The following is a 57671-nucleotide window of genomic DNA, read 5'->3' on the forward strand; positions in this document are numbered from 1 at the left end:
ATTACAAGACTCTGGCGCACAGCAGAATGATGTAATACCGTGGATCACGACCTCCACCAGGAAGCGGGTTCCGCCATGTCCACCCACGTCGTCACCAATCAGGTCCCCGAACTCGTCGACTTCGACGCCGCGGACAATCCGGCCATCTCCGAGGCGGTTCACCGCGCGGGCGCCGACCACATGCTCGAGGACCTGCACCGGATCGGCCGTCTCGCCGGTGGTGCCGAAGCGCTCGGATGGGGAGACCTCGCCGAGTCCCACCCGCCGGAACTGCGGACGCACGACCGCTACGGCAACCGGGTGGACGAGGTCACCTACGACCCCGCCTATCACCACCTCATGCGGACGGGTATCGGTTTCGGTCTCGGTGGTACCGCATGGTCGGACCCGAGTCCGACGGCGCACTTCGAGCGTGCGGTGAAGTCGAGCGTGTGGGGTTCGGTGGACGCCGGGCACAGCTGCCCGTTGTCGATGACCTACGGGGTGGTGCCGGCACTGCGGGCCAACCCCGAACTCGCCGGGCTGTACGAGCCGCTGCTCGTCTCGACGACCTACGATCCCGGTCTCCGGGCGCCGCTGTCGAAAGCGGGGCTGACCGCCGGAATGTCGATGACCGAGAAGCAGGGCGGCTCCGACGTTCGCGCGAACACCACGACAGCCGTCGTCCAACCGGACGGGACGTACCGCATCACCGGCCACAAATGGTTCACCTCCGCACCCATGTGCGATGTGTTCCTGGTGCTGGCGCAGGCGCCGGGAGGTCTGTCGTGCTTCTTCGTGCCGCGGGTGCTGCCCGACGGCTCCCGCAACACCTTTATGCTGCAGCGGCTGAAGGCCAAGCTGGGCAACCACTCCAACGCGAGCAGCGAAGTCGAGTACGACGACACGGTCGGGTGGCTCGTCGGTGACGAGGGCCGCGGGGTGGCGACGATCATCGAGATGGTGAACATGACCCGCCTGGACTGCACCCTCGGCTCGGCGACCGGCATGCGGGTCGGCGTCGCCCAGGCCGCCCATCACGCCACCCACCGCCGGGCCTTCGGCGCCGCGCTCGTCGACCAACCGCTGATGCGCAACGTGCTGGCCGATCTCGCGGTCGAGTCGGAAGGAGCCACGATGACGGCACTGTGGCTCGCGGAATTGACCGACAAGGCGACCGCAGGCGACACCCGGGCGGATGCGCTGCGGCGGATCTCGCTGGCGGTCAGCAAGTACTACGTGTGCAAACGCGCCCCGATCCATGCCGCCGAAGCGCTGGAGTGCCTGGGCGGCAACGGATATGTGGAGGAGTCGCGGATGCCGCGGCTCTTCCGGGAGTCGCCGCTCATGTCGATCTGGGAGGGGTCGGGGAATGTGGCTGCGCTCGATGTGTTGCGGGCGATGGCCAAACAGCCCGACACGGTGACCGTGTTCCTCGACGAGATCGACAGTGCGGCAGGGGCGGACCGGCACCTCGACGCCGCGGCCGACGAACTCCGACGGGAGCTGGGCGACCTGGACGCGATGCAGTACCGGGCCCGGCGGGTCGTCGGCCGCATGGCCCAGCTCCTCCAGGCCTCCCTGCTGGTGCGGTACGGCCATCCGGCGGTCGCCGATGCGTTCGCCGCGAGTCGGCTCGGCAACGACCGGGGGGACGTGTTCGGCACGCTGCCGTCGGGGATCGACACGGCGTCGATCATCGAACGGGTGACGCCGAAGACCGTGCAGGACAACGTCCGTGGATGAGTCGTCCGGCTCGCCGCCGGCCGCGTGGCGCAACGACCTGCGCGGCGGTCCGGACTCGTTGTTCACCGGCCGCGCCGGACGTGAGCCGGATGTCGACTACCGCACGCTCACCTACGAGGTCACCGGCCGGATCGCCCGTATCACCTTCAACCGGCCGGATCAGGGCAACGCGATCACCGTCGACACCCCCGTCGAACTGTCGCACGCGGTGGAGCGCGCCGACCTCGACCCCGGTGTCCACGTGATCGTCGTATCCGGGCGGGGCAAGGGTTTCTGCGGCGGATACGACCTGTCGATCTTCGCCGAGAACGGCGGCGACCCGTCCGAGGCCGTCGATCCCCATGCCGTCAACCCACGGACCGGCACTGTCCTCGATCCCGTTGTGCAGGCACGCAATCACGACCCGGGCCGCACCTGGGATCCCATGATCGACTACGCGATGATGAGCAGGTTCAACCGCGGTTTCGCCAGCCTGCTCCACGCGAACAAGCCGACGGTCGCCAAGCTGCACGGGTTCGCCGTCGCCGGCGGCACGGACATCGCCCTCTACGCCGACCAGATCATCTGCGCCGACGACACCAAGATCGGGTACCCGCCCACCCGGGTGTGGGGTATCCCCGCCGCGGGGATGTGGGCCCATCGGCTCGGCGATCAGCGCGCCAAACGGCTGCTGTTCACCGGCGATTGCCTGTCGGGAAAACAGGCGCACGAGTGGGGGCTGGCCGTCGAGGCGCCCCCGGCCGACGAACTCGACGACCGGACGGAGGCATTGCTCGAGCGGATCGCCCGCATGCCGATCAATCAGCTCGTGATGGCCAAATTGGCGCTCAACAGTGCGCTCCTGGCTCAGGGCGTCGCGAATTCGGGGATGATCAGCACGGTCTTCGACGGCATCTCCCGCCACACCCGCGAGGGCTACGCCTTCCAGCAGCGGGCTGCGACCGTCGGGTTCCGGGACGCCGTCCGCGAACGCGATGAGATCAACGGCGACTGGAAGCGTGCTCAATTCCGCGCGCCGACAGAGTGATCGACGCCGCACTGGCGTGAGCGAAGTGCGCCCCTTTGTACCCTGACTGGCGTGAGTGAAGGGCGCCCCACCGACCCCTGAGCTGAGGAGCGTCTGGAGCTTGCGGAGGGCGCGGCCCGCACCGCCCCCTGAGCTGAGGGGCGTCCGGAGCTTGCGGAGGGCGCGTCACGAAGGGTCCGGCGTCCGAGGCGGTGCCCCCCGTGTGTACCCGTCCGACGTCTGTGACTGGTGGGGTTTCTGTTCACCACAGTCCACCACGGTTCACCGCCGGGGCCCGAGTGACAGCGACTGCTGTGAAACAGGATTCGATGACTATGAGGGCTGTGGAGAAACTTCGTCGTCGAACGTGATTGCGAGTAGCTTGGTGTCATGCCCTCGATCATCGAACTCCGCGACACCCTCATCTCACTGCCGTCACCACACGACGACGGCAGTGGCCGTGCTCTGCACGAGCGGCTCGACGAGCTACGGATGCTGCGCAACGTACTCGACCACCAGATCACGGTTCACACAGCACTTTTCGAAGCCACGGGTGCCGCAGTGCGTGCGGGGTCGACCACACGGAACGCGCTGATCGAGATGGGCATGCCACCCGCGGCCGCGCACCGTCATGTGCGCATCGCCGGCGGGTTGGGGTTAGTGCCGAAGGTTGACGACTGTGCCTCGGAGGGTTATTTGTCTGCCGAGTGTGTCGACGCGGTGATCCGCGGGCTAGCGCTTATTGACAAACGTTGCGCCACAGCGCTGTCCGACGACGAGCGCAGCGGATACGAGAGTGAGTTGCTTGCGCAGGCGTTCTCCGGAGCCACCCCCGCCCAGATCGACGACCACGCCCGTGGGATCGCCATCCGGGTCGCCCCCGCCGACCCCAGCATTGTGGCGGCGGCCGATGACGCGTCGCTGAACACCGTGCACACCCACATCACCGAGGGGGGTCGGGTCGCGATCGCCGGAGATGTGACCGCGGTGATCGGGGAGAAGTTCGTGTCCATGATCGACGAACGGTCCTGTCCGCGTCCCGAACCCGACGGCGCTGCCGATCGTCGAGGTGCGGCCGAGCGACGCGCCGATGCGCTGGAGTTGCTGTTGGATCAAGCCGCGATCGGCGCGGCTATGACCACCGCCGGAGCACCACGCACCCAACTGCTGGTGACCATTCCTGCCGATGGGGTTGGTCCGGCTCGGCTTCCGTGGATGGGTGCGGTGTCAGAATCGACGACACGGCGCTTGTCGTGTGACGGCGGGGTCGCCGAGATCGTCCTTGACAACGAAGGGGTGCCGTTGCGGATGGGCACCACGAAACGACTGTTCCCGCACCATCTGCGGCAGGCGATCATCGTGCGCGATCAGTGCTGCGTGAAATGTGGTGCCCCCGCGGCGCATACCCAGGTCCACCATCTGGTGCACTGGGCCGATGGTGGCCCCACAGATCTGGACAACGGATGCCTACTGTGCCAGCGCTGTCACACCCAGGTGCACCATCACGGCTGGCAGGTGGTGATGGGTCCTGACCGGCACCCCTGGCTGATCCCACCCGCCGACATCGACCCGAAACGCCTACCTCGACCCGCCTACAACCGGCGCACCATGCGACTCGACGACGCCCTCGCCTAGACACCCCACGCGAACACTCCACAGACCCTCCGGCGTCGACCCCGGCGCCACACGACCTTTGACAACTCCACAGTGTGAAAAGGATCCCGGCGAGATCAGGGTGCGTCGGGCACGAGGTCCGTGTCGCCGGGGGCGGAGAGGGTGAGTACCGCCTCCGTGATCCGCGGGTCGCGCTCCAGCTCGTTCTCGAGTCGCCGGAGAGCGACGGCCACCGAGGACTCGGCGTCGTCACCCGTGAAATCGACGGCGGCGACGAGGAACAGCTGAACGGGCCCGGTGTACTCGATGTGCAGGTAGGTGACGCGCTCGATGTTGCTGTACGCGAGCAGGTCCCGGAGGACGCGCTGCTGGACGGCGTCGTCGACCGCCTGCCCGAGCAGGAACCGCCTGTTCTGGTTGATCAGGACGATGGCGACGACTCCGAGGAGCACGCCCACCAGGATCGACCCGATCGCGTCGTAGGTGGCCGACCCGGTGATCTGGTGCAGGAGCACTCCGACGAAGGCGATGGCCAGACCGATGAGCGCGGCCGCGTCCTCGGCGAAGACGGCACGGAGAGTCGGGTCGGAGGTGCGGAAGACCTGTCGTAGCAGACCGATCCGACGCTTGACCGCGCCGCGCTTCGCCTGTTGATACGACCGCACGAACGAGATGCCCTCGAGTACCGCGGCGATCGCCAGGACCGCATAGGCGATGCCGTAATCCGTCGCCGGCTCCGGTGACAGCAGTTCGGTGATGCCGTGCTGCACCGACACCGCGGCTCCGACCGCGAACAACCCGAACGCCGCGAACATCGACCAGATGTACGCCTCACGTCCGTAGCCCTGCGGATGACGGGCATCCCGGGGCCGATGGGCACGTCGTTCCGCGATCAGCAGCAGGATCTCGTTCCCGGTGTCGGCCCACGAGTGGGCCGCTTCGGCGACGAGCGACGCGGAGCCGGTGACCATCGCGGCGCCGGTCTTGGCGACGGCGATCAAGAGGTTCGACACGAACGCGATGACGACCGTCAGGAAACTCTCGCCGGGTCCGCCGGATTCGTGCTGCGCGTCGGGAGGAGTCACTGCGCCGAGTCTCCCACACGATGCGGTGCCCGCGGCCTCACCCAGATCGAGGGAGTGTCGGCCGCGCCTACACTCGCGGGAGTGGCAACCCATTCCGACGATGCATCCGAGGCCGGGCCCGGCATCGACGCCCCGGGCCCCGAGGTCGTCGAACTGGCCACCCGACTCTTCGACATGGCGCGGTCCGGTGCCACCGACACGCTCGCCGGTTACCTCGACGCCGGCGTCCCGGCCGATCTGCGTAACCAGTCCGGTGACTCGCTCCTCATGCTCGCGGCGTACCACGGCCACGCGTCGACGGTGTCGGCCCTCCTCGACCGCGGCGCCGACGCCGACCTCGCCAACGACAAAGGGCAGACGCCGTTGGCGGGCGCGGTGTTCAAGGGTTTCGACGACGTGGTGCAGGCGCTCGTCGACGCCGGGGCGGACCCGCACGTGGGGACTCCGGCTGCCGATGCCGCGGCAGCGATGTTCGGCCGTGAGGACCTGCGTCGGCTGGAGCTGAGACCTCCCCGGGGACCGCGGCGGCGTGATCGGGTTCGCATCGCGCTCTCAAGTAGGGTTTGAAGTCGTGATCGACCTGAAGACTGTTCGCGACAACCCCGACCTCGTCCGCACCTCACAGCGCTCTCGCGGTGAGGACCCGGGCCTGGTGGACGCGCTGCTCGCCGCCGACGCCGAGCGCCGGGCGGCAATCGTCGAGGCGGACGCGTTGCGATCCGAGCAGAAAGCTCTCGGCAAGCAGGTCGGTAAGGCACAGGGCGACGACAAGCAGGCGCTGCTGGCCAAGGGCAAAGAACTCGCCGAGCAGGTCAAGGCCGCGGTGGCGCGCCAGTCCGAGGCCGATGCGGCCGCGGCGAAGGCCCATCGGGCCATCTCCAACATCGTCGCCGATGGGGCGCCCGCCGGCGGTGAGGACGACTACGTGGTCCTCGAGCACGTCGGCGAGCCCCGTGACATCGAGAACCCGAAGGACCACCTCGAGCTCGGTGAGTCGCTCGGACTGCTCGACATGGAGCGCGGCGCCAAGGTGTCGGGGTCGAGGTTCTACTTCCTCACCGGCCAGGGTGCGCAGCTCCAGCTCGCACTGCTGAACATGGCCGCGGCGAAGGCCACCGCGAACGGGTTCACCCTGATGATCCCGCCGGTGCTCGTCCGGCCGGAGGTCATGGAGGGAACCGGGTTCCTCGGCGCCCATGCCGACGAGGTCTACCACCTCGACAAGGACGACGACCTGTACCTGGTCGGCACGTCGGAGGTGCCGCTAGCGGGGTACCACATGGACGAGATCCTCGACCTGTCCGACGGTCCGAAGCGCTACGCCGGCTGGTCGACCTGTTTCCGTCGCGAGGCCGGCAGCTACGGCAAGGACACCCGCGGCATCATCCGCGTCCACCAGTTCGACAAGGTCGAGGGCTTCGTCTACTGCCGGCCCGAGGACGCCGAGGCCGAACACCAGCGCCTGCTGGGCTGGGAGAAGGACATGCTCGCCGCCATCGACGTGCCGTACCGCGTGATCGATGTCGCCGGCGGCGACCTCGGCTCGTCGGCTTCGCGGAAGTACGACTGCGAGGCCTGGGTGCCGACGCAGGGCACCTACCGCGAGCTGACCTCGACGTCGAACTGCACCACGTTTCAGGCACGACGCCTCTCGATCCGCTACCGCGACGAGAACGGCAAACCGCAGACCGCCGCGACGCTCAACGGAACGCTGGCGACCACCCGCTGGCTGGTCGCGATCCTGGAGAACCACCAGCAACCCGACGGTTCGGTTCGGCTGCCCGCCGAACTCGCGAAGTTCGTGGGCACCGACGTGCTCACCCCGCGTTGAGCTGAGCTCCTGTCATGACCGCCGGCATCGTGATCGCGGTGATCGGTTCGCTGGCGTTCGCCGCGGCAGCGGTGCTGCAGGCGCTGGGCGCCGAGCAGGTCGCGCAGCGAGCGGCGATCCGTGAGGAGCGCCGTCGGTCTGCCGCCGCGCATCCGTCGTTGCGCTCCACGGCGGCCACCATGCTCACGGTGCCGTTCCTCGTCGGATTCGTCTTCGACATCATCGGTTTCGTCGCGACCATCGCGTCGGCACGGCTGATCCCGCTCTTCTTGTCGCAGACGATCATCTCCGCACGGCTCGTGGCCACCGCGATACTGGCGATGGTGGTCCTGAAAGTTAGTCTGACGCTCCGGGATTGGATCTCTGGAGCGGTGATCGTGCTGTCGTTGGTGCTGCTCGCGCTCTCGGCGGGTCGCGAAGGCGTGGAACACGATGCCTGGATGCACTGGGCGGTACTCGTTGCCGGACCGGCTCTGATCGCGCTGGGCGTGATCGTGATGCGCCGTCTGCGTAAGCACATCGCGGCGGTGACCGGTCTCATCGCCGGGGCCGTCTTCGGCGTGATGGCGGTGGCCTCTCGCATCCTGGACGGTCTCGACCCATTCGATCTGTCGGTGTTGTTCACCGATCCCGCGCTGTATGCGTTGCTGCTCAGCGGGATCGGCGGTTTCTACCTGTTCACGGTGGCGCTGCAGACCGGCTCGGTCAACGGCGCGGCCGCCGCGCTGGTCGTCGGTCAGACGGTCCTGCCCGGTGCGGTCGGCATCGCGTTCCTCGGCGACGTCACGCGTGCCGGATGGGGCCCGGTCGCGATCGTGGCCTTCCTCGGCGCAGTTCTCGGCGGCGTCGTACTGGCGTCGTCGGGTGCGGTCACCGCGGTCGAGACGGCCGATGCGACGAATGCGCCTCGCGGGTACGGCCATCCGCCGCGCGAGGTCGAACGGCGATAGGCCGCGAGGCCCACAGTTCGCGTTGCGATTCGAGCCGCCTTCCGGGACGAATCGCATTGTGATCTCATCGGATTCCTCACACGATCGCGGCGAGCAGCCGATCCAGCGCGCGGTGGGCGCGTTCGCGTGCGGAGTCGTCATCGGGATGCCGGGCGAGCCAGAGGGCGGCCTCGTTCATCGCACCCGACAACAGCATCGTCATCACGTCGACCAACTCGCCGTCGACGCCGACCGCCACGAGGGCCTCACGCAGATGGGTCGCCGACCCGGCCTCGTCGAGTCGGCGCCACTCGTCCCAGCCGACCACCGCAGGTCCGTCGATCAGCAGGATGCGCACGGCGGCTCCACTGGTGATCGCGTCCACGAACGCGTGCGACCCGGCACTCAACTGACCCGCCGGGTCGGTGCCGGCGGCTTCGGCCGCCGCGACGACCGCATCGGCGACCTGCTGGTGGCAGGCCGCGGCGACCGCCGCGAACAGCGCGCCTTTGTTGCGGAAGTGGTGATAGACGGCGCCGCGGGTGACGCCCGCGGCCTCGGCGACGTCGTCGAGGGACACGTCGGAGAATCCACGATCGGCGAACTGACGGGTGGCGGCGGCGAGGACGGCACGGGCCGTCTCGGCTGCGGCCGCGGCGGAGGCTCTCGGCACGGAAGATTCCTTTACGTACGCTGCGTATGTATAGTCCGTTATACAAACACATCGTACGTAAAGGAGCTCCAACATGAACGTCACCAGTGTCTACCCGGTTCTCATGTCCACCGACGTGGCCGCGGCCGCCGACTTTTACCAGCGGGTTCTCGGCTTCGAGGTCACCTTCTCCGCGGACTGGTACGTCAGCATGCGCACCGGCGTGTTCGAGCTGGCGCTCGTGGATGCGACTCATCCGACGATCCCCGAGGGCCACCGCCGACCCGCCGCCGGACTGCTGGTCAACATCGAGGTCGACGACGTCGACGCGCTCTACCGACGTCTCACGGACGAACACGGACTCCGTCCGGTACTCCAGTTGCGCGACGAGGACTTCGGTCAGCGGCATTTCATCGTCGAAGGTCCCGACGGCGTACTCCTCGACTGCATCCAGCCGATCCCCGCGGTCGGTGAGTTCGCCGACGCCTACGTCGCCGAGGCATCGACGAACTGATCGCGATCGTCATCGTCCCGCACGACCGCCCGGCGGTGGCTACTGTTCGACCATGCTGATCGGGATCCTCGCGGCGGTGTTCGCGGCGCTGGCGTACGGCACCGCGTCGGTGTTGCAGGCGCGTGGCGCGCAGAGTGTCGAGGACACCGGCGCGCCGGGGGAGGCGCCGTCGCTGCGATCGACGATCACCGCGATGCTGACGGTGTCGTTCCTCGCGGGCACGGCGCTCGACGGCATCGGATTCCTCGGCAACATGGTCGCCGCCCGCATGATCCCGCTGTTCCTGGCGCAACCGATCGTCAGTGCGAACCTCGTCGTAACCGTCGTGCTCGCCACGCTGTTCCTGCACGCGCGGTTGTCGGTCCGCGACTGGACGGCGATCGCGGTCGTCGTCGTATCGCTGGTCGTGCTGGGTTTCTCGGCCGGCGACGAGGGTCACGAGCACGAGTGGTGGCTGCACTGGGCGGTGCTCGTCGTGGGAGCAGCGATCCTGGGACTCGGCGCCGCGATCCTGCCGCGGATGCAGAGTCGTGTCGCGGTACTGGCGGGCCTCTCCGCCGGCGTGCTGTTCGGGGTCCTCGCGGTCGCGGTGCGCATCCTCGACGGCCTCGACCCCTTCGATCTCGGTGAACTGGTCACCGACCCGGCGCTCTACGCGATCATCCTGTGTGGCCCGGGTGGTTTCTACATGTTCACCGTTGCCCTGCAGAAGGGGTCGGTCAGCGCGGCGTCGGCGGCTCTGGTCGTCGGCGAGACGGTCGTCCCCGGTGTCATCGGCATCCTGGTGCTCGGCGACACCACGCGTGCCGGTTGGGGCGCCGTCGCCGTGATCGCCTTCGTCGCTGCCGTGGCCGGCGCGGTGGTGGTGGCGATGTCGCCGGTGGTCGAGGCGGTCGAGCGGGCCGGTGAGAACCCGGTGCCGGACGACACCTCCGGGGGCGCCTCGGGCCAGTCAGACCCGAAGGCGGAACGAAAGACGCCGTAGACGCCGCATATCGGGCAGGATGACGATCCATGCGGCTTCTCTCCCGCGGCCTCGGAACGCTGACCGCGATCCTCGGGCTGACGACGACCCTGTCCCTCCTCGCGCCCACGGTGTCGGCGGCGCCCGTTCCGGTACCCGCGGCAGCGCCGGCGCAGTTGCCGTCGCAGGACCCGTTCTACGATCCGCCCGCGGGTTACGAATCGAGTTCACCGGGTGCCGCGCTACGCACGCGGCAGGTCGAGTTGGGTTGGCGCGGAACCAGTATTCCGATCTCGGCCACCCAGATCCTCTACCGGACGACGAACCAGTTCGGCAGGCCGACGGCGACGGTCACCACGGTCATCTCGCCGCCGGGCGCTGCCGCCGGGACGCCGCGCCGCGTCGTCTCCTACCACTCGTTCTACGACGCACTCGGCTCGCAGTGCGACCCGTCGTACACGCTGCGCGGCGGCAACGCGAGCGAGGCGCCGATCGACATCACGCTCATCTCCGGTCTGCTCGCCGCCGGTTACACCGTTGCCGCCCCCGACTACGAGGGCCGCGGGCTGCGCTGGACGATGGCGCGCGAATCGGGGTACGCCGCGCTCGACGGCGTGCGTGCCGCACTCGGTCACCTGCGGGCGCCGGCCCGGACACCGATCGGACTGTTCGGCTACTCCGGCGGATCGATCCCCACCGGCTTCGGTGCCGAGCTGGCGCCGCGCTACGCGCCGGAGCTGAACATCGTCGGGGCCGCCGCGGGTGGCGTGCTGGTGAACCCGGCCAACAATCTGGGCTATGTCAACGGCAGCGAGAACTGGGCCGGCGTGATCCCGGCTCTGATGGCGGTGTACGCCGAGACCTATGGCATCGACATGCGGTCCTACCTCTCCCCGAAGGGCAAGCGGGTCCTCGGACAGGTCGCTGGGGAATGCATCGAGGCGTTCGCCGACAAGTACCCGGGTCTGACCGATCACCAGCTCCTCGTGCCGACGGTCGGCGGCCTGCTGGACGTTCCCGGTGTACGACAGGCGATCTCGCAGAATGTGATGGGGACGCTCGGCACTCCGCGTAGCCCCATGATGCTCGGGGTCGGCAACGTCGACGGCACCGGTGACGGTGTGATGATCGCGGCCGATGTCGCGCGCCTCGCCGGCTCGTTCTGCAATCGTGGGGTGCCGACGACGTTCACCGAGTACCGCGGCTCGAACCACACCCGGGCGTTCATCCCGTGGAGCGCCGAGGCGCTCGGCTTCCTCAACAGTCGCTTCTCCGGGCAGCCGGCCGGCGGGTGCGGTCGGTGACAGCGACCGTCACAGCATCACGACGGCGTGCGGACAACCCGTGAGCAGGTGGGCGACCCGCGCCGAGCGTGACGGGGACGCCGACGCGATCCGCGACGTGGTGATGGCGGCGTTCCCGACCCCCGACGAGGCGCGGATCGTCGATGAGCTGCGGGCCGACAGCGACGCCTGGATCGACGGGCTCTCCATCGTCACGACCGACGCCGACGGCACGATCGTCGGGTACGCGTTGTATTCGCGGTGCCTCGTCGACGCGGCACCGGCGCTCACGCTCGGACCCTGCGCCGTGTTGCCGTCGTGTCAACGGTCCGGGGCGGGCTCCGCGGCGATCGTCGCGGGTCTCGACGTTGCCCGCGCACACGGCGAGAACTTGGTGGTCGTGCTCGGCCACGCCGAGTATTACCCGAAGTTCGGTTTCGTCCCCGCGTCCCGATTCGGAATCCGCGCACCGTTCGACGTCCCGGACGAGGCGATGATGGCGCTGCGTCTCGACGATGCGCGCCCGGTGCCGAGCGGGACGATCACCTACCCGGCTGCGTTCGGGGTCTGAGAACGGACTTCGCGCCCCGGGAGACCCGGGGCGCGAAGGGTGGCCGACCTCGTCCTGCCGAGGGGAGGCGGTTCAGTCGGCGTCGGCGGACGGGCTGGCGTTGGTGCCCCCGTCCGAGACCTCGAAGTTCTTCCACTCGCCGTCGTCGTGCACCTGCATGACGGTGCCGAGGCTGTCGTCCGGTGCGGCGACGGTCTTGAACCAGTCGTATGCGCCGGTGGCATCGTCGAACTCTTTCTCTTCGACGACGTTCTCGCTCGAATCGATGACGCGGTACTTGGCCATGATGTTCTCCTCACGGTCGTTGTGTGCGACTCGCGGTCTGACGTCGTGTCCGGCCGTGAGCCCTGTTCCTCATCGTAGAAATCTGTCCGCGCCCGGGACCCCCTTGCCGAGGTCGTCGAGCTCGGATCGTGTCGCGCGCAACGGGTCGGTAACGGGTCGCGAGCGAACGTGCCGGAGGGCTACCCACAATCGCGTCGGAGTAATCGGCCGGCGTCGAATCGCGGTCCACGGACGACGAATGACTCCGGACGCGGTTGGGTACACCCCGACGGTCCGAAGGCGTCGTGACGTCGTGGGGAGGGAATCGTGGCCGATCGCATCGACGACCTCTGGGGCGGGCGCACCCCGTACGCGCCGGGTGAACGATGGCCGGCCCGGGTCGATCAGCATCTGGGCCACGGGATCGGTCATGACGAGGTACAACGATGGGTTCGCTCGGCGTCGGTCCTGCACTCCAACGGCGACGCCCTCGACATCGCGGTGGTCGACGACCGGATCGTCGGCGTCCGCGGCCGGGCCGATGACCGTGTCAACCGTGGTCGCGTCGACGTCAAGGATCTCTACGGATGGCAGGCCAGTTCGTCTCAAGACCGACTGACCCGCCCGCTCGTCCGGCAGCACGGTCGGCTGGTCGAGGCGACGTGGGACGACGCCATGGGACGCATCGTCGAATGGTCCCGGTCCTTGCTCGACGAACACGGACCCGCGGCAATCGGCTTCTACACGTCCGGACAGCTCTTCTTGGAGGAGTACTACACGCTCGGTGTCATCGCGCACGGGGCCATCGGCACCGACCACGTGGACGGCAACACCCGGTTGTGCACTGCGACGGCCGCGGAAGCGCTGAAGGCCTCGTTCGCCAGCGACGGTCAGCCCGGCACCTACACCGATTTCGACCATGCCGACACCATCGCGCTGTTCGGTCACAACATCGCCGAGACCCAGAGCGTCACGTGGATGCGCATCCTCGACCGACTCGCGGGTCCACACCCGCCGGCCATCGTCTGCGTCGATCCGCGGACGACGCCGGTGGCCCGGCATGCCACCGTCCACCTGGCACCGCTGCCCGGCACGAACGTCGCGCTGATGAACGGTCTGCTGCACGAGATCATCGCAAACGGTTGGGTCGACCACGACTACATCGACGCGCACACAGTCGGTTTCGACGACCTGCGTCGGATGGTCGGCGACTTTCCACCGGAACGCGTCGCCGAGATCTGCGATGTCCCGGCCGACGATCTTGGTCACGCTGCACGTCTGCTGGGCAGCGCCGAACGACTGGTGTCGACGGTGTTGCAGGGCTTCTACCAATCGCACCAGGCGACCGCTGCGGCGGTTCAGGTCAACAACATCCACCTCATCCGGGGGATGCTCGGGCGGCCCGGTTGCGGTCTGCTGCAGATGAACGGCCAGCCCACCGCCGAGAACACCAGGGAGTGCGGGGCCGACGGCGATCTCGCGGGGTTCCGAAACTGGGAGAACGACGCGCACGTGCGCGAACTGGCCGACCTGTGGAACATCGAGAAAGACCGGCTCCCGCATGAAAACCCGCCCACCCACGCGATGGAGATCTTCCGCCTCGCCGAAGAGGGGACGATACGGATGCTGTGGATCAGTGCCACGAATCCCGCCGTGTCGCTGCCGGAGCTGGGGCGAATCCGGGCGATCCTCGAACGGGACGATGTGTTCGTCGTGGCGCAGGACATGTTCCCGAATGAGACGACCGCACTCGCCGATGTCGTACTCCCGGCCGCCGGATGGGGTGAGAAGACGGGCACGTTCACCAACGCCGACCGCACTGTGCACCTGTCGGAGAAGGCGGTCGATCCGCCCGGCGAGGCCAGAGCTGACCTCGACATCTTCCTCGACTACGCCCGTCGCATGGATTTCCGCGACCGGGATGGGAAGCCGTTGCCCCCGTGGACGGATGCCGAATCCGCTTTCGACGCCTGGCGGGCGTGCAGCGCAGGCCGGCCGTGCGACTACAGCGGGATGACGTACGAGCTACTGCGGACTCGCGGTGGCGTGCAGTGGCCGTGCACCGCGGACGCTCCCGGCGGTACCGAGCGTCTCTACGCCGACGGTCGGTTCTACAGCGCGGCGGACTACTGCGAGTCGTACGGCAAGGATCTGCTCACCGGCGAGCCGCTGCAACCCGACGAGTATCGCGACCTCAACCCGGGGGCGCGGGCGCTGATCAAGGCGGCGCCACACCTGCCACCTCCCGAGAGTCCCAGTGCCGACCACCCTTTCGCGCTGATCACGGGACGAACGGTCTACCACTTTCACACCCGAACCAAGACGGGCCGCGCACCCGAACTCGACGGGGCGGCGCCGGATGTGTGGGTGGAGGTCAACGCACTGGATGCCGCGCGCAGCGGTGTGCACGACGGTGACCTCGTCGAGATCGCCAGCCCGCGCGGCGCGATCACCGCAACGGTGCGGATCGCCGCCATCCGTCGCGGCGTGCTGTTCGTGCCCTTCCACTACGGGTACTGGGACGCCGACGACGACACCGGGCACCACCGTGCGGCCAACGAGCTGACCATCACCGACTGGGACCCGGCGTCGAAGCAGCCGATCTTCAAGATGGGTGCCGCGTCGATGGCGCTCGTGACTGCAAAGTGAGGGATTTGTGCCGGAATCCGGTACGAATCCCGCACTCCTCGAGTGGCTCTGTCACGGCACCCGTGGCGGATTTCCCAACTGCTGATCGATGGCCAGGGCGAGGTTGTTGCCCACCAGATTGACGAACGCGCGCCACGTCGCCGGGTCGAGCGCCATCGATCCCTGATCGCTTGTGGTGCAACCGGTCTGTGCCGGTTTGCCGTCCAGGCGATCCCGCATCCACACGATGGCCGGCGCAAACCCCTCAACGGCGAGGGTGATGTGTTCGCTGAAGTGGTCGCGCACGTATCGCACACTCGCGTCATCGGCGCAGTAGGTGCGGACCAACTCGTTGACCGGGCCCACGGGGGCGATCCAGTCGGGGTTCGACTGATAGATGAACATCGGGAATTCAGGTGTCGAGCCTCCCATTCGGAGGTTTGCCAGTACTTTCCGCGGGACAGGGTAGTCCAGCGGATCGCCCGGGAGGTTGATCAGGCCCCTGATGTTCACGAACGGTGCGAGCGCGGCCTGGTAGGTGAGGCACAGCGGATTCTTGCTCGCCAGCAGGGCTCTGCCGAGCGGGTTGATATGCCGCTGCAGGAACCGGTCGAGTTCGGGGTACTCCCGGCTGACCCCGATGATCCCGGCCATGATCAGGCCCGACGCCGCGTTCTTGTCGGCGAGATCGACCAGCGCGCGGATGTCCGCGGGCACACCACCTTCGGCGGCACCCACGATCGGCAGTTCCGGTGCGTACTCTGAGTGCAATTCGGCGGCCCATCCCGTGGCGATCGCCCCGCCGGAGTAGCCCATCAGGCCGACACGCAGGTCGTCTTTGAGGCCCAACGGAGCGAAGTCCCGTGCGCCGCGGATGCCGTCGAGGGTGATCCGGCCCGCGAGAGGGCCTGCCGCGAAGGCGGATTCGGGACCCTGATGGTCGGGAATGACAACCGACCAGCCCGCGCCGACCAGCGAGGTGATCTGCAAGACCTCGAAGCTCGAGTCCACCGAGCCGGTCAGTTGTCCCGGGATGGAGCCCTGTTGTAACGCCGTACGACGGCGCGCAGTACATCGCGGTGGAGTCCTCCGCGGACTGCCACGACACGAGTTTCGACGGTCCGGGCTTCGCCCGGCCCTTCGGTTTGAGCAGTGTCGCCACGGCCGGGATCGGCTCGCCCCGGGTGTTGGTCGATCGGTACGAGATCTGCCAGGCGTTGACGTTGATCGGGATCACCGACAGGGCCGCGACGTGCACTCGTCGCGCGGCGATGAGTTCACCGGGTTTCTTGGCTGCGACCACCGCCTGCGGTGGCAGGTAGAAGTCCGTGTCGAACTCCGGGATCGCGGGCGGAACCGGGAATGGGAGCACCGGCGCCACTGGGACCGAGGACGGCTCCGCGGCGGCAGTGACCGGCCCGAACGGCCCGTCGGCGACGAGCGCCACAAGTCCGAATCCCACCATCAAGCGCACGAATTGACGTGATCCGTGGCGTTTCCATCCCCGCATGGCAACCCTTCCGAAAAGTGAGACGTCTGTGTCTCACACTTCGGGAGAACATACACCCGGTGTGTCGGAGGACACAATGGCCGAGTGAAGGTGGCGTCAGAGGGTGGTGAAGGCGAGCAGGATGTCGGCCAGCACCGCGACGACGTCGTCGAGGGTGTCGGGGTCGGGCGCCTCGCTCCAGCGATGGACCAAGCCGGTGAGCGCTCCGACGAAGGCGATCGCGAGGTGACGCTGCCGCGGCGTTGCGGGCCGGTCGGCGAACTCCGACATGGCGGACACGAAGAACTCGACCCACTCCTCACGCCCGTCGAGGCGGTGCTGCTCGACGCGCGGGCTCACGCCGACGATCTGGACGAACGTCACCGCCGCGCGCCGGGGATCGGTGCCCACCGATGCCATATAGGCGCGCATCGCCGTGGTGCTCAGATCGCGCAGATCTCGAGAAGGGCAGTCGGCCAATGCTTCTGCCACCGCACTGCGGGCGGCGGCCTGCACGGTGTCGTACAGGGCCACCAAGAGTTCCTCGCGGTCGGTGAACTCCGCGTAGAACTGGCGTCGCGACAGCCCGGCCACACGGCAGATCGACGTGACCGATGACTTCGCGTAACCGGTGTCGGTGAACTCGGCCAGCGCGGCGTCGAGGAAACGCTGCCGCCGTTCGGCGGCGCGGTCGCTCACCGAACGGCCACCGTAGGTGCGTTCGGAGGTCATCGAGGTGGCGATCCGGCTACGAGTCGAGCTTCGACGCGCGGAGTTCATGCCCCTTCGACGTCAGGCAGCGTCCCGTGGGCAGATCCCACTGCCATCCGTGCAGATTGCAGGTCAGCTTTTCGCCCTCGATGACCCCGAACTTGCCGAGATCGGCCTTGAGGTGCGGGCAGCGCCGCTGGATCTCCCAGCCGTCCTTGGTGATCGACGCCGAGTCGTCGTGTGCTTCGGCGAACCAGCCGTCGGCGTAAGCGATCCGTTCGTCGGTCAGGCACTTGAAGAAGGTGTACAGGAACTCGTTGTAACCGCCGATGCGCCAGGTGGTGAACCGCGTCGACAGGAAGATGGTGTTGACCCAGTCGGGCTCGTTGTCGCGCAGGACGGTCCGGACCAGTTCGGTGGCGATCCGGAAACCGTAGCGGTACTTGCCCTCTCCCTCCTTGGGCTCGCGGACGATGCGGTTCGGGAAGTCGATCACGACGGTCTCGGTGGCGTCGTTGGCCGGGCCGCCGCCGGGGGTCATCACCAGTCCGACGGGGTAGCCGATGCCGTCGCAGATCAGATCCGACTGCGCCATGATCGGCTCGAACAGCTCGCGGAGGGCGCCGATCAGCGGCTCGCCCTCGGCCGGTGCCCACGTGGCCTTCTCCGCGGCGATGACCGGTGCGAACTTCTCCTTCATCCGCTCGAGGTAGGCCCGCTTGTTCTCGCCGAAGACATCGGCGGGCGCGTAGGGATGGGTGACCTCGTTCAGCGTCGGTCCCGAGAAGTCGGCGACCGAACCCGACACCATCATCAGGCCGCGGTGCTTCTCGCCGTCGTCGGTGCCGTGGATGCGCATCTGCTCCAGGAAGGTCTCCTGGTCCGGGAAGATCGACGTGGTGTCCGCGGTCTCGCCGGACCCGAAGTCGTTGAGGTAGAACAGGTCCTCGTCGAGGAACATCGGCGGTCCGGCCGACGGCACCACCCACGTCGCCCCGACCTGCTCGATATAGGAACGCGCACGGTCCATTCCGCGCTGACGTTTCTGAGAGGCGAAGTTGGCCTTGGACTTCCGCGGAATGTCGTAGACCATCGGGTACCAGATCGCGCCGGAGTACTGCAGCAGGTGGACGTCGACGTGCCCGAACGCCTCGTCGACGACGTCCAGGTCGATCGGCCGGGCGTCGTTCATGTTGAAGCACACCGTCTCGCCGTCGGAGACGATGAGTCCACTGTCGCCGATCGGGCCGTCGGCGGGCGCCCGCAACGCGATGATCATGACGTCCAACGAACCCTTGTCGTTCGTCACCGTCGTCTTGACCGAGTCGGTGGTTTCCACGAACTTGGCGAATCCGAGCTTCTCGAGTTCGCGGCGCAGGTCCGGCACCGGGTAGTCGGGGAGCAGGACGGTGGCGTCCTTGTTCACGTTCTCGCGCAGGTTCCGCTCGTCGAAGTGGTCGCGGTGCAGGTGCGAGACGTAGAGGTAATCGCAGTCGCCGAGCGTCTTCCAGTCGAGTTCGGAGTTGTCCGGGAAGGGCACCCAGGAGGCGAAGTACGTAGGGTTGACCCAGGGGTCGCAGAGGATCGATCCGGCGGTGGTCTGGATGTGGAAACCGGCATGACCGATGCTGGTGATCTGCACGAAGGGGCCTTTCATGGTGTGCGCGGGGCTGCGCGGCAGGGCACTACAGACGTCCAGGGTATCGAGCCGTGCCGGGCCGGTGCGTGGGCCATGAGTCCCGCGGGGTGCTCACCGTGAGGAGTCTCACGGGTCCTGGCGTGATGAACGGCCGGTCACGGCGACCAGGCCGCCGACGGCGGCGAGGGCGCCCGGGGGATAGTGGCTAAGCTCTCTCGCATGGAACCCGTGTACGACACCGTGATCACCGCCGCCCGCCTGTTGTGGCTGGCCGAAGGTCTGAAGTTCAAGGTGTCGGGTGTGGAACACGTACCGGACGACGGCGCCGGCGTCGTCGCGATCAACCACACCGGCTACCTGGACTTCACCTACGCGGGTATCCCGGCCTACCTGCAGGGCCGTCGCAAGGTCCGCTTCATGGCGAAGAAGGAGGTCTTCGACAACAAGATCTCCGGGCCGATCATGCGTTCGCTCAAGCACATTCCCGTCGACCGCGCGCAGGGTGCGGACAGCTACCGCAACGCGGTCGAGTACCTCAAGCGCGGCGAGCTCGTCGGGGTCTACCCCGAGGCGACGATCAGCCGGAGCTTCGAGCTGAAGGCCTTCAAGTCCGGTGCCGCCCGCATGGCGATCGAATCCGGCGCGCCGATCGTCCCCACGGTGATCTGGGGTGCGCAGCGTGTGTGGACCAAGGGGCACCCCAAACAGCTGGGGCGCACCGGGTACAAGATCTCCATCGGCGTCTGCGAGCCCCTCGAGGCCACGGGCAGCGCCGACGCCCTCACGGCCAAGCTGCACGAGGTCATGAGTGCGAAACTCCTCGAACTGCAGGATGCCTACGGCGAGCACCCGAAGGGTGAGTTCTGGGTCCCCGCCCGGCTCGGCGGTTCGGCGCCGACACTCGAGGAGGCCAACCGGATGGACGCCCAGGAGCAGGCGGAACGTGCCGCCAAACGCGAGCCGCGGAAGGACGACCCCGGGGTCGTCTGATCGACTGTCGGCCGGTGAGGCGGCGTTAACCTGGACCCATGAGCGCAGCCAGGCACGGACACCGCGAGCCGGTGTATCGCACCTTGGAGCTGATCGCCAACGGGATCGTCCGGGCGCAGGCTCTCGACCTGCACTTCACCGGCATCGAGAACATCCCCGACTCCGGCGGCGCCGTGCTGTGCGTCAACCACACCGGCTACGTCGACTTCCTGCCGCTCGCGCTCGGGGTGCAGCGGGCCGGACGCCGGACCCGTTTTCTCATCAAGTCCGAGGTCATGGACATCGGGATCATGCGGTTCCTGGTCAACCACACCAAGACCGTCCCGGTGGACCGGTCGCGCGGCGCCGAGGCCTATCGAGCCGCGCTCGGGCGGCTGCGGGACGGCCACATCGTCGCGGTCTATCCGGAGGCGACGATCAGCCGCAGCTTCGAGCTCAAGGAGTTCAAGAGCGGTGCGGCCCGGATGGCCGCCGAGACCGGGGTGCCCATCATCCCGGCGATCGTGTGGGGTGCCCACCGCCAGTGGACGAAGGGCGGACTGCGGAACATCGGCCGGAGCCGGCTGCCGGTGCATGTCCGGTTCGGTCTGCCGTTCACCCCAGCTCCGGGCGAGTCCCCCGAGCGTGAGACCCTGAGGCTCCGCGACACCATGAACTCGATGCTCCTCGAGGTCCAGGACGCCTACGGTCCGCACCCGCCGGGTGAGTTCTGGGTTCCGTCGCGACTGGGCGGTTCGGCACCGACACCTCAGGAAGCCGCGGTGATCGAAGCCGACGAGGCGCTCCGCAAAGCCGAGGCGCGGGCGAGACGAGCCGCCGAGAGATCACGGTCGAGAGAAAGCAGACGCTGATGACATTCGGTCCACCCACACTCATCGCCAGCGACGTGGACGGAACCCTCATCGACGACGAGAACCGGGTCTCCCCGCGCACGCTGGCCGTGCTCGCCGCCGCCCGCGCCGCCGGTACGGAATTCGTGCTGGCCACCGGTCGACCCCCGCGCTGGATCGCCGAGATCACCGACCAGTTCGCCGGCACCGACGCGTTCGTCCGGTACGCGGTGTGCGCCAACGGCGCCATCATCTACGACGCCGAGCACGACCACGTGCTCTGGTCGGCCACTCTCGAACCCGACGCCCTGGTCAAACTCGGCGAGATCGCCTACCAGCAGATCCCGGGATGCGGCATCGCGGCCGAGCGGGCGGGCCGTTCCGCACACGACGCCGCGACCGCACCGTTCGTCGCGAGCGCCGGCTACGAACACGCATGGCTCAACCCCGACCACGTCGAGGTCGGTGACGACGAGGTGTTCGGCGATCCGGCCGTGAAACTCCTGGTCCGCAAGCCGGGCATGGCCTCCGACGAGATGGCTCGCCGTCTGGAGCCGATGGTCGGCGACCTCGCCCAGGTGACCTTCTCCACCGACAACGGGCTCATCGAGCTGTCCGTACCGGGCACACACAAGGCGTCTGGACTCGCCCGGCTCGCCGAGCTCACCGGACTCCCCGTCGATGCGGTGATCGCGTTCGGCGACATGCCCAACGACGCCGAGATGCTCACCTGGGCGGGCCACGGGGTCGCGATGGGACACGGTCATCCGACCGCACTCGACGCCGCCGACGAGGTCACCGTGGGCAACAACGACGACGGCGTCGCGAAGGTGCTCGAGCGCTGGTTCGCCGGAACCTGATCCGTCCCCGCGGATCGCGGGACCCGGCTCAGGTCGCCGGCGGTACCGGGGCGGGGGCACCCGGTTCGACCGGCGGCGCGGGGGCGCCGGGTGCGGCCGGCGGAGGTGCCGGGGCTGCGGGATCGGCAGGCGGAGTCGGTTCGGGTGCCGGCGGCGCACCGCCGGCGAGCGCCCGGATCGCGGTGAGCGCCGCGTAGCCGTGGACTCCCGGACAGCTGGTGCTGTTGTAGTCGCGGTGCCCGGAGATGACCGGCAGGTTCGACTGCGTGCCCGCCGCGAACTTGGTGCCCGCGAACCCCTCTGAGGTCAGCGTCGCCGTGCCCGCCGGGTTGAGTCCGGCCTTGCCGAGGCGCCAGCGCAGGAACTTGCCGGTCGCCGACACCATCGCCGCGGTCGGCGGCACCTCCTCGAGGTTGCCGATCATCGACACCCCGAGGGTCTCCTTGTTGAACCCGCCGGTGTGCGTGCCCTCGACATTGCGGTCGAGTCCGCCGAACGCGCCCTCGAAGATCTGGCCGTACTTGTCGATGAGCACGTTGTACCCGATGTCGCACCAGTTCAGGCTGCGTGCGTGATAGGCGTAGATGCCCCGGACGATCTCCGCGGACTGCTGCGGGGTGTAGTCGTTGCTGCCGGCCGTGTGGTGCACGATCGCACCGCGCATCTGCGGCGAGTACACCGGCTGCGAACACCGGATGGACTCGTCGGCGCCCCAGGCCTGGCGGGCCACGACCTGCGGTCCGCCGGTCAGCGGCGAGAGCAACGACGAACCCAGGCCGAGCAGGCTCTCGGGGCTGATGAGCGTCGCCTTCAGCGCATTGAGGGCAACGGTGGCCAACTCCGTCACCACCGTGCTCGCGGTGCCGACGGCCAGCTGGGCGAGATCGCCGCCCTGGGTTTCCGCCGCCGGGATCGCGAGGCCGTCCTTGCTCGCGGCGACCTGCACCTCACGTGCGTCGCCCACCCAGACCGGTTCGGTACCGACCGGGTTCTTCGCGCTGGGCGCCTGTCCGCGGGAGATCTGCTCCAGGACCGTCCACGGTCCCCACTTGCCGTCGGGGTTCTTCGCACGCAGCTTGAGGTCGACGTCCACGGGTCGCTCCCAGGTGAACGCCACCATCTTGATCGGCGCCTCGCGCACGATGTGCGTGACCGCCGCCCCGACCTCGCGGCCGTCGGCCATCGTGGGTGTCGCCGGGGTCGTGCTGTTCGGGTTCGATCGGGTCGGGGTCCCCGGTGCCCGCTCACCTCGAGGCGTCGGCTGTTCCCGCGTCGTCGACGGCGCTGCCCGCTCGCTGCTGCTGGGCGCCTCGGTCGTCGGGGTGGCGGCGGGTTCGGTTGTCTCCGAGCCGGTTTCCGACGGCGACGACGCTGTCGAGGGGGATTCCGACGGCGACGATTCTGCCGATGACTCCCGCGACGGCGATCCCGACGGGGCAGAGGGATCGGTGCTCGACGATGCGCCGGCTTCCGGGACGAGACCCTTCGGCAGCGGGACCGTCAGATCCGGCAGCGGGAACGCGTCCGGATCGATCGGCGGCAGTTCGACCCCCGCCGCGGCGAGGCCGGACGTCGCCACGTCGACGATGGCGGCGGGCAGTTCCCGTAACGGGACCTGCTCGATCTCGGTGTTGGAGACCGTCTGCTTGTTGTCCACCAACTGTGGTTCGGACTGGCTCGCGATCACCACGAACGGGCTCGCGACGACCGCGGCGGCGATCGCGGCGAGCGCGATCGAAGGTTTCGGTCTGGGGTAACGCACTCAGGTCTCCTCGCAGGTTGGTCGGACCGCGGCGCTGGTGCTCCGGGGGTGTGGTCGGGTCCGCTCAGCCGTCGACATCAGCGCAGCCGACGGCGTCGAAGCCACCAGGACTTCGAAGTCGTCGACTGTGCTCGGTACGGCGGTCATCGTCGCCGTCAGGCATCGACGACGGCGGCGACACACGCCGCGCATCGGTAACTCGTGATGTTCTTGTTATCTGTGTGACGGATGTGACTGATGTGTTGATGCTCGACGATGAGGTGGCAATGAATCCGGGGACCTGACCCCCGCGCCAGAGGTCACGGCGGCCCGGGCAACTCGTGATCCGGTTGTGATCCCCTCGGGTTGGTGATCGGCATCTGAATTCACTAGGGTCACTTAAGTCCCAATCGTCACATCAGTCACAGGCGTTACGAGCGGTGCAGAAGTTCGCCGCCCGCGGCTGGTGTCGTCGCGACCGAAGGATGTGTTCTGCAGTGACCAAAGCCCGACCTACACGGCTTCTGCCGCGATGGCCGGCGAGCGGTGCGCGGCCCGGACGGGCCCGCAACCGCGCGTTGACCTGGGCCGCGGCGGGGCTGGCGCCCGCACTGCTGGCCGGTGGACTCGCTGTCGCGAGCTCATCGGAATCGGCCGAACAGGTCGAGCTCTCGGTCGGGTCGACGGTGACGCTGATCGGGCACGGTCATGGCCACGGCCGCGGAATGGGGCAATGGGGAGCGTACGGCTACGCCCGCAAGGGCTGGACGGCACAGCAGATCCTGCGCCACTACTACGGTGGCACCACCGCGGGGAAGGTGGACAGGCCCGAGATCCTGGTGGCCCTCACGGGTCAGGGCTCGGTGAATGTGCACGCGGACGCCGGCATGCGAGTCGGTGGTCAGACGGTGGCTCCCGGGCAGGCGGTCAGCCTGTCCGGGGGCACGGCCACCATCCGCAGCGGGTGCGGCGGCGGTGCGGTGCGGTCGGTGCCGGCCACCTTCGTCGAACCCCTGAGCATGGCGCCCAACCGCCCGGCCGGTGAATTCCTCAAGTTCTGCGGATCGAACAAGGCCTACCGCGGGGCCATGGGCCTCGACGGCGGCCGCGTGGTGAACCGCATCCACATCGACGACTACGTCAAGGGCGTCATCCCACGCGAGAGCCTGCCCGCCTGGGGCGACTCCGGCGGCGCGGCGGCGCTGCAGGCGCAGGCCGTGGCGGCCCGCACCTACGCACTCGCGGCGATCGCGGGCGGCAAGAAGATCGACGACACCCAGAATTCGCAGGTCTACGGCGGTGTCTCGGGCGAGGACCGCCGGACCAACGCGGCCGCCGACGCCACCGCCGGCCAGATCCTGATGCAGAACGGTCAACCGGCCTTCACCGAGTTCTCCGCGTCGACCGGCGGCTACACGGCCGGCGGACGTTTCCCGGCCGTCGTCGACGAGGGCGACACGGTCTCGCCCAACCACAACTGGACCGCCACCGTCAGCGCGGGCAGCATCGGAATGGCGTTCGGAGTCGGTGCGCTGCGGAGCTTCGAGGTGATCGAGGCCAACGGCCTGGGCGCCGAACACGGACGCGCGATCAAGGTGCGCGCGGTCGGCTCCGGCGGGACCGCGGAGGTGAGTGGCGAGGAAGCTCGAACCAAGCTGCAGCTGAAGTCGTCGTGGTTCGCGGTCCAGGGTCAGCCCTCGCCGCCGCGGATCGTCAAACCGCCCACCGGCCCGGCGTCGCCCGGCGGCGGGGGTATCGATTTCGGCAGCCTCAACCAGCTCGCCGAACAGATCCTGCCCGGATCGTCGAAGTTCCTCGACATGGCGACGTCGGCGATGAACGGACGGTTCGCGGACCTCGGCGGGATCACCGGACCGCTGGGCCAGGCGCTCGGTGTGCCGACCCTGACCCCCGACGCCGCGGGCGTCACCCAGCTCTTCGAGAAGGGGATGATGTTCTTCACCCCGGCCACCGGACCGCGGGTCCTCGTCGGCAAGGGGCTCGAGCGCTACCAGGATCGCGGCGGCATCCCCGCGCTCGGTTTCCCGAAGCGCGACGCGTTCCGCTGAGAGCTCAGTCGCCTTCCGGTCCCGCCTCGACGATCTGGGTGGCGACCTCCACGAGTTTGGTGTTGGTGTCCTGCGACAACCTGGCGAGCAGTGCGAACGCTTCGTCGGCGTCGAGCCGGTAGCGCTCCATGATCATGCCCTTGGCCTGGCCGATGATGTCGCGCGAGCCGAGCGCGGCGCGCAGCTGCTGCTTCTCCTGGATGGCCCCGAAGGCGGTGGCGGCGTGCGCGGCGAACAGCTCGCCGAGTTGACGAGCCTCGGCGGTGAACGCGGCCGGCTCGGTGCTGTGGAGATTCAGCGCGGCCGAGTCATCGCCGTCGATGTAGAGGTAGAAGCAGGCCATCGACCGGATACCGAGATCGGCTGCCGCAGCCGCGAAGTTCGGCCAGCGCGTCTCGGTCCGCATGTCGTCGATCCAGACGGTGAGATCGGAGACCGCGGCCCGGATGCACGGGCCCTCGCCCAGTTCTCGCTGCAGAGTGTCGGACTGGCCGCCGAGGTCGCCGACCACCACCGGCGTCTCGATGGTGCCGTTCGCGACGAGGGTCACGGTCGCGTACTCGGCTCCCGGAATGGCGTCGACCGCGAATTTGGTCATCGAACGCAGCGCTGCTTCGGTGTCGTCGCTCTCGCGGCGCATCTCGCCGGCGATGCGCGTCATCTGAGCCCCGAAGTCCGCCAAGTCGGTCACTCCTGCCTCCTCGTGAGACGTTGTTCAGAGCGCCTCGACTGGACCGACAGCAAAGCGCAGGCTTCGAACTCCCCCGGGTGTTCAAAGAGATCATTATGCCGTACCGTGCGTGTCCGCGACGGTGACGAGTCCTTCTCGTTGCGCGACCGACCCGATGGGTGACGAAGTCATCACGTCGACGCAGAAGTCCGTGTCCGAGTACGACGCTGACGGGTGCAACGCCGACGACCGCAGGGCCGCGTGCACCTCGTCACCGGTTCGCGGGTACTCCTCGACCCGCCACCGCCAGTGCACCGCGAGCACCTCGCCCGTCGGGGTCAGAGATTCCGGCAACCGCGCGATCAGTTCGTCGAGATCCGCGTCGCCGAGGTAATAGAGGACCTCACTGAGGACGATCAGGTCGAACCGGCCGGACGGCCAGGCGGAGACGATGTCGCCGACGCGCACCTCGACGGAGTCGTGGCCGTCGAGTCGCTCGCGTGCGAGCTCCACCGCGCGCGGACTGACGTCCATGCAGAGCAGATGATCGGCGCGCGTGGCCAACTGCGCGCTGAGCACGCCGACCGAGCAGCCGGGCTCGAACACCGACCCGTACCGGGGAGAGCTCAAGGCCGCCAGGCTGAGGGCGTACTTTCGTTGCTCGTACCACCGCGACGTGAAGCCCCAGGGGTCGTCGCTGTCTCGGTACATGTCGTGGAAGTAGTTGTCGGCGAGCCCTTCTCGGCTCCCGGCGGTGTGGTCGTCGGCCATGTCGTCCGTCCTGATGATCGTCGGTGTCGAGTGCCGTCCCGGGCCGTCGTCGATGCCCATGTCGTGAGCGTCGTGGTTCACACGAAGACGAACTCCCGATCGCGGAGGAGGCGGTCGAGGATGTGCGGTCCGAGGACGGTCGCGTCTTCGGGGGCGGGTGACAGCGGGCGGATCTGGGTGTCGAAGGCCTGCACGGCCTCTCGCTTGGCGGCCTCGAGATCGTCGTCGAGGACGAAGGTCCGCATCCGCTCCCACGGGATGTCGGGATCGTCGGGTGTCGCCCAGTGCCACATCCAGATCGGATACATCCAGACGGGGACACCACATCGGTCGCCGACGCGTCGGGCACCCCGTCCGACGGCCTCGTGGTCGGGATGACCGTCGTGCGCCCACACCGCCAGCAGGGCCGTCGGGGTCTCCGGCTGCTCGGCGAGGGTGTGCTCGACGATGGTCTCGATCTCGTCCTCGTGGTCGGCGAGCGTGCCGTCGCCGAGCCCGCACCATCGCGTCGGTTCGATGCCCAGAACCGATGTCGCGGAGTCCACTTCGGCGCGTCGCCGAATCGCCAGCTCGGCGGGCGAGAGCGTGGGCGAACCAGGGTGCGACGCCGAGCCGTCGGACAGGCAGAGCGCGACGACCTCGATGCCACGTCGGTGGGCAGCCGCCATCAGCCCGCCGACCCCGAGTACCTCGTCGTCGGGATGGGCGGCCAGGACCACGAGCCGCCGGACGCCCGGCTCGATTTCGGGCCACGGATCCCGCGCGGCGAACCACCGCTGCCATTCCGATTCCGGAGTTCCCTCCGCCGAGGTGGGGGTGGCGCCGAAGCGGTGCGTCGAGGGGGAGCCGTCGGCGGTCATGGACCCGCCGATCCCGGTCCGGGTGGGACGCCGTCGGTCAGTGCGCCGAGTACTGCGAGGTCTCGATCGGCGTGGGACTGCCGGATGTAGACGGTGAGATCGGCGACGGCTTGCGCGTGACCGGCGTCGGCGGACAGCGGGCCGGGACCGAGCGCGCGTCCCACCCGGTCGATCACCGCGGTCGCGACCTGTTCGACCGACCAGCGCACGGCGAAGGCGAGTCGTTTCGACGGCGCGCCCGGGTCGGTGTCGATTTCGCGTGCCGCGGCCTGCAGATGCGCCCAACCGGACGCGAGATGGGCGTCGACCGCGCCGGCGTGCATCAGCAGCAGCGGGTCGTCGGAACGGGCGGCCGCGCGGTAGAGCGGCGCCGCGACCTTGCGGGCCCCGCCGAACCAGCATGCCGCGACCCCGATCCCGCCGTGCCAGAATCCCGGCCGGTCGAGGTATGCGCCCGGTTCGCCGATCGCGTCGGCGGGCACGGCGTCGAACGTGACGGTCCCGGTGTCGGAGTCCCGCATGCCCGCGTTGGCCCACCCGGAGCTGTCCGCGGACACCCCCGGGTGGCCGAGGTCGACGCCGAACAACCGGTTGCCGGTGTCGGTGCGCGCGGTGACCAGCGCGTGGGTGCACGACGACGCGCCCGAGCACCACTCCTTGGTCCCGTTCAGTTCCCAGCCGTGTGCGCCGCGGCGGGCGTCGACGCCGCTCCCGCGGGTCTCGGCCGCCCACACACCCCAGAACTCGCCCGGGGCGGTCCCGCCGTCGCAGATCTCGGCGAGGATGGCGTCGGCGTCGGCGTGCGCCTCGACGAGGCGACCCGTGCTGATGTCGTCGGAGCAGGCCCGGACGAGGGCGGCGAACCGGTCGAGGGTGCGTCCGCCGCCCGGGCGGGGGAGCGCGAAGGACGGGTCGCCGACGATCGCGCGTGCCCGTGCGGGCGTCACCCGGCGACCTCGTCGGGCCGGGCCCCGGACAGTTGCCGCAGGTAGCCCGCGAAGCCGTGCCGTGCGCGCCCGTCGCGTCGCGTCGAGGTGCGGACCGGCGCGTGCGCACCCCGTTCGATGACCGCGTCCGCGGCATGCAGGCGGTCGACGAGATCAACGTCCTCATCGGTGTCGACCTCACGGAACCCGCCGACGTCGGCGTAGGTCGAGGCGCGGACGCCGAGATTGGCGCCGTGGACGTGGCCGTGCCCGGGGGACGGGTCGTACTCCCGCAGGTACATCTCGCCCGTTCCCGCCGGCCACTCGTCGAAACCGTCCGGGGTGACCGTGCCCACGTACGCGTCCGCCCCCGCGTCCGCGGCGGCGACATGCTCGGCGAACCAGTCGCGCGGAACCGTCGAATCGGCATCGGTCGTCGCGAACCACGTGGTGTCCGGTTCCGACGACGACGCAACCACGGACGCGAAACCGGCTCCGCGCGCCGCGCCGACACAGCGGACATCGACCACCACGGTCGACACCTCGTCCGTGACCAGCGTCGCGGAGTCGTCGTCGCAGGCGTCGAGCACCACGATCACCTCCACGGGGATCGGCACCTCCGTGGCCGCGGCCTGCAGGGCTTCGAGGCACGCGGGCAGACGCTCGGCCTCGTTGTGGACGGGCACCACGACGACGATGCGCTCGATCGGAGCCGTTGCCTGCTCCCTGAGGAGCCCCGGAGCCTGCGGAGGTGTTTGTGTCTGCTCCCTGAGGAGCCCCGGAGCCTGCGGAGGGGCGTCACGAAGGGTCGCGGACACCCGGTCGTCGGGCGATCGTACGAACAGCGGCGTCACTCAAACCCCGAACTGGTCACAGGAGAGGATGGGGCCCGGGGGCTACAGGCCGACGTTCGAAACAATACCCGGCTTCCGTGCCAGGCCACGTGGCTCGGAGATTACTCAGGGAGGGTCCGTTACCCTGAGGACCCGTGGCAACCAGTAGCAGCTATGACCTGATCGTCGTCGGCTCCGGATTCTTCGGCCTCACCGTCGCCGAGCGGGCCGCGACGCAGCTGGGCAAACGGGTCCTCGTGCTCGACCGGCGCGACCACCTCGGTGGCAACGCGTACTCCGAAGCCGAGCCGACGACCGGCATCGAGATCCACAAGTACGGGGCGCACCTGTTCCACACGTCCAACGAGCGGGTGTGGGAATACGTCAACCAGTTCACCGACTTCACCGGCTATCAGCACCGGGTGTTCGCGCTGCACAACGGGCAGGCCTACCAGTTCCCGATGGGCCTCGGGCTGGTCAGCCAGTTCTTCGGCCGTTACTTCAGTCCCGACGAGGCGCGGAAGCTGATCGCCGAGCAGGCCAGCGAGATCGAGACCGCCGAGGCGCGCAATCTCGAGGAGAAGGCGATCAGCTTGATCGGCCGCCCGTTGTACGAGGCGTTCATCAAGCACTACACCGCCAAGCAGTGGCAGACCGATCCCAAGGAACTGCCCGCGGGCAACATCACCCGGCTTCCGGTCCGCTACACCTTCGACAACCGCTACTTCAACGACACCTACGAGGGTCTACCTGTCGACGGTTACACCGCGTGGCTCGAGAACATGGCGGCCGACGACCGCATCGAGGTGCGCCTGTCCACCGACTGGTTCGACGTCCGTGAGCAGCTGCGCGCCGACAGTCCCGACGCCCCGGTCGTCTACACCGGCCCCGTGGACCGTTACTTCGAGTACTCGGCCGGCCGACTCGGCTGGCGCACACTCGACTTCGAGACCGAGGTGCTCGACACCGGCGACTTCCAGGGCACACCGGTGATGAACTACAACGACGCCGACGTCCCGTTCACCCGTATCCACGAGTTCCGGCATTTCCATCCCGAGCGGGACTCCTACCCCGACGACAAGACGGTCATCATGCGGGAGTTCAGCCGGTTCGCCGAGAACGACGACGAGCCGTACTACCCGATCAACACACCCGAGGACCGGGCGATGCTGACCACCTACCGTGACCTCGCCCGCACCGAGACCGCAAGTGCCGGAGTGTTGTTCGGCGGTCGCCTGGGCACCTATCAGTACCTCGACATGCACATGGCGATCGCGAGTGCGCTCACCATGTTCGACAACACCCTGGCACCGCATCTGCGTGATGGTGCGCCGCTGGTGGCCGACCCCGCAGGAGCCGAATAGATGACGGTGACTCCCGTGAACCAATCCGAGATCCCCGACGCCGGAGTGGGGCCGTCGAAAGCGAAATCCCTTCTGCAGCGGGTGATCTTCCCGCGCGCAGGCGAACCCCTCGACGTCCGGTCGCTGTACGTCGTGGAGTCCGAGAGCAACAACCGCCGGGCGCACGCCCCCAGCCGGACCTCGGTGCTCCTCGGTGCCGAGTCCGAGGTGAGTTTCGAGACCTACTTCAACGCCTTCGCCGCGGCCTACTGGCGCCGCTGGAGCATCCTCGACTCCGTGGTGCTCCGCGTCGAGGTGATCGGCACCTGTCGCGTCGACCTGTACCGCTCCAAGATCGACGGGTCGCGTATCGGCATCGGCGGTGATCTCGTCGACACCGACGAAACCGGCCGCGGCGTAGTCGAATTCGAGCTGGACCTCGGCCCCTTCGAAGACGGCGGCTGGATCTGGTTCGACGTCACCACCGACACCGACACCGAGATCGTCTCCGCCGGTTGGTACGCGCCCATCGAGGCGCCGACCCCGGACGCGGAGACCAAGCGCGTCACGGTGGGCATCCCGACCTTCAACCGCCCCACCGACGCGGTGAACGCGTTGGCCGCGTTGACCTCCGACCCCATGGTCGACGAGGTGATCGACGCGGTGATGATGCCCGACCAGGGCACCAAGAAGGTCGTCGACGAACCCGGGTACACCGAGGCCGCGGCCGCTCTCGGCGACCGGCTGCACATCTTCGACCAGGGCAACCTCGGCGGCTCGGGCGGGTACGCGCGCATCATGTACGAGGCGCTGCGGCTCACCGACTCGCCCTACGTCCTCTACATGGACGACGACATCGCGATCGAACCCGACTCGATCCTGCGGGCGCTGGCCATGTCGCGATTCGCGAAGGCGCCCATGCTCGTCGGCGGTCAGATGCTGAACCTGCAGGACCGCAGTCACCTCCACTGCATGGGTGAGGTCATCCGGCGCGACACCTTCATGTGGACCGCGGCGCCGTTCGTCGAGTACGACCACAACTTCTCCAAACACCCACTGCGCGACCGCGAGAACTCGAAGAACCTGCACCGGCGGATCGACGTCGAGGGCAACGGTTGGTGGATGTGCATGATCCCGCGCGAATGTGCGGAGCAGATCGGCCTCCCGATGCCCCTGTTCATCAAGTGGGACGACTGGGAGTTCGCACTCCGCGCGTCGAAGGCCGGTTACCCCACCGCCACCGTGCCGGGTATCGCGATCTGGCACATGGCCTGGAGCGACAAGGACGACGCGATCGACTGGCAGGCGTACTTCCACCTGCGCAACCGGCTCGTCGTCGCTTCGATCCACCACGACGGTCCCATCAAGGGGATCGTCCGGTCGATGACCAAGGCGACCGCGAAACACCTCCTCTGCCTGGAGTATTCGACGGTCGCGATCCAGAACGAGGCGATCCGGGACTTCCTCGCCGGACCCGATCACATCCGCAGTCTGCTGCCCACCGCGCTGCCGAAGGTCGCGCAGATGCGCAAGCAGTATCCGGACGCGGTCGTCCTCCCCTCGGCGACCGAGCTGCCGCGGACCTCGGGCGAGGCAACGCATCTCGGGACCTCGATACCGCTGAACCCGATCAGCAAGATCAAGGCGCTGACCGCCGCGGTGGTGAACAATGTCCGCCCGGCCGATCCCCGGCATCACGAGGTGCCGCAGGCCAACTTCCCACCGATCGAGGCGCGATGGTTCTCCCTCGGACGGGTCGACGGTGTCACGGTCACCACCGCCGACGGCCGCGGCGTCGTCTACCGGCAGCGCGACCGCGAGAAGATGATCGAGCTCGCCCGGGAACATTTCGCCCTCGTGAAGGAATTGCAGGACAAGTTCCCGGAGATGAAGCAGCAGTACAGGTCCGCACACCGCGACCTGACGTCGAAGGAGAGCTGGGCGGGTGTCTTCGGAATCTGATGGTCCGGTGATCGGCAGCGGGGGCGACACGGTCCTGGAGGACCGTGCGGAGACGGGGAAGGTCCCGGCCGACGACACCCCGCGTCCCCTGAACGGCGAGGAGAAGGCGCTGGTCGCCATCCAGGCCGGGCTCGGCGCCCGCCCGGGCGTCCGCCCGGCCGCGCGCGGACTGTCGCACGTGGGCGAGCACGCGCTGGGCTGGCTCGCGATCTCGGGGGCCGGGTGGGCCCTGGCCCGCCGCCGCGGTGACGTACGGGCGCAACAGCTCTGGCTCGAGGCGGGAGTGGGCGCCTTCGGCGCGCACGCCGCGTCGGTGATCATCAAGCGGATCGTGCGCCGCCCGCGGCCCGCACACCCGGCGATCGCCATCGGGGTGTCGACGCCGAGCAAACTGAGTTTCCCGTCCTCACACGCCACCTCGACCACCGCGGCCGCGATCCTCATCGGCCGCGCCGCCGGCTGGGACCCGAAGGTGCTGCCCGCTGTGCTGGTCCCGCCGATGCTGCTGTCCCGACTGGTGCTGGGCGTGCACTACCCGACCGACGTCACCGCGGGTGCCGCGATCGGTGCCGCGAGCGCAGCGGCGGTCATCGTGGGCGATAAGGTGCTGCTCGAACCCACCCGGAATGACCAGGAGTCCGGACGTGCCCGCCGCGCGGCGCGCGTCCTGGCCCGGCTCGGCCTGACGGCCGCGGTCCCCGGCGGGACGCTGCGTCTTGCCGCGTCCCCCGTCATCGCGCGGGTGACACGACACAGGGAGAGTGCATGAGCGAGGAGCCGATCGAGCACGGGAAGGTTCTCGGACCGCCGAAGAACCTGACGTCCGGGCTGATCAAGGCCGTCCGGCCGCGGCAGTGGGTCAAGAACGTCCTGGTGCTCGCCGCTCCGCTCGCCGCGGGCAACATCACCGACGTCTCGGTGCTGGGCTCCGCCGGTATCGCCTTCGTCGCCTTCTGCCTCGCCGCGTCGAGCATCTACCTGGTCAACGACGCGATGGACGTCGAGTCCGACCGCAACCACCCGACCAAGCGGTTCCGGCCGATCGCGGCCGGCGTCGTCCCGGTGACCCTGGCCTATGTCCTCGCCGCCGTCCTCCTCGTCGGCTCGATCGGCATCGCGTTCCTCGCCAACTGGCAGACGGCCGTCGTCATCGCCATCTACCTGGTGATCCAGCTCGGCTACTGCTTCGGCCTGAAGAACCAGGCCGTCATCGACATCTGCATCGTGTCGTCGGGCTTCCTGCTGCGCGCCATCGCCGGTGGTGTCGCCGCCGAGATCGTGCTGTCGCAGTGGTTCCTGCTCGTGATGGCCTTCGGGTCGCTCTTCATGGCGGCGGGTAAGCGCTACGCCGAACTCCAGCTCGCCGAACGCACGGGCGCCAAGATCCGTAAGGCCCTCGAGTACTACACGACCACCTACCTGCGCTTCGTGTGGACCCTGTCGGCCACCGCGGTCGTGATCTTCTACGGCCTGTGGGCCTTCGACAAGGGCGACACCAACGTCGCGTACGCCATCTCGATGGTGCCGTTCACCGTGGCGATCCTCCGCTACGCCGTCGACGTCGACGGGGGTGCCGCGGGCGAACCCGAGGAGATCGCGCTCGGCGATCGTGTCCTGCAGCTGCTCGCCGTGGCGTGGCTGGTGTGTGTGGGTGTCGCGGTCTATGCAGTCAATTGATGAGTCGCCAACCGGATTCCGGGCGCTGACGACCGGCCGCACCAAGGTCGCGGCCGTCAGTTTCGTCGTCGGGGCCGCCGTCGTCACGACGTTCTTCGCGATCGGTGCGTGGCAGCGCCGGTGGATCGCCGACGACGGACTCATCGTCCTGCGGACGCTGCGCAACCTCTTCGCCGGCAACGGTCCGGTCTTCAACGCCGGGGAGCGGGTCGAGGCGAACACCTCGACCGCCTGGACCTACCTGCTGTGGTTCTGGGCGTGGATCACCGACGGTCAACTCGAGTACGTCGCGCTCTGGGTGGCGCTGGTCTGCTCGGTCGCCGCGATCCCGATCGCGATGTACGGCAGCGCGCGCCTGTTCGGGACACGCATCGGCGGGCTCACCGGCGACGGCTGGACCCTGCTGCTGCCGTTCGGCGCGGTCATCTACATCGCCATCCCGCCCGCGCGCGACTTCGCCACGAGCGGGCTCGAGAACGGACTCTGCATCTTCTGGGCGGCCGTCCTGTGGTGCCAGCTCGTCGCCTGGGCGCGGCGCGGCCCGCACACGAGCCGCAGGAGCGCGGCGGTCACGCTCGTACTCGCCTTCACCGCCGGTCTGGCGCCGCTCATCCGGCCCGAACTGGCGATCCTCGGCGGCCTCGTCCTGCTGCTGGTGTTCTTCGCGCCCCTCGGCTGGAGGATGCGTCTGGGCGTCGTCGTGGTCGCGGGGACTCTGCCGGTCGGCTACCAGATCTTCCGCATGGGCTACTACGCCCTGCTGGTTCCCAATCCCGCGGTCGCGAAGGACGCCAGCGGTGCCAAGTGGGACCAGGGCTTCGCCTATCTGACCAATCTCTTCGGCCCGTACGTGCTCGTGCTGCCGGTCGTCCTGGCGGCGGTGGCCGGGGTGCTGCTGGTCGTCGGCGGCCGCATGCGGTCGAAGAGGGCCGACGCCACGGGTGCCGACGCGACCGCGGATTCGGTTGACGCAACGGCCGACTCGACGACGGACACCCGGTCGACGCGCCTCGCCGGATGGTCGCGCCGGCTGCAGTCCTCGACCGCGGTCGTGACCGTCGTGGTCCTCGCCGGCATCGTGCTGATCGTCTACTGGATGCGTCAGGGCGGCGACTTCATGCACGGCCGGGTGCTGCTCGTTCCGGTCTTCATCACCCTGTTGCCCTTGATGGTCGTCCCGGTGACGATTCCCGCCCACGTCGGTGCGGCGTTCCGTCGCCGGCCGTCGACGGACTCCGAGTCCGTGATCTCCGACCCGGTGGACGACGCGGCTCCGGCGCCCGAATTCAGCCCCGCCGACCGCCGGCGCGCGCGGGCCCAACTGGTCGGCGCGGTGGCCATGAGCGCCATGTGGATCACCGTCGTGGTGTGGGCGGTCTCCACCCACGCCAACGTGCTGCCGAACGCGGGCATCGACATCGGCCGCAGCGGCATCGTCGACGAGCGCCGCTTCTACGTCACCAACATGGGCAACGAGAATCCCGTGACCGCCGAGGATTACCTCGACTACCCGCGCATGAGCGCGATGGTCGAGAAGATCGACGAGTACCGCGAGGACGGCGGCGTCATCCTGCCGTCGTTCAACTACGACGAGTGGTACGTGGCGCAACTTCCCGCCGTGATGCCGAAGGGTGCCGAGCGGCAGGTGACCGTCTACTTCCTCAACCTCGGCATGACGAGCATGAACGCCCCGCTGGATGTGCGCGTCATCGACCAGATGGGTCTGGCGTACCCGCTCGCCGCGCACACCGAGCGTCTCGAGGACGGCCGTATCGGCCACGACAAGATCCTGCCGAGCGAGTGGGTCGTCGCCGAGGCCGGGGCATACCCGCGCCGCCCCGTGCTGCCCGGTTATCTCGACGAGGACCTGGTCCGTCAGGCCCAGGTGGCGCTGCAGTGCCCGGAGACCAAGGACCGGTTCGCCTCGTTCGAGGCACCGTGGTCCTTCGACCGCTTCAAGCACAACCTGCGTCAGGCGTTCACCTTCAACAGCTACCGCATCCAGCGTGAGCCGGAGTACGAGATCCAGCGCTGCGGCCTGGAGATGCCACCGCCGGTGAACCCACGCTAGTTACGCGCGCCCGGGCGCGGCACCCAACCACACGACACCAAGAGAATCCCGAGAAAACGCGGGGTCGAACCTGTGGAGTTGCCGTCGAACATCTCGGATCGGTAACGTCCCCGTGGGCGCGGCCGATAGAAAGGTCGTGACTGAGGCGTTCTGAACTGCTGGGACGCCGAAGTGACGGGGGTTGTGATCGCGATCACATGGTTTGTCACGTTCGGGGGCATCGAATAGGCTCGCCGACGGTGAATCGCATGCGAGAACGACTCGTGAACGACGTCGCGCCGCGCAATGAGCCGGGGGACGAAAAATGTGTGACGCACAAGGACCGGTAGGCCACCGGGGACCATGAGTTCCGGCCGATCGGCTGAAGAGGGAGATTCTGTACATGCGTGAAGCTGCCACCGAGGCGCCGAGGCCTGCGCGCAACCGGATGAGCAACCGGTTGATCGCCGCTTTCGTCGCCATCCTGACAGTTGTGGGACTGACCGGTGTCGTCGCCGGCCAGGCCAACGCCCGGATCGGCGGAACGCAGGTCGGCAAGCAGGAGTTCTGGGTCAACGGCTGCGGGATGCCGAACGTCAAGGTCCGCGCCTGGAAGAAGCCCGGCAACTACAAGACCGTCATCCTCCTCGACGGCATGCGCGCCCAGTACGACTACAGCGGCTGGGAGATCAACACCAACGTCCAGGAGATGGTGAAGTCCGGCGTCAACGTCGTCGAGCCCATCGGTGGACCCGCGAGCTTCTACACGGACTGGGACGCACCCAGCAACTTCAACCGGCAGCCCTACCGGTACCGCTGGAACTGTGTCATCAGCCGGACTCTCATCAGTGCGCTCGACGCCCGTGGCTTCCGCGTCGGACCGTCGAAGCGCTACGCCATCATGGGCCTGTCCATGGGTGGTAACGCCGCACTGGTCCTCGGTGCCCAGAACCGTCAGCACTTCGACCGCGCCGGCTCGCTCTCGGGTTACAACTTCCTGAGCGCGCCCGGCATGCGTACCGCGCTGCGCCTGGCGATGCTCGACGTCGACCCGAAGCCGTGGAACATCGACGCGATGTGGGGCCCGCCGTGGAGCATCCGCTGGTTCCAGAACGATCCCTTCTGGAACATCGGCCTGATGCGCGGAATGAAGGTGTTCGTCGGTTCCGGTAACGGTCTGTTCGGCCGCTACAACGCACTGCCCAACGTGTTCGACGACCTGTTCAAGGGTTCGACCCTCGAGCTGCTCGCCTTCACGCAGTCCAAGGCCTTCGAGGCCGCGGCCTTCGTCCAGGGCGTCCCGCTGATGACCTACTACGCCAACGGCACCCACGCCTGGGGCTACTGGCAGGACATGATCTGGAACGCCAAGAACCGCGGGTTCTTCCGCTGATCTGACATCGCCGGTCCGCCGGCTGCACGACGCCCCGCCCGGGTTTCCGGGCGGGGCGTCGTCGTGCGTGGGCGCACCCACCTGCTCCCTGAGGCGCGCCCGGAGCCTGCGGAGGGCGCGTCACGAAGGGTCTGGCGACCGAGGTTGCGAAGCAGGCCGGGATATCAACTGTCACACAAATCCCACGTGTCACAGCGTGGCGTGCGGACACGCCTCGCTGCGGCGTGTAAGAAACTCCTGAGGCGTTTGATACTCATGATGCACGTGTGACTGACGGGGAATCGGTCACGACGCTGCGGGCGCCGGCGTACAGGGGCGAAGGAGTTCTGGAGAGTGATGCGGCGAAACAGTGGTACAGGCAGGGTCGACGCGCGACCGGCTGACGCAGGACAGGGTGACGCGCGCCCGGCCGGTCGTCGGGCGACTCTTCGCCCGGTGACGGCGGCCGTGGTCGCGCTGGCGACCGCCGCGGTGCTCGTCATCGGCAACGGTCTCGCCGGCGCCGAGCCCGCTCCGGCGCCCGCGCCACCGAGCTCGCGCGCCCCGGTCGCCCCGGCGTCGGTGCCGGCCGCCCAGCCGGCGAGGGTGACGAACACCTACTGGTACACCGACCGGCGGGTGGCCCTGTGGGTCTACTCGCCGGCGATGAACACCAACATCCAGGTGCAGATCCTGCTGGCCCGTGACTGGCACGCGAAGCCGAAGGAGAAGTTCCCGCAGCTCACGATGCTCGACGGCCTGCGCGCGCAGGACGATCAGAGCGGCTGGATCATCAACACCAAGATCGTCGACTTCTACAAGGACAAGAACGTCAACGTCATCCTGCCGATCGGTGGCGAGTCGAGCTTCTACACCGACTGGAAGGAACCCGACCGCGGCAAGAACTACAAGTGGGAGACGTTCCTCATGCGGGAATTGCCGCCCATCCTGGAGAACGACTGGCGCTCCACCGACGTCCGCGGCATCGAGGGACTGTCGATGGGTGGCTCCGCGGCCATGATGCTGGCCGCGCGCAATCCCGGCTTCTACAAGTTCGCAGCGTCGTTCTCGGGGATCCTGCAGCTGAGTTCGTTCGGCATGCCGCAGGCCATCCAGTTCGCGGTGCGCGACGGTGGCGGCTACGACTCGATGAAGATGTTCGGTCCGCCGTCCGATCCGGCGTGGAAAGAGCACGACCCCTATCTGATGGTCGACAAACTGCAGGGCACGAGCCTGTACGTCTCCTCGGGCAACGGCATGGTCGGCCCGCACGACAAGCCGTCGGACATCCCGATGCTCGCGACCAACTATTCCGGCGTCGGACTCGAGATGCTGAGCCGCGTGACCTCGCAACAGTTCGCGATCCAGTTGAATCGCAAGGGGATTCCGGGCCAGGCGAACTACCGGCCGTCGGGCACCCACACCTGGCCGTACTGGGAGTTCGAGATGATGCAGGCGTGGCCGCAGGCCGCCGCGGCCCTCGGACTGTCGCGCGACGCGGTCGCATGCCGCGTCGACGGCGCCTTCCGCAAGGTCTGGGACGCCAACAAGGCGACGCTCGGGGGCTGCCTCACCCCGTCGTACCCGGTTGCCGGTGGCAAGGCACAGGACTTCGCCGGCGGACGCATGTTCACCGGCCCGAAGGGTCCGAAGATCGTCACCGGCGCGATCGGTGGCGCCTACGTCGCTGCCGGTGGACCGAGCGGACGTCTCGGCAAGCCGACGACCGACGAACTCCCGACCCGCGACGGCAAGGGCCGCGTCAACCACTTCGAGCATGGCCGGATCACCTGGACGGCGAAGGACGGCACCAAGGTCCTGAAGTGACGGTCAGAAGGAGGGGACGGGGCGCCGACGGTGCCCCAACCTCGACCCCACGTGTGTACGGCCTGAAACTTCGCTGAGGAATCGGACCGTTACCGCAGGTGGTGCTGGTGCGGCGGCCGGAACGGCCTCGCGCGGACGGTAGCCTGACGTGGTGTGCGATGCAGGGTGCCCCTGCGTTGCGATCGGCCGCAGGCCGGACGTGAGTGTCGCCGGACGAGACCGTCCGGCGGTGCGTTGATCTCGACCCGAAAGGTTCGGCAGGAAGTGGCGATGACAACGAAGTGTGTGCGGCTGGTGCTGGCCGTGACGGGCCTCGCTCTCGCGCTCGGGTCCGTGTCGGCCTGCGCCGATGACTCGACGGCGAGTGCGCCGATCACCAACAACCCGGTCACGACGACTTCGCTGTACTCGGCCGCTCCGTCGACGAGCGCGTCGCAGGGGTCCACATCCGAGGAGACCACCCCGTCCACGCCCGGCGGCACGTCGGACCTGCCGGCGACCGAACCGAACCCCAGTACGAAGGTCCCGGCCAGCTTCCCCGGACCCAGCGGCCAGCCGCTCGACGACAAGGCCCGCGCGTATCTCGCCGCGTTGAAGCAGCAGGACGTCACGTTCATGGGTGACAACGACAATTCAGTGGCCCTGACGATGGCGAAGTACGTCTGTGGAGCCAAGCAGAAGGGCACCGACCCGAGCATGGTGAAGGCCTTCGTCACCGCCTCCGTGGGTCCGGGGGCGGACAACGTCGAGGAAGCGAACTCGAAGGCCGACAAGGTCATCCGCGCGGCCGAACAGCACTACTGCTGACGTGGCCGCTCGACGCAACGCCGCGGGCCGCACCCGGAAGGGTCCCGTCCGGCGGCTCGGCGCCTTCGCGCTGCTCCTCCTCGCGCTCGCGGTCATCGCGATCGTGCTCATCGTCGTGCTGGTCCTGGTGTGGCTGGCTCCGGGACCCGCGCCGATCGGCCCCGGCGGGCCGTCGACGACCCCGCCGTCGAAAGAACGGCCGGATGCACAGCCGGCGGACTGCCCGGACGTCCTGACCGTCGTCGTGCCCGGGACCTGGGAGTCGAGCGCCGACGACGATCCGTACGCGCCGTCGGCGAATCCGAACTCGTTGATGCTGCGCGTGTCGCGTGCCCTCTCGAATGACTTCGACTCGTCCCGCAGCGAGATCTACACCGTTCCCTACACGGCGCAGTTCCGGAATCCGACCAACCTCGCCGACCGGCAGGCCGACTACAACGTGTCACGCACGCAGGGCTACAAGCGTGCGGCGGGCAAGATCATCTCCACCAACGAACGCTGCCCGCTGACGAGCTACGTGATCATGGGATTCAGTCAGGGTGCGGTCATCGCCGGCGATCTGGCCAGCAACATCGGCAACGGCCGGGGCGTGCTCGAGGACGGTGACCAGGATCTCGTGCTGGGCGTCGGGCTGATCGCCGACGGTCGGCGCCAACCTGGTGAGCAGAACGACATCGAGCCGAGCCCGAACGGCGTGGGTGCCGAGATCGCGCTCGGTGGCATGGGCAACCTCGTTCCCGGCATCTCCATGACCGGCCCGCGCACCGGCGGTTTCGGCGATCTCCGCGACCGGGTTCAATCCATCTGCGCCCCGGGCGATCTCATCTGTGACTCGCCGACGATCGTCAACCCGCTGGCGGCGGTGTCGAAGCTGGCGAACGCGGCGTCGAATCCCGTCCATGCGATGTACGCGACCACCCGCTACTGGGAGAACGACGGTCAGACCGCGACCCAGTGGATGTACGACTGGTCCAAGGATCTCATCGAGGGCGCACCCCAGCCGAAGCACAACTGACCGGCAACCTGCCGGTCACGGCTGGCCGGATAGAAGCGTCTCCAGACGCGACTCACCCGACCGCCCGCATCGTCGAACTAACCGGCCGGTAACCTCTTCTCGCGGCTGCGGCCGATTCGTTTGGCGGCGCCGTCACGCTGCATTAACGTGTTGGGCTGGCCCGAGGAACACCGCAGTGCGCCGCAGACGCCGCACGCGACCTCACCAGCCGGCGATCACGATGAGAGGACAGCGATGACGCAACCCCCGAGCGATGCCGGTGCCACCTCGGCCGGATTGCGGAAGTTCCGCTTCGGCGCGGGTGGTGAGGGCAACAAGGACGAGGGCGGTGCCCGCAAGTTCGTCAAGCTGGCGCAGACGGCCGAGGAATACGGCTACGACACCTTCGCGGTGCCCGACCACCTCGGCAACCAGGTCGGTCCGCTCGCGGCCCTCGGCGCGCTGACGCAGGCCACCAGCACGATCCGCCTCGCGACCTCGGTGCTGGCCAACGGCTGGCGTCATCCCGCCCTCCTCGCCAAGGAGGCCAACACGATCGACGTCCTGAGCAGGGGACGACTCGAGTTGGGCATCGGCGCCGGGTGGATGAAAGAGGAGTTCGACAAGGCCGGCATCGAATTCGAGTCGCCCGGCGTCCGGATCCGTCGCCTCGACGAGGCGCTGACCGTCCTCGACGGCCTGATGCGCGGGGAGACGGTGAACTTCGACGGCGAGTTCTATCAGATCAACGGCCTCGAGGGCAGTCCACGGCCGCGGCAGGGACCGCGTCCGCCGATCGCCGTCGGCGGCGGTGGACCCAAGATGCTCGCCCTGGCCGCCAAGCACGCCGACATCATCTCCGTCGCGCCCGGCACCACCACCGACGGCAAGATGAAGCTGTCCGACATGACCATCGAGAAGACCGCCGAGCGTGTCGACCGGATCCGGCAGGTCGCCGGCGACCGGTTCGACGAGCTCGAACTGAACTGGACGATCGCTGTCATCGTCATCACCGACGATCGGGTCGCCACCGCCGAGATGGCGCTGAAGGCGCTCGAACAGGGCTATCCGCCCAACATCGCGCACGACACCGAGTTCACCGTCGACGACGTGCTGACCTCGCCGTACATCGCGATCGGGAGCTTCGACGAGATCGCCGACCAGATCCGGGAGGTGCGCCGCCGCACCACCATGTCCTACGTAGGGGTGTTCCCCACGCAGATGGATGCTTTTGCGCCCGTGCTGGCGCAATTGAAGGGGGAGTAGGATGGCCGACGGTCTCGCGAGTCAACAGCGAGGTGACGGGGCGGTGAACCCGGGGGCGCGCGTCGAAGGGCGACGCGCGCTCATGCGAAGCCGAGCATGACGAACGCGAGTTTTTTCGTTGGGTAACTGGACGTGCGCTACCGTATCCCGCGGTCGGCACAGGACGTGGACAGCAGGACTGCGTGGTGGTGTCGTCAAGACCTCGCCGGAGAACTGCGCCCGCGTGGGGGAGTCCACGAGGGGGCACAGGAGTAATGAATGCTGAGTACTGAACTCGAAGACTTTCTCGATGAGACCGGGAACATCTCTTTCACCGAGGAAGCGACCCTGGTCGACTATGTCGAGCAGAACGTCCGCGAACAGGCCGACACACTGGCCTACCGGTTCATCGACTACAGCCGCGAACGCGATGGCGAGCCCCAGGATCTGACGTGGGCGCAGTTCGGCAAGCGACTCCGCGCCGTTGCAGCACGTCTGCAGCAGGTCACCAAGCCGGGCGACCGCGTGGCGATCCTCGCGCCGCAGTCGCTGGAGTACGTGATCGGGTTCTTCGCGGCGCTCTACGCCAGCAACGTCGCCGTCCCGCTGTTCTCTCCGGACGAGCCCGGACACACCGACCGACTGCACGCGGTCCTCGACGACTGCAAGCCGACCGCGATCCTCACCTCGACGAAGTCCGCCGAGGCGGTGCGTGACTTCTTCGCGCCGCTGCCGGCCAAGGAGCGTCCGCGCGTCATCGCCGTCGACGCCGTCCCGGATTCGGTCGGGTCGAGCTGGGTGGCACCGGTCGCCGGTCAGGACCACAACAAGGACACCGTCGCCTACCTGCAGTACACCTCGGGTTCGACGCGCGTCCCGGCCGGTGTGGAGATCACCTATCAGGCGGTCGCCGCGAACGTGCTGCAGATCTCCGACACCATCGGCATCGATCGCGAGGCCCGCGGCGTCACCTGGCTGCCGATGTTCCACGACATGGGTCTGCTCACCGTGATCCTGCCCGCGCTCGGCGGCCGCTACATCACGATCATGAGCCCGCAGGCATTCGTGCGCCGTCCCGGTCGCTGGATCAAGGAGCTCGCCGCCGCCGCCGACGGCGCGGAGACCTTCGCCGCGGCTCCCAACTTCGCCTTCGAGCACGCCGCCGCGCGCGGTCTGCCGAAGGAGGGCGAGGAGCTCGACCTCTCCAACGTCATCGGTCTGATCAACGGGTCGGAGCCGGTCACGGTCAGCTCGATGAAGAAGTTCAACGAGGCGTTCGCGCCGTACGGGCTGCCGAAGACGGCGATCAAGCCCTGTTACGGCATGGCCGAGGCCACGCTGTTCGTGTCCGCGACGCAGCGCGAGAACGAGGCGAAGGTCGTCTATGTCGACCGCGACGACCTCAACGCCGGCAGTTTCACCCTCGTCGAGTCCGACGCGCCCAACGCGGTCGCGCAGGTGTCGTGTGGTCAGGTCGCGGTGAGCCAGTGGGCCACCATCGTCGACACCGAGACGGCGACCGAACAGCCCGACGGCCATGTCGGGGAGATCTGGTTGCACGGTCTGAACATCGGCGCCGGCTACTGGAACAAGCCGGAGGAGACCGAGGAGACATTCCACAACAAGCTGGTCACCCCGCTCCCGGAGAACAGTCACGCCGAGGGTGCGCCCGCGGACGCGATCTGGATGCGCACCGGCGACTTCGGGGTCTGGCTCGACGGTGAGCTCTACATCACCGGGCGAGTCAAGGACCTGGTGATCGTCGACGGCCGCAACCACTACCCGCAGGACCTCGAGTACAGCGCGCAGGAAGCCAGCGACGCGCTGCGCCCCGGCTTCGTCGCCGCGTTCTCGGTGCCGGCCAATCAGTTGCCGGGCGAGGTGTTCGAGTTCGCCGGCAGCGGCTTGAAGCCCGACACCGACGACGCGTCCGAGCAGTTGGTCATCGTCGCCGAGCGCGGACCCGGCCGCAAGGCCGACCCGCAGGAGGTCGCCGACACCGTGCGTGCCGCGGTGGCCCAGCGTCATGGCGTGATGGTCCGTGACGTCCTGCTGGTCCCGGCCGGCTCGATCCCGCGCACGTCGTCGGGCAAGATCGCGCGGCGCGCGACCCGTGCGGCCTACATCGACGGCAGTCTCCGGGGCGGCTACAAGCAGACGGCGTTCCCGGACGCCGAGTAGCGAATCTGCGGACCCGGGCGGGGTGAGTGCGTCGAGTTGCCGCGCCCGGACACCCCGCGGGCTGATAATGCACCCGGCACCAGTTCAGGTGCCCCGAGATCAGTAGTCTGGAAGCGATGTCTGAACTGAATACCGACGAGGCCCGCAGTATCGATTCCGCCGCGGCCGGCACCGACGGCGAGACCGCCGGTGACCTCACTGTCGACCAGCTTCGTGATTGGCTGCGCGAGTGGGTGTCACAGGCGACCGGGCTCCCCGTCGAGCAGATCGCCGTCGACCGTCCCATGGAGGAGCTCGGTCTCTCGTCCCGCGACGCCGTGGCGCTCGCCGCCGACGTCGAGGACAAGACCGGGGTGATCCTCACCGCGACGGTCGTCTACAACCATCCGACGATCGCCACGCTCGCGCAGCGCATCATCGAGGGCGACCCCGACGAGGGCGCCGACGGCGACGCGGACACCTTCTGGCGGCGCGAGCGCACCGCGGACGACGACATCGCGATCGTCGGGCTGTCGACCCGGTTCCCGAAGTCGGGCACGACGCCCGAGTCGACGTGGGACGCGCTCATCGCCGGCGTCGACGGTGTCTCGGACCTGCCCGCGGATCGGTGGTCGGAGTTCCGGTCCGATCCCCGGCTCGTCGAGATCCTCGACGCGGCCAACACCAAGGGCGGCTACCTCGACGACGTCCGCACCTTCGACGCCGACTTCTTCCAGATGAGCCCGCGCGAGGTCGAGATGGTCGACCCGCAGCAGCGTCTCGCGCTCGAGCTGACCTGGGAGGCACTCGAGCACGCGCACATCCCGCCGAGCGATCTCAAGGGCGCTCCGGTCGGTGTGTTCATCGGCTCCTCCACGAACGACTACCAGCTGCTGGCGACCCTCGGCCTGAGCGAGGGCGCCGAGGACACCGCCGCGTATGCGCTGACCGGCACCTCCACCGCGATCGTCGCGAACCGGGTGTCCTACTTCTACGACTTCCGCGGACCGTCGATCGCCCTCGACACCGCGTGCTCGTCGTCGCTGGTGGCCGTCCATCAGGCCGTCCGCAGCCTGCGGACCGGCGAATCCGACCTCGCGCTGGCCGGCGGCGTCAACCTGATCATCAACCCGGCGGCGACGCTCGGTTTCGACAAGATCGGCGCCCAGGCGGCGGACGGACACGTGAAGGCGTTCTCCGCCGACGCGGACGGATTCATCCGCGCCGAGGGCGGCGGACTGTTCGTCCTGAAGCGACTGTCCGACGCGCGTCGTGACGGCGACGACGTCCTCGCGGTCATCGCGGGCTCGGCGGTCAACAGCGACGGTCGCTCGAACGGCCTGCCGGCCCCGAACCCCGAGGCGCAGGTCGACGTCCTGCGGGACGCCTATGCCGACGCCGCGATCGATCCGCGCACCGTCGACTACGTGGAGGCCCACGGCACCGGGACCATCCTCGGCGATCCCATCGAGGCCGACGCCCTGGGCCGCGTGGTCGGTCGCGGACGCCTCCCCGGCTCGCCGATGCTGCTCGGGTCGGTCAAGACGAACTACGGCCACATGGAGTCGGCCGCGGGCGCGGGTGCGCTGGCCAAGGTCGTCCTCGCGATGCAGCACGGCACCATCCCGGCGTCGCTGAACTACAGCGGCCCCAACCCGTACATCCAGTTCGACGCCAACAATCTCAAGGTCATCCCGGAGGCCACCGAGTGGCCGCGCTATTCCGGTCATGCCGTCGCCGGTGTCTCCGGATTCGGTTTCGGCGGCACCAACGCGCACGTCGTCGTCCGCGAGGTGCGGCCCGAGGATCTCGCGCCGGAGTCCGCGCCCGCAGGCGATGCGGGCGCATCCGAGTTGCCGGCGTCGGCGTCGCTGCCGGGAGAGCCTGACCGTTCCCCGCTGGTTGAGCCTGTCGAAACCGATGATGAGTTCCTCACCGAGGCCGAGCGCGCCGTGCTCGCCGCGCAGGCGAAGAACATCGATCCGGTGATCGAGGAGACCGCGCCGGATCCGACCGCCGGGTTCGCACCGTGCGCGGTCGAGGGTTCGGTTGTGCCGCTGGTCATCTCGGGCTTCCTGCCGTCGCGTCGGCGCAAGACCGCCGCGGACCTGCTCGAGTGGCTCGAGTCCGACGAGGGACGGTCGACGCCGCTCGCCGACATCGGCCGCGCGCTGGCACACCGCAATCACGGACGCTCGCGCGCCGTCGTCATGGCCCGTACGCACGACGACGCGATCACCGGTGTCCGCGCGGTGGCCGAGGGCAAGAGCAATCCGCTTGTCTACTCGTCGGATTCGCCCGACGCCGCGTCCGCGGTCTGGCTGCTCTCCGGCTTCGGTTCGCAGCACCGCAAGATGGCCAAGCAGCTCTACACCGAGAATCCGATCTTCGCCAAGTACGTCGACCGGGTCGACGAGCTGGTGCAGAACGAGCTCGGGTACTCGATCGCGGAGATGTTCGTCGACGACGAGCAGACCTACGGCATCGAGCAGAGCCAGGTCGGCATCTACACGATCCAGGTCGCGCTCGCCGACACCCTGCGGCACCACGGCGCCGAACCCGGTGTGCTCGTGCCGCATTCGATGGGCGAGGCTTCGGCCGCGTACATCAGCGGCGGTCTCTCGCTCGAAGACGCGACCCGGGTGATCTGCCAGCGCTCGCGCCTGATGGGCGAGGGCGAGTCGATGCTCCAGGGCGACGACATCCGCCTGATGGCGCTCGTCGAGTACAGCGCCGAGGACATCACCGACGTCCTCACCGACTACCCCGACCTCGAGATCTGTGTCTACGCCGCTCCGACGCACACCGTCATCGGCGGACCGGAGTCGCAGGTCGACGCCATCGTCGAGCGTGCCGAGAAGGAGGGCAAGCTCGGACGCAAACTGGCGACCAAGGGCGCCAGCCACACCTCGCAGATGGACCCGCTCCTGGGCGAGCTGGCCTACGAACTCACCGGTATCACGCCGTTGCGGCCCACCACCGGGTTCTACAGCTCGGTCGACCGCGAGGTCTTCTACCGCGCCGGTCACGAACCCGTCCACACGATCGACTACTTCACCAAGGGGCTGCGCCACAGCGTGTGGTTCAGCCAGGCGATCGCGAAGTCGGTGGAGAACGGCCACCGCACCTTCCTGGAGCTCTCGCCGAACCCGGCCGTTCTGATCTCCGTTGCCGCGGTGACCTTCTCGGCTGGGCTGCACGACGCCGAGCTCATCGAGACGCTGCGGCGTAAGGAGGACGAGAGCTACGGACTCGTCAACGCGCTGATGAAGCTCTACGTGCACGGACATCCGGTCGACGTCGCGTCGCTGTTCGGTCGCGGTGGTCACGCGGCCATTCCGCGTACCCGCTTCGAGCGCAAGGAGTTCTGGCTCACCGCGAAGATCTCCTCGGGCGGCTCGGCCGGCACGGTCCCGGGATCGCACGTGGCACTGCCCGACGGCCGTCACGCCTGGGAGGTCAAAGCGGTCGCGGTCACCGATCCGCGTGAACTGGTGCGTGCCGCGGCGGCCCAGGTCCTGGCGAATGCGGCTGTCGGGGCGTCGGTCGCGCACAGCGCCATCCCGGCATCGGGAACCCTCACGACGACGCTGAGCCCGCATCCCGGCGGTGCGGCGGTGACCGTGCACGCCAAGGCGGACAAGAACTTCCAGCTGTTGTTCGAGGCGGCGGTGACCGGCGACCTCGACGACACCGCAGGTGAGGTCACGGCCGCGCCGGCAGCTCCGGCACGGTCCGGTGCCGAGGTGTTCGCCGATGACACGGTGGTCGTCGAGGACGACGTCGTCGACGACATCGGCAACCGATGGAGTCCCGAATCCGGTGAGACGGTGGGTGATCGGCTCGCGATCATCGTCGGCGAGTCCATGGGCTACGACCCCGAGGACCTGCCGCGCGAGATCCCGCTGATCGAGCTCGGTCTCGACTCGCTGATGGCGGTGCGGATCAAGAACCGCGTCGAGTACGAGTTCGACATCCCGCAGCTGCAACTGCAGGCGATGCGCCAGGCGAACCTCGCCGACGTCGAGAAGTTCGTCGACTTCGCGGTGACGCATCGCGATCAGCTCGACGATCTCGCCCAGAATGCCGCCGGCGGTGGCGAACTCGACACCGCCGCGCTCAATGCCTACATCGACGAGCAGAACGCCGGCGGTGGTGAGTCGGCGGCCTCCGCACCGGCCGGTCAGTCCGACGAGCCCGGCGAGCAGTCGCCGGAGCCGAAGCGGCACATCGCCGAGGATCTGGCCGACGTCGAGCAGGCGGTCGCGAACTCGCCCGAACCGGAGGTGTCGTCACGCGAGGAGGCGGTCGAGGAGTCGGCCGCTCCCGCGGCAACCCCGAAGCCGGCCACCGACATCACCTCGCAGCGGGCCGTCGCCGAGGCGGCCGGCTCGGACGTGCCGCCGCGGGATGCCGCCGAGCGCTTGACCTTCGGCACGTACGCGGTGGTCACCAAGGCCTCGGCCGGCGGCATCTTCAACAAGCTGCCGGTGCTGTCGGAGGACGTGGCCCAGCAGCTCACCGATCGCCTCAACGAGCGCACCGGCGGGGATCTCGACGTCGAGGACATCCTCGACTCCGAGACGATCGAGGAGATGTCGAACTACGTGCGCGAGCATCTCGATGCCGGCGCGTCGACCGACGGGTTCCTGCGCTACCTGCGCCTCGTCCCGGACGGCAAGAAGGTCTATGACCCGTCCGCCGGCGATCCGACGCCGATCCTGCTGTTCCATCCCGCGGGCGGGAACACCTCCGCCTACGAGGCGCTGCTGAAGCGTCTGCCGGCGGACCGGCCCGTCATCGGCTTCGACCGTGGAGTCGAGGGATCGATCGAAGACCGTGTGCGCGAATACCTTCCGCGCCTGCGTGAGCTGCAGCCGAACGGCCCGTACGTGCTGGTCGGCTGGTCCTTCGGCGGTGCGCTCGCCTATGGCGTCGCGCAACTCCTGCGTGAGGCCGGGGAAGAAGTTGCCTTCGTGGGCCTCATCGACGTGGTGCGCCCTCGCGCGGACATGACCGAGACGCCGGACAGCAAGCGGGCGCGGCTCGAGCGCTGGAAGGAGTTCGCGATCCGCAACTACGACCTCGACCCCGATGTTCCGATCCCGATGGATCGGCTCGTCGAGGCCGACGACGAGGGGCAGTTCGCGATCATCATGGAGATGATGTCGATGTCGGGCACCAAGATCCCCGGCGGCATCATCGAACACCAGCGGACCTCGTTCATCGAGAACCGCGTGCTGAGCAGCATCGCGCCGGAACCCTACGACGGCAAGGTCGTGCTGTACCGGGCCGACAAGATGCACGCCGGCGCCGTCGAACTCGAACCGCAGTGGGCCGAGATCGACGAAGACGGCCGCTGGGGTGAGGTCGTCGACGACCTGGAGATCATCCACGTCGGCGGTGACCACCTCTCGATCGTCGACGAGCCGTACATCGCCAAGATCGGCAACGACCTGGCCGCGCGGGTCGGACGGCTCGATGAGCAGTAGCGGCACGGCTGCTCATCGTCAATCAGTGGTCGCGTAGAAAGTGAGACACCGTGGCTGACACCACCGCAGGCAAGCTCGCCGACCTCCGTCAGAAGTTGGAGGCCGCTCGTGAGCCGGGAGGCGAGAAGGCGCTCGCGAAACGCGCGGCGAAGGGGATCTGTTCTCCGCGTGAGCGTCTGAGCATGCTCTTCGATCCCGGGACCTTCGTCGAGATCGGTGCGCTGGCGAAGATGCCGGGTGCGGCCGAGAGTGGTTACGGCGACGGCGTGGTCACCGGACACGGGCTGGTGCACGGGCGCCCGGTGGCGGCATTCTCCCACGACCAGTCGGTCTTCGGCGGAACCGTCGGTGAGATGTTCGGCCGCAAGGTCGCCTCGCTGATGGAGTGGGCGGGCAAGATCGGCTGCCCGATGGTCGGTATCAACGACTCGGCCGGTGCGCGGATCCAGGATGCCGTGACCTCACTCGCGTGGTACGCCGAGATGGGTCGCCGCAACGATCTGCTCTCCGGTCTCGCGCCGCAGATCTCGGTGATCCTGGGCAAGTGCGCCGGCGGCGCGGTCTACACCCCCGCCAACACCGACATCCTGGTGGCCGTCGAGGACAAGTCGTACATGTTCGTGACCGGACCCGATGTGCTGAAACAGGTGAACGGCGAGGAGATCTCGGCCGAGGACCTCGGCAGCGCGCACAATCAGGCGCGGTGGGGCAACATCCATCACGTCGCCCCCGACGAGAAGTCCGCGTTCGACTGGGTCCGTGAGTACCTGCAGTACATGCCGTCGAGTGCCTACGAGCGGCCGCCCGTCGTCAACCCGGGTCTCGAGCCGGAGATCACCGAGTCCGATCTGTCGCTCAACGACTTCATGCCCGACAACGACAACGCCGGGTACGACATGCACGACATCATCATCAAGCTGTTCGACGACGGCGCCTTCCACGAGGTGGGAGAGTTGTTCGCGCCCAACATCATCACCGGGTACGCACGGGTCGACGGCCGGTCGGTGGGTGTGGTCGCCAATCAGCCGAGCGTGATGTCGGGTGTGCTCGACACCGACTCGTCGGAGAAGGCAACGCGTTTCGTGCGCATCTGCAACGCCTTCAGCATCCCGTTGGTGTTCCTGGTGGACACCCCGGGCATCCTCCCGGGTCTCGCGGAGGAGCAGAAGGGCACCATCCGACGCTCCGGCCGCTTCCTGTACGCCTACGTCGAAGCCGATGTCCCCAAGGTGACCGTCGTGCTGCGCAAGGCTTACGGCGGCGCCTACGCGGTGATGGGCAGCAAGCACCTCGGTGCCGACGTCAACTTCGCCTGGCCGACAGCGAAGATCGCGGTGATGGGCGCCGAGTCGGCGGCCGCGGTGCTGACCCGACGTCAGACCGAAGGTCTCTCGGCCGCCGAGGCGGACAAGATCCGCCGCGAGTTCATCGACTTCTACAACACGATGATGGCCACTCCTTACCTCGCCGCCGAGCGTGGCTACGTCGACGCGGTCATCGAACCCGCCGAGACCCGGTTGCAGCTCCGGAAGGCGTTGGCGCAGTTGCGCGACAAGGAGGTCCTCAAGACCCCGCGCAAGCATTTCCTGATGCCGATCTAGCGACGGGCCTCGCTCCGCTCTGAGGTGCGAGCGCAACCTGTACCTCCTCCGCTCCCAATCCGAGAGGATCACAGCCCCCCTGCTCCCTGAGGAGCGAGCTTGCGAGCGTCACGAAGGGTCTTGGTGACCTCGGGTCGCGAAGACCCTTCGTGACGCGCCCTCCGCAAGCTCCGGGCGCTCCTCAGGGAGCAGGAGTAGACGCGCCCTCCGCAAGGTCCGGGCGCTCCTCGGGGAGCAGAGTGCGTGGTAGTGCGCGGGTAGCAGGACTGCCTAGTTCTTCACCGCCCGCATCGGTCCCGGTGTCCAGAGTCCGTGGTGGGTGTCGGTGGTGATGGTCAGTTCGGCGTCGGTCTGCGGGAGGATCGGGGTGAGGCTCTGGAGCATGCCCCAGTCCTTGGCCCAGTCGTTGCGCAGGTACGACGGGTACACGCGCGGCCGCAACTCGTTCTCGATGATGCCGAGCGGGCCACCGGAGTCGCCGGCCATCCAGCGCTGGGAGTTGACCCGTTCGCCTTCGCGGTCCGGCGAGATCCGCCACTCCGGTGTCTCCAGAACCCCGTACTTCACCTGGGCGGGACGCTGACACGGGAAGGCGAGACCTGCCTCCCAGTCGATGAGCACCGGATCCTCGCTGCCCACCAGCGAATTCAGCGTCACCATCGACGAGACGCGTGGCGGGGTGACGGCCAGCCACTGGTCGCGCAGCGTCGAGGTGTCCTCGGCGAGAACGCGGACCACCGTCGCGCCCGGGGGCGCCTGGTCCATCGGGAAGCGCAGGTTGCGCCACTCGGGGGCACCACCGATGTCGAGCGGCACCATCTGACCGGCCGGTGCCACCGTGCCGTCCGGCGCGACGCGGCCGAACTGCAGTCGCACTCGCTGTCCGGGCCGGGTGACGGCGAGGTCGTCGATGTACTCGACCTGCCCCGCCACCGACATCGTGACGAGCGGCTGCTCGCCGGAGGGGTTCTCCGGCAACTGATACCAGTCGGACGTGAGGCGTCCGGTGCCGCTGGGGGAGTTGTAGGTTCCGAGGACCGGGGTCTGGCTCGGTGACAGACCGAACGGCAGCTTCACGGTCGACCCGTTGACGCCGGCCTGGGCGGTCTGCCCACCGCTGGTGTCGCTGGAACCGGTCGTGGTGTCGGTCTCGGCGCTGGTTCCGTCCTCGGTCGGATCGGACTGGGTGCGGTCGACTTCCGCGGTCGAGGTGCCTGACGAGGACTCCTCGGCCTCCTCTTCGGTCTCCTCGGACAGGTCCGACGCCACTCCGTTGGGGTCGAACCCTTCCATCCCGGTTCCGGCCAGCGCGGCGCCCGGCGACGGGTTGTCCTGTCCCGCCACTCGCGCGGGCGACAGCAGTCCGGCGTTCGGATCGTCCTCCACCAGTACGGCGTCGGCGAGCGCGCACGGCTGTCCTTGGAGCGCGTTGACGTTCGAGCTCAGCCACGACCACGAATTGCGCTGCGTCCAGTCCGCTTTCGCGAATGACACCAGGGTGAACAGCAGCATGATGGTCGACACGACGATGATCGACGGGCTGCGGAGTCGGGCGAACACCGACCGCGACGTACCGGTCCGGACGGCGTCGTCGACGTAGTCGTCGCGGAAGTGTTGCCACAGACCGAGAGCGGTCAGCGCCACCGCCACCGCGAGGATCCCGGTCCAGAGCGGAATGCCCCGGACGTCGGGAACCGCGTCCCGCCAGGGGATTCCGTAGCTGCCGACGTACCACCACTGGTTGCGTCCGGAGAATGCGAGCGCCAGAACATATGCGCAGGCGGCGGCGAACAGGGTCCGGTTGCGGCGACGACGCATGATCGTGCGATCGGCGCAGGCGGTTGCCACCGCGGCGAGCGCGCCGCCGATCGCGGCGTACACGCCGAGCTGGTGGGTCCACTTGGTCGGCAGGAATGCCATCAGCACGGCCGAGCCGGCGACCATGGCGACCAGACGCCACGTGGGTGCGGTGGCGATGCCGGGCAGGCGGCGCCGATTGAGCAGCATGACCACGACCAGGACGAAGCAGGTGAACACGATGAGAATGCCGAAACGCCGGGCGATTCCGCCGTCGGCGGTGGGGTTCATCAGCATGTAGTAGCGCATCGGCTCTTCCCACCACTTGTTGGTGGGGCCGACCTGCCCGTTGACCGAGACCGCCTCCAGGATCGGTGCCAGCGGCTGGTCGGCGAAGATCTCGAACATCACCGCGAGCCCGGCGGCGAGGATCGGGAGGAGAAGCGGCCACAGACCGTCGCGCTTGCGGCGCACCGCGAGACGTTTGATCAGCGGCCGGATGCCGGCGATCAGGGCGATCGAGGCGATGACGCCGGTGGGATGGATGGTGAGGGTGAACGCCGCGGAGATGATGCCGATCGTCAGCGGGAAGAACCGGCCGGTGGCGATCGCGCGCTCGACGCACACCCAGGTGAAGATGGTGCCCAGCGCGATGAGCGGTTCGACGCGCAGTCCGTTGTTGTACGGCATCCACACCGCCAGGAAGACCAGGGCGGCAGCCCAGATCGCCGGCGTCGACTCGCGGACGGCCCGCCCGAGGCGGGGGATCGCGGCCCGGCTGATCAACCACCACGACGCCATCGCGAACAGGAACGGCAGCAATCGCAACCACGGCGTCGCGGTGCTGATCTCCATCCACGCCGACAGGTAGTGGTAGTGCCAACCGAACGGATCCTGCGGGACACCGAAGTAGCGGTAGTAGTTGTCGAGATAACCGGCCTCGCCGGCGATCCGGCCGACCGTCACCTGGTATCCGTCGTCGGCAGTGTTGCCGCCGACGAACAGCCAGATCAGCAGCACCAGGGTGACGACTCCGTCGACCGGGCGTACGCGCCACCAGCCCGCCGGGAAGATCTTGTGATGGCCGCGCGCGTCGCGGGCGTCGAGGACCGCCAGCGCGGCAAGGGAGAGGATCGTCGACGCGATGCCGAGGACCAGCAGCCAGAACTTGAGTGTCGTGGGCGTGGAGACGAACCGGGTGTCGATGGTCGACCGGAAGGAGAGTCCGTCGGTGCTGACGTCGGCCGGAAGGCTCGAGTACACACCGATGATCTGCGGCCGGGCGTTGGGATCCCGCAGATCGAAGGACCGGACGGCGCCGGTGTCATCGTCATTCGGCGCGCTCGCTCCGCTCCCGGCGCCGGCGGCGTTCTCCGGCAGGCCCTGGATCGACCCCCGCGTGCCCTCGGTGTCGGATTCGACGACGATCCGGCAGTCCGGCGCCGACTGTGCGGCCGCGCGAGGAGTGTTGAGCAGCACGACGTTTCGTTGCACGACCTGGAGCGAGTCGGCGGTGGCCCGGACGAAGAGGCCGACCTTGCCTGCCTCCGCGCCGCCTTCGGGCACCGTCGACAACAGCACTCCGCCGGACGCGGGCAAGGACGCGCCGAGTGCACACGGAACCGTGACGTCCATCGAGACCGGGACGAACGACACGTTCGGTGCGGCGACGTTCGCCACCGAACCCTGTTGCGGCCAGGTCAGTTCGGCCTTGGTGTAGTCGACCGGCAGGAACGGGCTGAGCAGTGCGAGCAGGATGCCCACGATGCCCGCGGTCATCGCGACGATACGCGCGGTGCCGGCGTGGCGTTCGGCGAAGCCCGGGCGGCGGTCGCTCACGAATGGCGCGGTGTCGGCGGGACTTCGGGAAGAAGTGTCGGTGTCTGCCACGTCTGCCTGGTTCTCTCCGGTGTGCCGCGTCGCCGGTTCGGCGTGCGAGTGGTCGGGGTCAGTCATCTTCGGGCACCACCCTGATCGGGCCGGGGCGCGACCATCCCCAGGTGGTCGACGTTCCCGTCTGCACGTCCGCGGGTCGCGCCTGCGGCACCAGCGGGGTCAGGCGCTGCAGGTTGCCCCACTCGCGGTACCAGTCGTCGTCGAGGTAGGTGGCGAGGGTCGACGGCCGCGTGAGCGCCTCCACCGGCGCCAGCAGGCCGCCGTCCTCGGTGGCCATCCAGGTCTTGGACTGCGAGTTGGCGATCCACGACTCGGGCAGGATGCGCCACTGCGGGAGGTCGAAGACGCCGTGGTGGGCGGTCATCGGACGCTGGCACGGGAACACCGCGCCGGCGGCGAAGTCGATGAGCACGGGATCGGTGGAGCCGACGACGGTCTGCAGGGTCTGCAGCACCGGGGCCCGCGGCGGGGTGATCGCGAGCCACTGGTCCGGGTCGAGGTTGTTGTCCCGGGCGACGATTCGCATCACGGTCGCGTCAGCGGGAACGCGGTCCATCGGGATGCGCAGGTTTCGCCACGGGCGGTTGGTCCGCTCGGGGTCGATCGGGATCGCGGGCGCGCCGACCTCCTCGAACTGTCCGTTGGCAGGAACATTCGGCCCGCTCGCTTCGCTCCCGGCGCCGGCTTCGGACTCCCTACCGAACTGAACCTCCAACGCCTGCCCGAAGTTCGGGACGCCGTCCCGGTCGAGCGTGAAGACCGCGCCGGCGGCGGTGATGACGATCAGCGGTGAGGAGTCGCGGGCGGGCAGGCGATACCAACCGGTGGTCAGAGTGGCCTGGCCGCTGTTGGTCTCGTGGCTGCCCAGCACGGGTGTGGTCGCCGGATCGAGGCCGAATGGCAGTGCCGCGGTGCTGCCGTTGACGCCGCGAGGCCCGACGCCGCCGGTGGTTCCCGGGTTGCTGCCGTAGACGATGAACGTCTTCGACAGGTCCGCGGAGGTGTTCATCGCGCCGGGTTTCTGGGCGCCGGCCTGCGGTGTGAGGTCCGGCTTCACCCCGTCGGGACGGAATCCCTCGGATTGCCCCTGCAGCGTCGACGACGCCGTGCCGCCGTCCGCGGGTGCCAGCATGCCCCGGTTCGGGTCGGGCTCGACGAGCACGGAATCGGCCATCGCGCAGGTGTTTCCGCGCGCGGAGTCGAGATTGGCGGACAGCATCGTGAAGGTGTCCGCGCGGCTGGTCGCGGCCTTCGCGAACACCGCGAGTTCACTGACGACGATGAGGACGGCGATCACCGCGATCGGTGCGGACGCGACCCCGATGCGCCAGCCGGCGGGCGCGGCACCGCGGTCATGTGCGAGGCCGGTCTCGTCGACGAAGTCCATCCGGAGGTGTTGCCAGATGGCGAACAGCAATGCCACCACCGCGAGCGCGAGGAGCACGGTCGACACCTGGATCCCGGCGACGACAGGTGCCTTGTCGAACCAGGCGATGCCGAAGTTGTAGGGCCACGGCCAGGCGTTCTTGCCCGCCGCTGCGGCCGCGCACGCCACCAGCAGCCCGGCGACCAGGATCGACAGATTGCGGAGCGTGCGGCGTGCCGCCTGCCCGATCGCCACGCAGGCGACGGCGGCCAGCGCCGCGCCGAGGCCGGCGAAGATGCCGAACTGGATGGTCCACTTCGTCGGCGTGAACGACAGGAACAGGATCGTCAGCAGGGAGGCGCCCAGTGCCCGCCACACCGCGCCCGGATCGAGGCCGTCGATCCGCTTGCGGCGCAACATGATCGCCAGGACGACGAACATGGACACGGCGAACAGGAGCACCGGGATGCGGCGGGCCAGGGCGCCGTCGGTGGTGTTCACCGCGAGGAAGTAGTAGCGCAGGAGTTCCTGATACCACGCCAGCGTCGGACCGACCGAGTAACGGATCCGCAGGGCCTCGAAGACGGTCGCGAGGGTCTGGTCGCGGAAGACGATGATGACGACCAG

41 protein-coding genes and 1 pseudogene (1 of these 42 only partly in view) are annotated in these 57671 nt (G+C 68.3%); 28 read left to right on the forward strand and 14 right to left on the reverse strand.

Annotated elements, in window-relative coordinates; all coding sequences use genetic code 11:
- Positions 1–75: 75 nt before the first annotated feature.
- The 3 genes from FFS52_RS12345 to FFS52_RS12360 all read left to right on the forward strand — a co-directional run bounded on the left by FFS52_RS12345 (position 76) and on the right by FFS52_RS12360 (position 4366).
- On the forward strand, positions 76–1725 hold the full coding sequence (locus FFS52_RS12345) for an acyl-CoA dehydrogenase family protein (protein ID WP_065631382.1): 1650 nt from the start codon (positions 76–78) through the stop codon (positions 1723–1725).
- Positions 1718–2752, forward strand: a complete 1035-nt coding sequence (locus FFS52_RS12350; RefSeq protein ID WP_137809867.1) for a crotonase/enoyl-CoA hydratase family protein — start codon at positions 1718–1720, stop codon at positions 2750–2752. The genes FFS52_RS12345 and FFS52_RS12350 overlap by 8 nt, the downstream gene beginning before the upstream one ends.
- 369 nt (positions 2753–3121) lie before the next feature.
- Positions 3122–4366 carry an HNH endonuclease signature motif containing protein gene (locus FFS52_RS12360; protein WP_137809869.1) on the forward strand — a complete coding sequence of 415 codons (1245 nt, stop codon included), beginning with the start codon at positions 3122–3124 and terminating at the stop codon, positions 4364–4366.
- A gap of 95 nt (positions 4367–4461) precedes the next feature.
- Here the strand turns inward: FFS52_RS12360 and FFS52_RS12365 are convergent, their stop codons facing one another.
- Positions 4462–5430, reverse strand: coding sequence for a cation diffusion facilitator family transporter (locus FFS52_RS12365; protein WP_137809870.1), 969 nt, complete (start codon positions 5428–5430; stop codon positions 4462–4464).
- An 81-nt stretch (positions 5431–5511) separates the two neighbouring features.
- On the opposite strand from FFS52_RS12365, the gene FFS52_RS12370 reads away from it, so the two are divergent.
- From FFS52_RS12370 to FFS52_RS12380, 3 genes are read left to right on the forward strand one after another with little or no spacing between them, the layout of a single operon-like run.
- Positions 5512–5997 (forward strand): ankyrin repeat domain-containing protein, encoded by a 486-nt coding sequence (locus FFS52_RS12370; RefSeq protein WP_249356452.1) that lies wholly within the window; start codon positions 5512–5514, stop codon positions 5995–5997.
- Positions 5998–6001: 4 nt separating this feature from the next.
- Positions 6002–7261 carry a serine--tRNA ligase gene (gene serS, locus FFS52_RS12375; protein WP_068972421.1) on the forward strand — a complete coding sequence of 420 codons (1260 nt, stop codon included), beginning with the start codon at positions 6002–6004 and terminating at the stop codon, positions 7259–7261.
- Positions 7262–7275: 14 nt separating this feature from the next.
- Positions 7276–8211, forward strand: a complete 936-nt coding sequence (locus FFS52_RS12380; RefSeq protein ID WP_068972422.1) for a hypothetical protein — start codon at positions 7276–7278, stop codon at positions 8209–8211.
- A gap of 76 nt (positions 8212–8287) precedes the next feature.
- On the opposite strand, the gene FFS52_RS12385 is transcribed toward FFS52_RS12380, so the two are convergent.
- Positions 8288–8863, reverse strand: a complete 576-nt coding sequence (locus tag FFS52_RS12385) for a TetR/AcrR family transcriptional regulator (RefSeq protein ID WP_068972423.1) — start codon at positions 8861–8863, stop codon at positions 8288–8290.
- Positions 8864–8936: 73 nt separating this feature from the next.
- On the opposite strand from FFS52_RS12385, the gene FFS52_RS12390 reads away from it, so the two are divergent.
- The 4 genes from FFS52_RS12390 to FFS52_RS12405 are packed head-to-tail and all read left to right on the forward strand — an operon-like array spanning position 8937 to position 12174.
- A complete protein-coding gene (locus FFS52_RS12390; RefSeq protein ID WP_137809871.1) occupies positions 8937–9356 on the forward strand; it encodes a VOC family protein in 420 nt (139 codons plus the stop codon).
- A 52-nt stretch (positions 9357–9408) separates the two neighbouring features.
- Complete coding sequence (locus tag FFS52_RS12395; RefSeq protein WP_137809872.1) at positions 9409–10341, forward strand: DMT family transporter; 933 nt, start codon at positions 9409–9411, stop codon at positions 10339–10341.
- A gap of 29 nt (positions 10342–10370) precedes the next feature.
- Complete coding sequence (locus FFS52_RS12400; RefSeq protein ID WP_137809873.1) at positions 10371–11624, forward strand: lipase family protein; 1254 nt, start codon at positions 10371–10373, stop codon at positions 11622–11624.
- A 40-nt stretch (positions 11625–11664) separates the two neighbouring features.
- The gene (locus tag FFS52_RS12405) at positions 11665–12174 is read left to right on the forward strand and encodes an N-acetyltransferase (protein ID WP_171011620.1); all 510 of its coding nucleotides are present in this window, start codon (positions 11665–11667) and stop codon (positions 12172–12174) included.
- Positions 12175–12246: 72 nt separating this feature from the next.
- Here the strand turns inward: FFS52_RS12405 and FFS52_RS12410 are convergent, their stop codons facing one another.
- On the reverse strand, positions 12247–12459 hold the full coding sequence (locus FFS52_RS12410) for a hypothetical protein (protein ID WP_058250921.1): 213 nt from the start codon (positions 12457–12459) through the stop codon (positions 12247–12249).
- A gap of 303 nt (positions 12460–12762) precedes the next feature.
- Between FFS52_RS12410 and FFS52_RS12415 the strand changes: the two genes are divergently transcribed.
- Complete coding sequence (locus FFS52_RS12415; RefSeq protein ID WP_137809874.1) at positions 12763–15087, forward strand: nitrate reductase; 2325 nt, start codon at positions 12763–12765, stop codon at positions 15085–15087.
- Between the two features lie 51 nt (positions 15088–15138).
- On the opposite strand, the pseudogene FFS52_RS12420 reads toward FFS52_RS12415, so the two are convergent.
- From FFS52_RS12420 to FFS52_RS12430, 3 genes and pseudogenes are all read right to left on the reverse strand, one after another.
- Positions 15139–16531: pseudogene (locus FFS52_RS12420) on the reverse strand (lipase family protein).
- A gap of 141 nt (positions 16532–16672) precedes the next feature.
- Positions 16673–17287 (reverse strand): TetR/AcrR family transcriptional regulator, encoded by a 615-nt coding sequence (locus tag FFS52_RS12425; protein WP_137809875.1) that lies wholly within the window; start codon positions 17285–17287, stop codon positions 16673–16675.
- 16 nt (positions 17288–17303) lie between these two features.
- Entirely contained in the window at positions 17304–18908 is a 1605-nt protein-coding gene (locus FFS52_RS12430; protein WP_068970555.1) for a Rieske 2Fe-2S domain-containing protein, read from the reverse strand.
- A 216-nt stretch (positions 18909–19124) separates the two neighbouring features.
- On the opposite strand from FFS52_RS12430, the gene FFS52_RS12435 reads away from it, so the two are divergent.
- From FFS52_RS12435 to FFS52_RS12445, 3 genes are read left to right on the forward strand one after another with little or no spacing between them, the layout of a single operon-like run.
- Positions 19125–19895, forward strand: coding sequence for a lysophospholipid acyltransferase family protein (locus FFS52_RS12435; RefSeq protein WP_068970553.1), 771 nt, complete (start codon positions 19125–19127; stop codon positions 19893–19895).
- Positions 19896–19933: 38 nt separating this feature from the next.
- The gene (locus FFS52_RS12440; protein WP_171011621.1) at positions 19934–20746 is read left to right on the forward strand and encodes a lysophospholipid acyltransferase family protein; all 813 of its coding nucleotides are present in this window, start codon (positions 19934–19936) and stop codon (positions 20744–20746) included.
- Positions 20746–21585: an HAD family hydrolase gene (locus FFS52_RS12445; protein ID WP_137809876.1), complete on the forward strand. Its 840-nt coding sequence runs from the start codon at positions 20746–20748 to the stop codon at positions 21583–21585. Before FFS52_RS12440 ends, FFS52_RS12445 begins: the two co-directional genes overlap by 1 nt.
- A gap of 28 nt (positions 21586–21613) precedes the next feature.
- On the opposite strand, the gene FFS52_RS12450 is transcribed toward FFS52_RS12445, so the two are convergent.
- Complete coding sequence (locus tag FFS52_RS12450) at positions 21614–23347, reverse strand: N-acetylmuramoyl-L-alanine amidase (protein ID WP_137809877.1); 1734 nt, start codon at positions 23345–23347, stop codon at positions 21614–21616.
- Between the two features lie 464 nt (positions 23348–23811).
- Here FFS52_RS12450 and FFS52_RS12455 point away from each other — a divergent pair, with 464 nt between their 5' ends.
- Positions 23812–25395 carry a SpoIID/LytB domain-containing protein gene (locus FFS52_RS12455; protein ID WP_249356455.1) on the forward strand — a complete coding sequence of 528 codons (1584 nt, stop codon included), beginning with the start codon at positions 23812–23814 and terminating at the stop codon, positions 25393–25395.
- 4 nt (positions 25396–25399) lie between these two features.
- On the opposite strand, the gene FFS52_RS12460 is transcribed toward FFS52_RS12455, so the two are convergent.
- From FFS52_RS12460 to FFS52_RS12480, 5 genes are all read right to left on the reverse strand, one after another.
- The gene (locus FFS52_RS12460) at positions 25400–26086 is read right to left on the reverse strand and encodes a GAF and ANTAR domain-containing protein (protein ID WP_137809878.1); all 687 of its coding nucleotides are present in this window, start codon (positions 26084–26086) and stop codon (positions 25400–25402) included.
- 93 nt (positions 26087–26179) lie between these two features.
- Positions 26180–26836, reverse strand: coding sequence for an SAM-dependent methyltransferase (locus FFS52_RS12465; RefSeq protein WP_137809896.1), 657 nt, complete (start codon positions 26834–26836; stop codon positions 26180–26182).
- 77 nt (positions 26837–26913) lie between these two features.
- Positions 26914–27696, reverse strand: coding sequence for a PIG-L family deacetylase (locus FFS52_RS12470; RefSeq protein WP_137809879.1), 783 nt, complete (start codon positions 27694–27696; stop codon positions 26914–26916).
- Complete coding sequence (locus tag FFS52_RS12475) at positions 27693–28643, reverse strand: acyl-CoA dehydrogenase family protein (protein ID WP_065631256.1); 951 nt, start codon at positions 28641–28643, stop codon at positions 27693–27695. Before FFS52_RS12475 ends, FFS52_RS12470 begins: the two co-directional genes overlap by 4 nt.
- Positions 28640–29329 (reverse strand): glycosyltransferase, encoded by a 690-nt coding sequence (locus tag FFS52_RS12480; RefSeq protein WP_065631377.1) that lies wholly within the window; start codon positions 29327–29329, stop codon positions 28640–28642. Before FFS52_RS12480 ends, FFS52_RS12475 begins: the two co-directional genes overlap by 4 nt.
- 281 nt (positions 29330–29610) lie before the next feature.
- On the opposite strand from FFS52_RS12480, the gene glf reads away from it, so the two are divergent.
- From glf to FFS52_RS12545, 13 genes are all read left to right on the forward strand, one after another.
- The gene (glf, locus tag FFS52_RS12485; protein ID WP_058250931.1) at positions 29611–30819 is read left to right on the forward strand and encodes a UDP-galactopyranose mutase; all 1209 of its coding nucleotides are present in this window, start codon (positions 29611–29613) and stop codon (positions 30817–30819) included.
- The gene (locus FFS52_RS12490) at positions 30820–32760 is read left to right on the forward strand and encodes a glycosyltransferase (protein ID WP_065631255.1); all 1941 of its coding nucleotides are present in this window, start codon (positions 30820–30822) and stop codon (positions 32758–32760) included.
- A gap of 34 nt (positions 32761–32794) precedes the next feature.
- Entirely contained in the window at positions 32795–33529 is a 735-nt protein-coding gene (locus FFS52_RS12495) for a phosphatase PAP2 family protein (protein ID WP_171011622.1), read from the forward strand.
- Complete coding sequence (locus FFS52_RS12500) at positions 33526–34437, forward strand: decaprenyl-phosphate phosphoribosyltransferase (protein ID WP_065631254.1); 912 nt, start codon at positions 33526–33528, stop codon at positions 34435–34437. The genes FFS52_RS12495 and FFS52_RS12500 overlap by 4 nt, the downstream gene beginning before the upstream one ends.
- Positions 34424–36508, forward strand: a complete 2085-nt coding sequence (zomB, locus tag FFS52_RS12505) for a flagellar motor control protein ZomB (protein WP_137809880.1) — start codon at positions 34424–34426, stop codon at positions 36506–36508. Before FFS52_RS12500 ends, zomB begins: the two co-directional genes overlap by 14 nt.
- A 382-nt stretch (positions 36509–36890) precedes the next feature.
- Positions 36891–37880: an alpha/beta hydrolase family protein gene (locus tag FFS52_RS12510; protein WP_004021369.1), complete on the forward strand. Its 990-nt coding sequence runs from the start codon at positions 36891–36893 to the stop codon at positions 37878–37880.
- A gap of 336 nt (positions 37881–38216) precedes the next feature.
- Positions 38217–39686, forward strand: coding sequence for an alpha/beta hydrolase-fold protein (locus FFS52_RS12515; RefSeq protein ID WP_137809881.1), 1470 nt, complete (start codon positions 38217–38219; stop codon positions 39684–39686).
- A gap of 270 nt (positions 39687–39956) precedes the next feature.
- The gene (locus FFS52_RS12520) at positions 39957–40493 is read left to right on the forward strand and encodes a DUF732 domain-containing protein (RefSeq protein ID WP_137809882.1); all 537 of its coding nucleotides are present in this window, start codon (positions 39957–39959) and stop codon (positions 40491–40493) included.
- A 1-nt stretch (position 40494) separates the two neighbouring features.
- On the forward strand, positions 40495–41508 hold the full coding sequence (locus FFS52_RS12525) for a cutinase family protein (RefSeq protein ID WP_068970994.1): 1014 nt from the start codon (positions 40495–40497) through the stop codon (positions 41506–41508).
- A 234-nt stretch (positions 41509–41742) separates the two neighbouring features.
- Entirely contained in the window at positions 41743–42753 is a 1011-nt protein-coding gene (locus FFS52_RS12530) for an LLM class F420-dependent oxidoreductase (protein WP_068970993.1), read from the forward strand.
- 258 nt (positions 42754–43011) lie between these two features.
- A complete protein-coding gene (fadD32, locus tag FFS52_RS12535; RefSeq protein WP_137809883.1) occupies positions 43012–44913 on the forward strand; it encodes a long-chain-fatty-acid--AMP ligase FadD32 in 1902 nt (633 codons plus the stop codon).
- 116 nt (positions 44914–45029) lie between these two features.
- A complete protein-coding gene (gene pks13, locus FFS52_RS12540) occupies positions 45030–50384 on the forward strand; it encodes a polyketide synthase Pks13 (RefSeq protein WP_137809884.1) in 5355 nt (1784 codons plus the stop codon).
- 50 nt (positions 50385–50434) lie between these two features.
- A complete protein-coding gene (locus FFS52_RS12545) occupies positions 50435–51985 on the forward strand; it encodes an acyl-CoA carboxylase subunit beta (RefSeq protein WP_058250940.1) in 1551 nt (516 codons plus the stop codon).
- A gap of 270 nt (positions 51986–52255) precedes the next feature.
- Here FFS52_RS12545 and FFS52_RS12550 read toward each other — a convergent pair whose 3' ends face one another.
- Together FFS52_RS12550 and FFS52_RS12555 are read right to left on the reverse strand one after the other, a co-directional pair.
- Positions 52256–55738, reverse strand: a complete 3483-nt coding sequence (locus FFS52_RS12550) for an arabinosyltransferase domain-containing protein (protein WP_137809885.1) — start codon at positions 55736–55738, stop codon at positions 52256–52258.
- A protein-coding gene (locus tag FFS52_RS12555; RefSeq protein WP_137809886.1) for an arabinosyltransferase domain-containing protein crosses the window boundary here: on the reverse strand, positions 55731–57671 show its 3' portion. Its footprint extends 1470 nt past the window's final position; only the last 1941 of its 3411 coding nucleotides appear in the window; the start codon falls outside the window, past its right edge — the gene reads right to left on this strand; its stop codon occupies positions 55731–55733. Before FFS52_RS12555 ends, FFS52_RS12550 begins: the two co-directional genes overlap by 8 nt.

Source organism: Gordonia sp. ALPHA1B1 (genome assembly GCF_005502615.1).
GTDB lineage: Bacteria > Actinomycetota > Actinomycetes > Mycobacteriales > Mycobacteriaceae > Gordonia > Gordonia hongkongensis.

What these genes read in the sequence shown, in the direction of transcription:
- FFS52_RS12345 (WP_065631382.1), top strand. Translation starts at nt 76, where the DNA reads ATGTCCACCCACGTCGTCACCAATCAGGTCCCCGAACTCGTCGACTTC.
- FFS52_RS12360 (WP_137809869.1), top strand. Translation starts at nt 3,122, where the DNA reads ATGCCCTCGATCATCGAACTCCGCGACACCCTCATCTCACTGCCGTCA.
- FFS52_RS12380 (WP_068972422.1), top strand. Translation starts at nt 7,276, where the DNA reads ATGACCGCCGGCATCGTGATCGCGGTGATCGGTTCGCTGGCGTTCGCC.
- FFS52_RS12390 (WP_137809871.1), top strand. Translation starts at nt 8,937, where the DNA reads ATGAACGTCACCAGTGTCTACCCGGTTCTCATGTCCACCGACGTGGCC.
- FFS52_RS12395 (WP_137809872.1), top strand. Translation starts at nt 9,409, where the DNA reads ATGCTGATCGGGATCCTCGCGGCGGTGTTCGCGGCGCTGGCGTACGGC.
- FFS52_RS12400 (WP_137809873.1), top strand. Translation starts at nt 10,371, where the DNA reads ATGCGGCTTCTCTCCCGCGGCCTCGGAACGCTGACCGCGATCCTCGGG.
- FFS52_RS12410 (WP_058250921.1), bottom strand. Translation starts at nt 12,459, where the DNA reads ATGGCCAAGTACCGCGTCATCGATTCGAGCGAGAACGTCGTCGAAGAG.
- FFS52_RS12425 (WP_137809875.1), bottom strand. Translation starts at nt 17,287, where the DNA reads ATGACCTCCGAACGCACCTACGGTGGCCGTTCGGTGAGCGACCGCGCC.
- FFS52_RS12435 (WP_068970553.1), top strand. Translation starts at nt 19,125, where the DNA reads ATGGAACCCGTGTACGACACCGTGATCACCGCCGCCCGCCTGTTGTGG.
- FFS52_RS12440 (WP_171011621.1), top strand. Translation starts at nt 19,934, where the DNA reads ATGAGCGCAGCCAGGCACGGACACCGCGAGCCGGTGTATCGCACCTTG.
- FFS52_RS12445 (WP_137809876.1), top strand. Translation starts at nt 20,746, where the DNA reads ATGACATTCGGTCCACCCACACTCATCGCCAGCGACGTGGACGGAACC.
- FFS52_RS12455 (WP_249356455.1), top strand. Translation starts at nt 23,812, where the DNA reads ATGTGTTCTGCAGTGACCAAAGCCCGACCTACACGGCTTCTGCCGCGA.
- FFS52_RS12465 (WP_137809896.1), bottom strand. Translation starts at nt 26,836, where the DNA reads ATGGCCGACGACCACACCGCCGGGAGCCGAGAAGGGCTCGCCGACAAC.
- FFS52_RS12470 (WP_137809879.1), bottom strand. Translation starts at nt 27,696, where the DNA reads ATGACCGCCGACGGCTCCCCCTCGACGCACCGCTTCGGCGCCACCCCC.
- FFS52_RS12490 (WP_065631255.1), top strand. Translation starts at nt 30,820, where the DNA reads ATGACGGTGACTCCCGTGAACCAATCCGAGATCCCCGACGCCGGAGTG.
- FFS52_RS12500 (WP_065631254.1), top strand. Translation starts at nt 33,526, where the DNA reads ATGAGCGAGGAGCCGATCGAGCACGGGAAGGTTCTCGGACCGCCGAAG.
- zomB (WP_137809880.1), top strand. Translation starts at nt 34,424, where the DNA reads ATGCAGTCAATTGATGAGTCGCCAACCGGATTCCGGGCGCTGACGACC.
- FFS52_RS12510 (WP_004021369.1), top strand. Translation starts at nt 36,891, where the DNA reads ATGCGTGAAGCTGCCACCGAGGCGCCGAGGCCTGCGCGCAACCGGATG.
- FFS52_RS12515 (WP_137809881.1), top strand. Translation starts at nt 38,217, where the DNA reads ATGCGGCGAAACAGTGGTACAGGCAGGGTCGACGCGCGACCGGCTGAC.
- FFS52_RS12520 (WP_137809882.1), top strand. Translation starts at nt 39,957, where the DNA reads ATGACAACGAAGTGTGTGCGGCTGGTGCTGGCCGTGACGGGCCTCGCT.
- FFS52_RS12530 (WP_068970993.1), top strand. Translation starts at nt 41,743, where the DNA reads ATGACGCAACCCCCGAGCGATGCCGGTGCCACCTCGGCCGGATTGCGG.
- fadD32 (WP_137809883.1), top strand. Translation starts at nt 43,012, where the DNA reads ATGCTGAGTACTGAACTCGAAGACTTTCTCGATGAGACCGGGAACATC.
- pks13 (WP_137809884.1), top strand. Translation starts at nt 45,030, where the DNA reads ATGTCTGAACTGAATACCGACGAGGCCCGCAGTATCGATTCCGCCGCG.
- FFS52_RS12550 (WP_137809885.1), bottom strand. Translation starts at nt 55,738, where the DNA reads ATGACTGACCCCGACCACTCGCACGCCGAACCGGCGACGCGGCACACC.